The organism is Stenotrophomonas sp. STEN046, from assembly GCF_056759755.1.
The window spans coordinates 1-56,453 of sequence record NZ_JBRRDR010000016.1 but is presented as its reverse complement, the minus strand read 5'-3'; the positions used below and the strand labels follow the sequence as shown (position 1 = coordinate 56,453).

The 56,453-nt window shown below is 66.2% G+C and carries 53 protein-coding genes and 1 other RNA gene (1 of these 54 running past the window's edge); 24 read left to right on the top strand and 30 right to left on the bottom strand.

Annotated features, from left to right (window positions below; all coding sequences use genetic code 11):
* The 6 genes from ACVOLJ_RS09950 to ACVOLJ_RS09925 all read right to left on the bottom strand — a co-directional run.
* A protein-coding gene (locus ACVOLJ_RS09950; RefSeq protein WP_475280189.1) for an AAA family ATPase crosses the window boundary here: on the bottom strand, positions 1-352 show its beginning. It extends 674 nt beyond the left edge of the window; the window shows 352 of its 1,026 coding nt (coding positions 1-352); the start codon lies at positions 350-352; its stop codon lies beyond the left edge, outside the window.
* A 266-nt stretch (positions 353-618) separates the two neighbouring features.
* Entirely contained in the window at positions 619-2,595 is a 1,977-nt protein-coding gene (locus ACVOLJ_RS09945; protein WP_475280190.1) for a type IV pilus secretin PilQ, read from the bottom strand.
* 21 nt (positions 2,596-2,616) lie between these two features.
* A complete protein-coding gene (locus ACVOLJ_RS09940) occupies positions 2,617-3,150 on the bottom strand; it encodes a pilus assembly protein PilP (protein WP_475280191.1) in 534 nt (177 codons plus the stop codon).
* A complete protein-coding gene (locus ACVOLJ_RS09935; protein ID WP_475280192.1) occupies positions 3,150-3,806 on the bottom strand; it encodes a type IV pilus inner membrane component PilO in 657 nt (218 codons plus the stop codon). Before ACVOLJ_RS09935 ends, ACVOLJ_RS09940 begins: the two co-directional genes overlap by 1 nt.
* A complete protein-coding gene (locus ACVOLJ_RS09930) occupies positions 3,803-4,714 on the bottom strand; it encodes a PilN domain-containing protein (RefSeq protein ID WP_475280193.1) in 912 nt (303 codons plus the stop codon). Before ACVOLJ_RS09930 ends, ACVOLJ_RS09935 begins: the two co-directional genes overlap by 4 nt.
* Complete coding sequence (locus tag ACVOLJ_RS09925) at positions 4,714-5,772, bottom strand: pilus assembly protein PilM (protein ID WP_475280194.1); 1,059 nt, start codon at positions 5,770-5,772, stop codon at positions 4,714-4,716. Before ACVOLJ_RS09925 ends, ACVOLJ_RS09930 begins: the two co-directional genes overlap by 1 nt.
* Positions 5,773-5,992: 220 nt before the next feature.
* Here ACVOLJ_RS09925 and ACVOLJ_RS09920 point away from each other — a divergent pair, with 220 nt between their 5' ends.
* Positions 5,993-8,422 (top strand): penicillin-binding protein 1A, encoded by a 2,430-nt coding sequence (locus ACVOLJ_RS09920; protein WP_481564053.1) that lies wholly within the window; start codon positions 5,993-5,995, stop codon positions 8,420-8,422.
* 164 nt (positions 8,423-8,586) lie between these two features.
* Positions 8,587-9,231, top strand: coding sequence for a hypothetical protein (locus tag ACVOLJ_RS09915; RefSeq protein WP_475280196.1), 645 nt, complete (start codon positions 8,587-8,589; stop codon positions 9,229-9,231).
* A gap of 86 nt (positions 9,232-9,317) precedes the next feature.
* Here ACVOLJ_RS09915 and ACVOLJ_RS09910 read toward each other — a convergent pair whose 3' ends face one another.
* The 8 genes from ACVOLJ_RS09910 to ACVOLJ_RS09875 all read right to left on the bottom strand — a co-directional run bounded on the left by ACVOLJ_RS09910 (position 9,318) and on the right by ACVOLJ_RS09875 (position 21,425).
* Positions 9,318-10,058 (bottom strand): hypothetical protein, encoded by a 741-nt coding sequence (locus ACVOLJ_RS09910; RefSeq protein WP_481564052.1) that lies wholly within the window; start codon positions 10,056-10,058, stop codon positions 9,318-9,320.
* A 65-nt stretch (positions 10,059-10,123) separates the two neighbouring features.
* A complete protein-coding gene (locus ACVOLJ_RS09905) occupies positions 10,124-14,704 on the bottom strand; it encodes an ESPR-type extended signal peptide-containing protein (protein ID WP_481564051.1) in 4,581 nt (1,526 codons plus the stop codon).
* Positions 14,705-14,764: 60 nt separating this feature from the next.
* A complete protein-coding gene (locus tag ACVOLJ_RS09900; protein WP_481564050.1) occupies positions 14,765-15,472 on the bottom strand; it encodes a pilus assembly protein in 708 nt (235 codons plus the stop codon).
* Between the two features lie 17 nt (positions 15,473-15,489).
* Positions 15,490-16,620: a CfaE/CblD family pilus tip adhesin gene (locus ACVOLJ_RS09895; RefSeq protein WP_481564049.1), complete on the bottom strand. Its 1,131-nt coding sequence runs from the start codon at positions 16,618-16,620 to the stop codon at positions 15,490-15,492.
* Positions 16,617-19,349: a TcfC E-set like domain-containing protein gene (locus tag ACVOLJ_RS09890; protein WP_481564048.1), complete on the bottom strand. Its 2,733-nt coding sequence runs from the start codon at positions 19,347-19,349 to the stop codon at positions 16,617-16,619. The genes ACVOLJ_RS09895 and ACVOLJ_RS09890 overlap by 4 nt, the downstream gene beginning before the upstream one ends.
* A 62-nt stretch (positions 19,350-19,411) precedes the next feature.
* On the bottom strand, positions 19,412-19,912 hold the full coding sequence (locus ACVOLJ_RS09885) for a CS1 type fimbrial major subunit (RefSeq protein ID WP_475280202.1): 501 nt from the start codon (positions 19,910-19,912) through the stop codon (positions 19,412-19,414).
* A 273-nt stretch (positions 19,913-20,185) separates the two neighbouring features.
* Positions 20,186-20,548, bottom strand: coding sequence for a NirD/YgiW/YdeI family stress tolerance protein (locus ACVOLJ_RS09880; protein ID WP_475280203.1), 363 nt, complete (start codon positions 20,546-20,548; stop codon positions 20,186-20,188).
* 109 nt (positions 20,549-20,657) lie between these two features.
* The gene (locus tag ACVOLJ_RS09875; RefSeq protein WP_475280204.1) at positions 20,658-21,425 is read right to left on the bottom strand and encodes an alpha/beta fold hydrolase; all 768 of its coding nucleotides are present in this window, start codon (positions 21,423-21,425) and stop codon (positions 20,658-20,660) included.
* 93 nt (positions 21,426-21,518) lie between these two features.
* Here ACVOLJ_RS09875 and ACVOLJ_RS09870 point away from each other — a divergent pair, with 93 nt between their 5' ends.
* Positions 21,519-22,292 (top strand): AraC family transcriptional regulator, encoded by a 774-nt coding sequence (locus ACVOLJ_RS09870; RefSeq protein ID WP_481564047.1) that lies wholly within the window; start codon positions 21,519-21,521, stop codon positions 22,290-22,292.
* A 153-nt stretch (positions 22,293-22,445) separates the two neighbouring features.
* On the opposite strand, the gene ACVOLJ_RS09865 is transcribed toward ACVOLJ_RS09870, so the two are convergent.
* From ACVOLJ_RS09865 to ACVOLJ_RS09850, 4 genes are all read right to left on the bottom strand, one after another.
* Positions 22,446-23,537, bottom strand: a complete 1,092-nt coding sequence (locus ACVOLJ_RS09865; RefSeq protein ID WP_481564046.1) for a hypothetical protein — start codon at positions 23,535-23,537, stop codon at positions 22,446-22,448.
* Positions 23,538-23,827: 290 nt separating this feature from the next.
* Entirely contained in the window at positions 23,828-25,105 is a 1,278-nt protein-coding gene (locus ACVOLJ_RS09860; protein WP_475280207.1) for a citrate synthase, read from the bottom strand.
* Positions 25,106-25,401: 296 nt separating this feature from the next.
* The gene (locus tag ACVOLJ_RS09855; RefSeq protein ID WP_475280208.1) at positions 25,402-25,644 is read right to left on the bottom strand and encodes a type B 50S ribosomal protein L31; all 243 of its coding nucleotides are present in this window, start codon (positions 25,642-25,644) and stop codon (positions 25,402-25,404) included.
* An 87-nt stretch (positions 25,645-25,731) separates the two neighbouring features.
* Positions 25,732-26,670: a nucleoside hydrolase gene (locus ACVOLJ_RS09850; protein WP_475280209.1), complete on the bottom strand. Its 939-nt coding sequence runs from the start codon at positions 26,668-26,670 to the stop codon at positions 25,732-25,734.
* 709 nt (positions 26,671-27,379) lie between these two features.
* On the opposite strand from ACVOLJ_RS09850, the gene ACVOLJ_RS09845 reads away from it, so the two are divergent.
* Entirely contained in the window at positions 27,380-27,790 is a 411-nt protein-coding gene (locus tag ACVOLJ_RS09845) for a hypothetical protein (RefSeq protein ID WP_475280210.1), read from the top strand.
* Between the two features lie 65 nt (positions 27,791-27,855).
* Here ACVOLJ_RS09845 and recG read toward each other — a convergent pair whose 3' ends face one another.
* From recG to ACVOLJ_RS09815, 6 genes are all read right to left on the bottom strand, one after another.
* Positions 27,856-29,967 (bottom strand): ATP-dependent DNA helicase RecG, encoded by a 2,112-nt coding sequence (recG, locus tag ACVOLJ_RS09840; protein ID WP_481564045.1) that lies wholly within the window; start codon positions 29,965-29,967, stop codon positions 27,856-27,858.
* A gap of 6 nt (positions 29,968-29,973) precedes the next feature.
* Complete coding sequence (locus ACVOLJ_RS09835; RefSeq protein ID WP_046987316.1) at positions 29,974-30,360, bottom strand: RidA family protein; 387 nt, start codon at positions 30,358-30,360, stop codon at positions 29,974-29,976.
* Positions 30,361-30,511: 151 nt separating this feature from the next.
* Positions 30,512-32,674, bottom strand: coding sequence for a RelA/SpoT family protein (locus tag ACVOLJ_RS09830; protein ID WP_475280212.1), 2,163 nt, complete (start codon positions 32,672-32,674; stop codon positions 30,512-30,514).
* Between the two features lie 106 nt (positions 32,675-32,780).
* On the bottom strand, positions 32,781-33,080 hold the full coding sequence (gene rpoZ / locus ACVOLJ_RS09825) for a DNA-directed RNA polymerase subunit omega (RefSeq protein WP_005410877.1): 300 nt from the start codon (positions 33,078-33,080) through the stop codon (positions 32,781-32,783).
* A 110-nt stretch (positions 33,081-33,190) separates the two neighbouring features.
* A complete protein-coding gene (gene gmk, locus ACVOLJ_RS09820; RefSeq protein ID WP_475280213.1) occupies positions 33,191-33,856 on the bottom strand; it encodes a guanylate kinase in 666 nt (221 codons plus the stop codon).
* A complete protein-coding gene (locus tag ACVOLJ_RS09815; protein WP_481564044.1) occupies positions 33,853-34,713 on the bottom strand; it encodes a YicC/YloC family endoribonuclease in 861 nt (286 codons plus the stop codon). Before ACVOLJ_RS09815 ends, gmk begins: the two co-directional genes overlap by 4 nt.
* A 123-nt stretch (positions 34,714-34,836) precedes the next feature.
* Between ACVOLJ_RS09815 and rph the strand changes: the two genes are divergently transcribed.
* The 7 genes from rph (at position 34,837) to pepQ (ending at position 41,999) form a co-directional block, all read left to right on the top strand.
* The gene (gene rph, locus ACVOLJ_RS09810; RefSeq protein ID WP_475280215.1) at positions 34,837-35,562 is read left to right on the top strand and encodes a ribonuclease PH; all 726 of its coding nucleotides are present in this window, start codon (positions 34,837-34,839) and stop codon (positions 35,560-35,562) included.
* Positions 35,559-35,948 carry a VOC family protein gene (locus tag ACVOLJ_RS09805; RefSeq protein WP_475280216.1) on the top strand — a complete coding sequence of 130 codons (390 nt, stop codon included), beginning with the start codon at positions 35,559-35,561 and terminating at the stop codon, positions 35,946-35,948. The genes rph and ACVOLJ_RS09805 overlap by 4 nt, the downstream gene beginning before the upstream one ends.
* Positions 35,945-36,541 carry an RdgB/HAM1 family non-canonical purine NTP pyrophosphatase gene (rdgB, locus tag ACVOLJ_RS09800; protein ID WP_475280217.1) on the top strand — a complete coding sequence of 199 codons (597 nt, stop codon included), beginning with the start codon at positions 35,945-35,947 and terminating at the stop codon, positions 36,539-36,541. The genes ACVOLJ_RS09805 and rdgB overlap by 4 nt, the downstream gene beginning before the upstream one ends.
* 57 nt (positions 36,542-36,598) lie before the next feature.
* Positions 36,599-37,825 (top strand): radical SAM family heme chaperone HemW, encoded by a 1,227-nt coding sequence (gene hemW, locus ACVOLJ_RS09795; RefSeq protein ID WP_481564063.1) that lies wholly within the window; start codon positions 36,599-36,601, stop codon positions 37,823-37,825.
* A gap of 122 nt (positions 37,826-37,947) precedes the next feature.
* Positions 37,948-40,221 carry a DUF1631 family protein gene (locus ACVOLJ_RS09790; RefSeq protein ID WP_481564043.1) on the top strand — a complete coding sequence of 758 codons (2,274 nt, stop codon included), beginning with the start codon at positions 37,948-37,950 and terminating at the stop codon, positions 40,219-40,221.
* Positions 40,218-40,592, top strand: a complete 375-nt coding sequence (locus tag ACVOLJ_RS09785) for a PilZ domain-containing protein (RefSeq protein ID WP_481564042.1) — start codon at positions 40,218-40,220, stop codon at positions 40,590-40,592. The genes ACVOLJ_RS09790 and ACVOLJ_RS09785 overlap by 4 nt, the downstream gene beginning before the upstream one ends.
* A 75-nt stretch (positions 40,593-40,667) precedes the next feature.
* Positions 40,668-41,999, top strand: a complete 1,332-nt coding sequence (pepQ, locus tag ACVOLJ_RS09780) for a Xaa-Pro dipeptidase (protein ID WP_475280220.1) — start codon at positions 40,668-40,670, stop codon at positions 41,997-41,999.
* Positions 42,000-42,563: 564 nt separating this feature from the next.
* Here the strand turns inward: pepQ and ACVOLJ_RS09775 are convergent.
* Together ACVOLJ_RS09775 and ACVOLJ_RS09770 are read right to left on the bottom strand one after the other, a co-directional pair.
* Positions 42,564-43,886 carry an aminopeptidase P N-terminal domain-containing protein gene (locus ACVOLJ_RS09775; RefSeq protein WP_475280249.1) on the bottom strand — a complete coding sequence of 441 codons (1,323 nt, stop codon included), beginning with the start codon at positions 43,884-43,886 and terminating at the stop codon, positions 42,564-42,566.
* Positions 43,887-43,891: 5 nt separating this feature from the next.
* Positions 43,892-44,440, bottom strand: a complete 549-nt coding sequence (locus tag ACVOLJ_RS09770) for a UPF0149 family protein (protein ID WP_475280221.1) — start codon at positions 44,438-44,440, stop codon at positions 43,892-43,894.
* A 153-nt stretch (positions 44,441-44,593) separates the two neighbouring features.
* Between ACVOLJ_RS09770 and ACVOLJ_RS09765 the strand changes: the two genes are divergently transcribed.
* From ACVOLJ_RS09765 to ACVOLJ_RS09730, 8 genes are all read left to right on the top strand, one after another.
* A complete protein-coding gene (locus ACVOLJ_RS09765; RefSeq protein ID WP_079223080.1) occupies positions 44,594-44,815 on the top strand; it encodes a TIGR02449 family protein in 222 nt (73 codons plus the stop codon).
* Positions 44,812-45,108 (top strand): cell division protein ZapA, encoded by a 297-nt coding sequence (locus tag ACVOLJ_RS09760; RefSeq protein WP_475280222.1) that lies wholly within the window; start codon positions 44,812-44,814, stop codon positions 45,106-45,108. Before ACVOLJ_RS09765 ends, ACVOLJ_RS09760 begins: the two co-directional genes overlap by 4 nt.
* Positions 45,109-45,205: 97 nt before the next feature.
* A non-coding RNA gene (gene ssrS, locus ACVOLJ_RS09755) (6S RNA) lies at positions 45,206-45,391 on the top strand.
* A gap of 83 nt (positions 45,392-45,474) precedes the next feature.
* Positions 45,475-46,068 (top strand): 5-formyltetrahydrofolate cyclo-ligase, encoded by a 594-nt coding sequence (locus ACVOLJ_RS09750; RefSeq protein WP_481564041.1) that lies wholly within the window; start codon positions 45,475-45,477, stop codon positions 46,066-46,068.
* Complete coding sequence (locus ACVOLJ_RS09745; RefSeq protein ID WP_475280224.1) at positions 46,065-46,544, top strand: EVE domain-containing protein; 480 nt, start codon at positions 46,065-46,067, stop codon at positions 46,542-46,544. The genes ACVOLJ_RS09750 and ACVOLJ_RS09745 overlap by 4 nt, the downstream gene beginning before the upstream one ends.
* A gap of 22 nt (positions 46,545-46,566) precedes the next feature.
* Positions 46,567-47,214: a ribose-5-phosphate isomerase RpiA gene (gene rpiA, locus ACVOLJ_RS09740; RefSeq protein WP_089236679.1), complete on the top strand. Its 648-nt coding sequence runs from the start codon at positions 46,567-46,569 to the stop codon at positions 47,212-47,214.
* A 21-nt stretch (positions 47,215-47,235) separates the two neighbouring features.
* Positions 47,236-47,679 (top strand): DUF192 domain-containing protein, encoded by a 444-nt coding sequence (locus tag ACVOLJ_RS09735; protein ID WP_475280225.1) that lies wholly within the window; start codon positions 47,236-47,238, stop codon positions 47,677-47,679.
* A 176-nt stretch (positions 47,680-47,855) separates the two neighbouring features.
* On the top strand, positions 47,856-48,701 hold the full coding sequence (locus ACVOLJ_RS09730; RefSeq protein ID WP_475280226.1) for a SirB1 family protein: 846 nt from the start codon (positions 47,856-47,858) through the stop codon (positions 48,699-48,701).
* Between the two features lie 40 nt (positions 48,702-48,741).
* Here ACVOLJ_RS09730 and ACVOLJ_RS09725 read toward each other — a convergent pair whose 3' ends face one another.
* Positions 48,742-48,966 (bottom strand): rubredoxin, encoded by a 225-nt coding sequence (locus ACVOLJ_RS09725; protein WP_475280227.1) that lies wholly within the window; start codon positions 48,964-48,966, stop codon positions 48,742-48,744.
* A 34-nt stretch (positions 48,967-49,000) separates the two neighbouring features.
* Between ACVOLJ_RS09725 and thiE the strand changes: the two genes are divergently transcribed.
* Together thiE and hemL are read left to right on the top strand one after the other, a co-directional pair.
* Positions 49,001-49,627 (top strand): thiamine phosphate synthase, encoded by a 627-nt coding sequence (thiE, locus tag ACVOLJ_RS09720; RefSeq protein ID WP_475280228.1) that lies wholly within the window; start codon positions 49,001-49,003, stop codon positions 49,625-49,627.
* 25 nt (positions 49,628-49,652) lie between these two features.
* Positions 49,653-50,942, top strand: coding sequence for a glutamate-1-semialdehyde 2,1-aminomutase (gene hemL, locus ACVOLJ_RS09715; RefSeq protein WP_475280229.1), 1,290 nt, complete (start codon positions 49,653-49,655; stop codon positions 50,940-50,942).
* Positions 50,943-51,279: 337 nt separating this feature from the next.
* On the opposite strand, the gene azu is transcribed toward hemL, so the two are convergent.
* Positions 51,280-51,729 carry an azurin gene (azu, locus tag ACVOLJ_RS09710; RefSeq protein ID WP_475280230.1) on the bottom strand — a complete coding sequence of 150 codons (450 nt, stop codon included), beginning with the start codon at positions 51,727-51,729 and terminating at the stop codon, positions 51,280-51,282.
* Positions 51,730-51,852: 123 nt separating this feature from the next.
* Here azu and ACVOLJ_RS09705 point away from each other — a divergent pair, with 123 nt between their 5' ends.
* On the top strand, positions 51,853-52,455 hold the full coding sequence (locus ACVOLJ_RS09705) for an HAD-IA family hydrolase (protein ID WP_481564040.1): 603 nt from the start codon (positions 51,853-51,855) through the stop codon (positions 52,453-52,455).
* 65 nt (positions 52,456-52,520) lie between these two features.
* Here the strand turns inward: ACVOLJ_RS09705 and ACVOLJ_RS09700 are convergent, their stop codons facing one another.
* Positions 52,521-53,747, bottom strand: coding sequence for an acetylornithine transaminase (locus ACVOLJ_RS09700; protein ID WP_475280232.1), 1,227 nt, complete (start codon positions 53,745-53,747; stop codon positions 52,521-52,523).
* A 67-nt stretch (positions 53,748-53,814) separates the two neighbouring features.
* Between ACVOLJ_RS09700 and ACVOLJ_RS09695 the strand changes: the two genes are divergently transcribed.
* Entirely contained in the window at positions 53,815-54,687 is an 873-nt protein-coding gene (locus tag ACVOLJ_RS09695; RefSeq protein ID WP_475280233.1) for an ion transporter, read from the top strand.
* Between the two features lie 67 nt (positions 54,688-54,754).
* Here the strand turns inward: ACVOLJ_RS09695 and ACVOLJ_RS09690 are convergent, their stop codons facing one another.
* Positions 54,755-55,573: an SDR family oxidoreductase gene (locus ACVOLJ_RS09690; RefSeq protein WP_475280234.1), complete on the bottom strand. Its 819-nt coding sequence runs from the start codon at positions 55,571-55,573 to the stop codon at positions 54,755-54,757.
* A 108-nt stretch (positions 55,574-55,681) separates the two neighbouring features.
* On the opposite strand from ACVOLJ_RS09690, the gene ACVOLJ_RS09685 reads away from it, so the two are divergent.
* Positions 55,682-56,365, top strand: coding sequence for a hypothetical protein (locus ACVOLJ_RS09685; protein WP_475280235.1), 684 nt, complete (start codon positions 55,682-55,684; stop codon positions 56,363-56,365).
* Positions 56,366-56,453: the final 88 nt, after the last annotated feature.

The following is a 56,453-nucleotide window of genomic DNA, read 5'->3' as shown; positions in this document are numbered from 1 at the left end:
GGAAGATCGGTCCGGGCACGAATTCGAAACGGCCCTCCTGCGGTCGCCAGATCTCGGTGCCGGTCAGATCGGCCGGCAGCAGGTCGGGCGTGAACTGCACGCGCGCGAAATCGGCTTCCAGGCGTGCGGCCAGGGCGCGGATGGCCGTGGTCTTGGCCAGGCCCGGTGCACCTTCCACCAGCAGGTGGCCATCGGCCAGCAGGGCAATCAGCAGGCGTTCGACCAGCGCCGCCTGGCCGACGATCTCGGCCGACAGGGCATCGCGCAGGTTGCTGAAGGCCGCGTGCAGGCGCGAGTCGGTCGGTGCAGGCGGTGGGGAAATGGAATCGGGCATCGGCGGAGGCAGGTTCATGGGGGCCTTTGACCGGCGCAGGATGGCCCGGGTTCCCCACATCATCGCAGGGCCGGCGATGGGTGGCATCAAGAATGGCTGAACAGCATCCACGCATGACGTGGATCTACTGGAGCCATCCACGCATGGCGTGGATCTACTGGAGCCATCCACGCATGGCGTGGATCTACTGGAGCCATCCACGCATGGCGTGGGATTGTCGACGTGATGCAAACGACGCGGGGCCGCACGTGGCGGCCCCGGTCGTATGTCGCTGATGCGCAGGCTCAGTTCTGGCGGGCGACGCGCAGCACCTTCGGGGTCACGAACACCAGCAGTTCGGCCTTGTCCTTGTTGCGGCCGCGCTTCTTGAACAGATTGCCGAGGAACGGCACATCGCCCAGGAACGGCACCTTGCTGACACTGTTGCGGTCGGTGAACTCGTACACGCCACCGATCACCACGGTCTGGCCATCTTCCACCAGCACGGCGGTGTTGACCTCGCGACGGTTGATGTTGGGTACCTGGCCGTAGCCATCCAGCACGATGTAGCTTTCAACCTCGTCCTTCTTCACTGCCATGTTGAGGAAGACGCGGTTGTCGTTGGTGATGGTCGGGGTGACCTTCAGCTCCAGCACCACTTCCTTGAACTGCACGTTAGGCGTCGCAGCACCACCGGCACCACCACCACTGATGGTGACGTAACCGATTTCCTTACCCTGCTTGATCAGTGCTTCGCGCTGGTTGGTGGTAACCACGCGCGGGTTGGAGATCACTTCACCACGCGATTCTTCCTGCATGGCCGACAGTTCGACGTCCAGCAGATAGCCCGCGTTGAGGATCGACAGTGCCAACGAACCGGGGTTGCTGGTCGAGGCGACCGGCAGGTTCCAGTTCAGGCCGCGGGTGATGGCCGAACCGACCGACACCGGCGGCGGACCCACGCGACCACCGGCAACCCAGTCGCGCTCGGCCTTGGCGTTGTCCTGCTGGGCCTTGACCTGCGATTCGCGGGTCAAGCGGTTGGATTCCAGATTGCCGCTGAAGTACACGTTGTCGCGGCTGCCGCTGATGCCGAACTTGGCACCCAGCTCGCGGGCGAACGTATCGGTGGCGATGACGATGCGGCTCTCGATCAGCACCTGGTCGACCGGGCGATCGATCACGTTGATCAGTTCGCGCATGCGCGCGATCTTCTTCGGAATGTCGCTGATCATCAGGGTGTTGGTGCGCTCATCGGCCACGATGCGGCCACGCGCCGAGAGGAAACCACTCTCCTCCTGCGATGCCGAACCGCCGCTGCCCTGCCCGCCGCCGCCGCTGCCACCACCGATGCCCTTGGCCTCGGTCAGCGCTTTGAAGATCTGCGTTGCGCTGTGGTAGTTGATCTGCACGTAGTCGGTGACGAGATCCTCGCGGTTCTCGATGGCGATGCGCGCGTCTTCCTTTTCCTGCTCGAACTTGGCCAGTTCGGACTGCGGCGCAACCCACACCACGCTGCCATCGCGACGCTTGTCCAGGCCCTTGGCACGCAGCACGATGTCCAGCGCCTGGTCCCACGGCACGTTGACCAGGCGCAGGGTCACGTTGCCCTGCACCGAATCGGAGGCCACCACGTTCAGGTTCGACTCTTCAGCGATCAGCTGCAGCACCGTGCGTACCGGCACGTCCTGGAAGTTGAAGGTCACCGGCTTGCCGGCGTAGCCACGCTGCGGCAGGCCCTTGGCGGCCTGGGTCACGCTGCCGGCGGTGACGGCACCGACGGCGGCCTGGGCCTGCTTCGGGCTGATCTCCACCACGTACTCGTTGCCGCTCTGGTAGGCCAGCGACTCCACCGGTCCACCGGTGCTCAGCACCAGCTGGGTGCCCGCACCGGACGGCTTGGCATCGATGCGCTGCACCGGGGTGGCGAAGTCGGTGACGTTCATCGGCTTCTGCAGGTTGGCCGGCAGGCGCGCATTGCCGACATCGACAACCACGCTGTTGCCCTGGCTGCGCAGGTCGGGCAGTGCGCCCTGGCCGTCGAACTGCAGGATCAGGCGACCGGCGCCGTCATCGCCACGTTTGAAATCGATTCGCGCAACCGACAGGCCTGCCGGTGCGGCGGCCGGCGTGGCAGCCAGCGCCGTGCCAGTCGGTTTTTCCGACGGCACGGCGGCCAGTGCCGGAGCGCAGGCCAGCATCAACGCGACTCCCAGCGCGCTGATGTGGTTCAAGGTAGAGCGCCGGATGGGACGCAGCCCCTTGGCTTGGTGAAAGGTCATCGTGCTATCCCCAGTAAACGATCATTGATCTTCCAGCGCGAGCGTAGCTGGACGTTCCAGCCAGCCACCCGCGCCATCCGGCACCAGTTCGATCAGCTCCACGCGGTCTTCGAAGACCGCGGTGACCCGCCCGTCGCTCTGCCCCAGGTAACCGCCCGGGCGCACCCGGTAGGTCACCTTGTCCGGCCCCATCACCAGCGCCACGGTGCCGGCGCCTGTTCCGATGGTGCCGACCATGTCCAGCGCGTCCAGCGGGAAGCCTTCCATCGGCTCCTTGCGCCGGTTCGGATCCGGTCGTAGTCCACCAGCCCCCTGCTGTGGATTGGTCCAGGCATCGGTGAACGGATCGCGCATGCCCTGCGCGGAATACTCGAAGGTCTCGAACTGCTGCATCACCGGCAGCGGCTCCAGCGGCTGCGCTGGTCGCGCACGCTCGCTTTCAACCCACTTTTCCAGATTGGGTGCATCACCGGGCGTGCTGGTCACGCCACGGCCGCACGCGGCCAGCAGCAGCACCACCATCGCCATCCCACCCCGTGCGATCAAGGTACGCATCACTTCTTGTCCTCCTGGCCGGCATCAGCACTCTGCTGGGCCTGCACTTCGGACTCGTCAAGGTAACGGTAGGTCTTGACGGTACCGGACAGCTCCAGGGCACCGGCACGGATGCTGCCGCCGGTCTTGTCCTTGGGCTTGAGGTTGATGTCGTGCATGGTCAGGATCACCACCCGCGGCAACGAGGCCACGCCGCTGACGAAGGCGCCGAACTGGTGGTAACTGCCCACCATCCGCAGCTTGATCGGCTTCTCGGCGTAGAACTCCTTGATCTGCTCCTGCTCCGGTTCGAACAGCTCGTTGGCCAGGCCGCTGGACAGCGCGGTCTGCGAGATGTCGATGATCAGGTCGGGCATTTCGGTCTTGCTGGGCAGCTGGCGCAGCATCTGCTGCAGCACCTGCTCCATCTGTGCCAGCTGCTGTTTCAACGGTTCCAGGTTGACTGCGCGTTCCTGTTCCTTGGTGAACTCGGCACGCAGCTCGCTTTCGCGCGTCTCCAGCCCGGCCAGTTCCTCGCGCTTGCCGCTGATCAGCAGCATCCAGGCCACGAACATGATGACCACGGCCAGCAACGCGCAGAAGACCACCTTGGCCTTCTGCGGCCAGTTGCCGATATCGTTGAAATCCAGGTTCTTCAACTCGACTTTCTTGCTCATGCGCGATCCCCCTGCATCGGGGCATGGAAGGCCTGCGGCGGCTGCGCCAGGCGGCTGCCTTCGGTCTTGGCCGGGGCCGGCGTTGCGGCCGGGGTTGCAGGCGGTGCCGGCTTGGCCGGAGCGTTCGGTGCGGGTGCAGCGGGTGCCGCGGCCGCAGCACTACCCGCCGGCGCAGCGGCAGGCGCCGTGCCATTGGAGGCTGCAACCGGTGCTGCCGGCGCGGCTGCGTCCGGTGCGGCACTGAGCGGTGCCACGGCCGGTGCGGCGGCGGTGCCGGCCACGCTGCCATCGGGGTTCAGGCCCGGCGTGGTCGCCGCTTCCTCGCTCTGCGCGGGCAGCTTGACCTTCACCTTGAACACGTACGGCAGGGCCTTGATGTCGGCCACAGGTCCGGTCGCACGGCCCTCCTTGTCCTTGTCCGGCTCACGCGCCTCGATGATCGCCAGTTCCGGATTGGTCATCCAGCCGGAGACTTCAAGGTTGCGCATGTACGCCGAAACGCGCGCATTGGACTGGGTACGGCCTTCCAGGGTCAGCACGTCACCTTCCTGCTGCAGGGCCGTCAGGACCACGCCATCGGGAATGGTGCGCACCAGCGCATCGAACAGATGCACCATCTGCGAACGCTTGGCCTGCAGCTGCTCGATCACCGCCTTGCGTGCCAGCAGGCGATCCTTCTGTGCGTCAAGGCGGTCGATCTCCTTGTTCTGCTCCTTGACCTTGTCGATCTCGGTCTGCAGATACGCGTTGCGATCACTCTGGCCACTGACCTGCAGGTCGTAGTAGAACCAGATTGCCAGCGACAGCAGCAGGCCACCGACGGCGGCCATGCCCAGCATGGCGTAGAACTCGCGCTGGCGTTGCTTGCGCCGCTCGGCGCGCCAGGGCAATAGATTGATGCGTGCCATCAGTCAAAGCTCCTCAGCGCCAGACCGGTCGCGATCATCAGCGCGGGGGCATCCAGGGCCAGCGCGTGCGCCTGCACCTTCGGCCCCAGGGTCATCTGTGCCAGCGGGTTGGCCACCACGGTCGGTACGCCCAGCTGTTCTTCGACCATTTCCGGCAGGCCTGCCAGCGCGGCACAACCACCAGCCAGCACGATGTGATCGACCCGGTTGAATTCGCTGCCGGCGTAGAAGAACTGCAGCAGGCGGCTGATCTGCTGGACCGTCGCCTCCTTGAACGGCTCCAGCACTTCCATCTCGTAGCTTTCCGGCAACCCGCCCTGGCGCTTGGCCAGACCGGCTTCCTCGTAGCTCAGGCCGTAACGGCGCATGATCTCGTCGGTCAGCTGCTTGCCGCCGAACACCTGTTCGCGGCTGTACAGGCTGCGGCCGCCGCGCAGGACATTGAGGGTGGTCATGGTGGCGCCGATATCGACCAGCGCGACCACGCCTTCGGACGACACCGGCAGCTCGCTGGCGACCAGGGCGAAGGCGTTCTCGACCGCGAAGGCCTCCACGTCCATCACCTTGGCCTGCAGGCCACCGAGTTCCAGTGCCGACTGGCGCAGTTCAACGTTTTCCGAACGCGAGGCAGCCAGCAGCACCTGGACCATTTCCGGGTTGTTCGGGATCGCCCCGATCACCTCGAAATCCAGGTTCACTTCTTCGATCGGATACGGAATGTAATTCACCGCTTCCAGCTCGATCTGGGCTTCCATGTCGTTCTCGTCGAGCTCGGCCGGCATCGGGATCACCTTGGTGATCACCGCCGAACCGGCCACGGCTGCAGCGGCCAGCTTGGCCTTGCTGCCGGAACGGTTCATCGCCCGGCGGATGGCCTCTCCCACGGCCTCCACCTCAACGATGTTCTTCTCCACCACCGCGTTGGGCGGCAATGGTTCCACGGCATAATGTTCCACACGGAAACGGTTGCCGCTACGGGAAAGCTGCAAAAGCTTTACCGCAGTCGAACTGATGTCGACGCCAATGAGTGGCGACTGACTTTTTGGGATGAGCCCCACGGTTTCTCCCCTGCCGACGGGCACTTGGACGCAAGAGCTGCGTCCGCGCATTAATAACGTATTCTTAGCAAATGGCAACCGCCCTGCTGTGAACTCCCTCACAGGATGAACACGCAGCCCCTGGCGATTTCCCCTTGCACTCCCCGGTGCCGACCCCAGCCGCCACCTTGCGTAATCTATACTCTGCGACCACGAAATTCGCAATCGGAATCTGACACCGATGACCCGACTCCGCCGCTGGCTGCGCTGGATCTTCCTTGTTGTACTGGTCCTGGCGCTGGTCGGAGCGGCCGCCGTTGGCGGCCTGTACTACGCCGTTTCCTCCAAGCTCCCCGACGTGCAGACCCTGCGCGACGTGGAAATGCAGGAGCCGATGTACGTCTACGCTGCCGATGGCAAGCTGATGGCGGTCTTCGGCGAGACCCGGCGCACCCCCATCACCATGAAGGACGTGCCGGAGAAGCTGAAGCAGGCTTTCCTGGCTACCGAGGACGCCCGCTTCTATGAACACGGGGGCGTGGACTACAAGGGCATTGGCCGTGCGGTGTGGCTGCTGGCCACCACCAACGACAAGCGCGTGCCCGGTGGTTCCACCATCACCCAGCAGGTCGCCCGCCAGTTCTTCCTCAGCTCCGAGTACAGCTATACCCGCAAGCTGGCCGAGATCCTGCTGGCGCGCAAGATCGAGTCCGAGCTGAGCAAGGACGAGATCTTCGAGCTGTACCTGAACAAGAGTTTCTTCGGCAACCGCGCCTACGGCGTGGCCGCTGCGGCCGAGTTCTATTACGGCAAGAAGCTGAACGAGCTGGACCTGGATGAGATGGCCTCGCTGGCCGGCATCCCCAAGTTCCCCTCCTCGGGCAACCCGATTTCCAACCCGGAGCGGGCACGCCAACGCCGCGACAACTATGTGCTGCAGCGCATGGCCGAACTGAAGTTCGTCAGCCAGGCCGAAGCCGACGCGGCCAAGGCCGTGCCGATGCACGCCACCGCGCATGAGCCGCCGGTGCAGGTCGATGCCCCGTACGTGGCCGAGCTGGTGCGCCAGGAAATGATCGCCCGCTTCGGCGGTGATGTGGTCAACAAGGGTTACCACGTCACCACCACCATCGATGCGCCGCTGCAGACCGCCGCCAACCTGGCCGTGCGCGACGGCCTGCTGCTGTACGACCACCGCCACGGCTGGCACGGCGTGGAGAAGCAGGTGGCGCTGGGGGCCGGCGACGACGCCGCCGCCCTGGCCGCGCACCTGCGTGGCATCTACGGCCAGGCCGGCCTGCTGCCGGCGATTGTCGCCAGTACCGGTGCCGATGGCAGCGCTACGGTCGTGCTGGGCAACCGCAGCGAGATCGTGCTGCCGGCCGGTGCCGCCAAGTGGACCAACAAGAGCCCGGCCAAGCTGGTACAGCGTGGCGACATCGTGCGCGTGCGCGCCGGTGCCAAGGAGGGTGAGTGGCTGCTGGACCAGCTGCCACGTGGCCAGTCGGCCCTGGTCTCGCTGGATGCCAACAGCGGTGCGTTGCGCGCGCTGGTGGGGGGCTTCAGCTTCAGCGGCAACAAGTTCAACCGCGCCACCCAGGCCCGTCGCCAGCCGGGTTCGAGCTTCAAGCCGTTCGTGTACGCGGCCGCGTTCGACAAGGGCTACAACCCGGCATCGATCGTGCTCGACGCGCCGGTGGTGTTCCGCGACCGCCGCGGCAAGACCTGGGCGCCGCAGAACGATGGCGGCGGCTTCCGTGGCCCGATGCGCCTGCGTGAAGCACTGGTGCAGTCGCGCAACCTGGTTTCGGTGCGCCTGCTGGATGGCATGGGCGTGGACTACGCGCGCAAGTACATCAGCCAGTTTGGCTTTGCCGAATCCGAGTTGCCGCCGAACCTGTCGATGTCGCTGGGCACCGCCTCGCTGACCCCGCTGTCGGTGGCCCGTGGCTATGCGGTATTCGCCAACGGCGGTTCGCGCGTGGACAGCTGGCTGATCGACCAGGTGGTCGACCGCGATGGCAACCTGGTGTTCAAGGAGAACCCGGCCATGGCCTGCCGCGAATGCGCCGGGACCAGCGATGGCCAGCCGGTCAACCAGGTGGTAGATGGCTTCAACTTCGGTGCCCCGGCCCCGAAGGCCGACGCCAAGGCCACCGCCAAGGCGGAAGCCAAGACCGAAACCCCGGCGGCGCCGGTCAACCCGGATGCCCGCACCGCCCCGCGCGCGATCGACGCCCGTACCGCGTACCAGCTGGTGTCGATGATGCGTGACGTGGTCCAGCGCGGCACCGGTGCCCAGGCCAAGGTGCTCGGCCGCGAGGACGTGGGCGGCAAGACCGGCTCGACCAACGACCACCGCGATGCCTGGTTCTCTGGTTTCGGTGGCCCGTATGTGACCACCGTGTGGGTGGGCCGCGACGACTTCCGTTCGCTGGGCTACCGCGAGTACGGCGGCAAGGCGGCCCTGCCGATCTGGATCGACTACATGCGCACCGCGCTGAAGGACACCCCGATCGCCCAGAACGAACCGCCGAGCGGCATGGTCCAGGCCACGCTCAACGGTGCGGTGGAGTGGGTCAAGGTGGAAGACATGGACCGCCTGACCGACTACGACCTCAACCTGCAGAGCACCCCGCAGGCTGACGCCGCGGCGCTCGAAATCTTCTGAGGGAGGCGGGGATTGGCCGGGGGGGGCCACGCCACATGGGTGGGCCGCGTGCCCGGGTAGCGCCGGGCCTGGCCCGGCGAGCGCAGCGGCGCTGTTTCGTCTACCCACGCAGATGTCACAACCTTGCGCTAGTCTGTAGCCAGGTCGCAACAGGGAGTCACCGCATGCATCGCGCCCGTCAGCATGCTGCCAGCCAGACCCGCGAGCGTCGTCACCGCCTCGCCCACGAAGCCGCCCGCCTGATGGCCGAGGGCGGCATCCGCGACTTCCACCAGGCCAAGCTCAAGGCCGCCAGCCGCCTCGGCATCCACGACGATGCTTCCCTGCCCCGCAATGTCGAGATCGAAGACGCCCTGCGCGAGTATCAACGCCTGTTCTCCGGGCCACAGCACGGCAGTGAACTGCAGCGGCGCCGCGAGTCCGCCCTGCGTGCGCTGGAGTTCCTGCACGGGTTCACTCCGCGCCTGACCGGCCCGGTGCTCGATGGCACCGCCGATGCACACAGCCCCGTGCAGCTGCATGTGCACAGCGACGACCCGGAGGCCGTGCACCGCTTCCTGGACGAGCACGGCATTCCGGCCGAATCGCGCGTGCGGCGACTGCGCCTGGACCGTGAGCGGAACCGCGATGTGCCGGTGTGGGTGTTCACCGCCGAGGACCTCACCTTCGACGTGGCGGTACTGCCCTACGACGCGCTGCGCCAGGCACCGTTGTCACCGGTGGATGAAAAGCCGATGCGGCGTGCCTCCGCCACGCAGTTGCGGCAGTTGCTGGCCGAAGCAGAAATCACCGCCTACATCGCCGGCTGACACGGCCGGCAACGCAGGCCTGCACGACGGGACCGGGGCGGCATGCGCCCCGACCCGTGCAGGACATCGCGCGGCGGCATCGACCGCTACCAGATCACCGGTTCCTCGATGGGATCGGTCAACAGCCGTGGCAACCAGGGCGCCGGGGCACGCTTGGGGTACTCCACCATCATCCGCGCGTGCATCTGCTGCAGGTCGCCCAGCAACCAGGTCTGGTAGTAGATATCGTTGAAGGAGTCGGACCAGCCGCTCTTCACCCGCCCGCGCTCACCACCGTTGAGGTTCGGCGTCATGCTCGGCGGCACTTCCAGGATCGGCTCCAGCGCCGCGTTGATCGCCGCATTGTCCGCAGCGGCATTGCGTACAAGCGCGATGCGTTCCTTCACCCGCCAGCAGTCGTAGGGAAAGCAGCCGCCGGTAGCCGTGATGTAGTCGCCGATGTCAGCCAGCATGCTGGCCCTCAACTGCCACGCCACTTCGCTGTCCAGGGTTTGTCGTACCCGCAGGGTGCGCAGGGTGCTGGCACGGATGTCCTCGGGCGTGGTGAACTCCACACCGCGGGGTGTACCGCCATGACGCACCAGCACGATGCGGTGGATCGCCTCCTTGGTGATGCCCTCCACCCGCAGCGTGGCAGCTTCCGGGTGCACGCGCGGCGGCGGCACGCTCAACGCCCGCCAGTGGTACCACAGCAGCAGGAACAGGCCGACCATGGCCGCCACATAGACCAGCGTCCAGCCGTCGATGTGGCGCGTGTAGTAGCGATACCGGGCGCGCCACAGGTAGTAGCGCCGATAGCTCATGAACAGGCCCATGAAGTTGTACATCGCGGTCTCCCCAGCATGGGCTCCGGCACGGGGCGCAGTGCGCCCGCGCGCCGGAGCATGACGATTTACCAGCCGATACCCACACCCACACCCATGCTGCGTTCACCGCTGTTGGTGAACGCCCCATTGAGGCTGAAGGTGGCCGAGCCCTTTTCGTTGAGCACGCGCTGGTAGCCCACCGCCATCGCCGATTCGCCTTCGGCGTAGCCCACGCCCGCACCGAGCCGGTTGTAGGTGGCCAGGCCGGCGGTGTTCATCGCCATCGCGGTCTGCGCGCTGCTCATCGCGGCCATGCGATTGAAACGCTTGTCCATCTTGTCCAGGCGTCGTTCGACGTTGCTGATCGCCCCATCGGTGTACTCGTTGGCGCGGGCCAGCATCTTTTCCAGCTCGGCGGTGTCGACCTGCGGCTTGGGCGTGTCGTCCTGCTTGGCCTTCGGCTGCGGCGTGGGCTTGTCGCCCTCGCCTACCGAGGCGACCTGCTGGGGGTCCTTGCCTTCCGGTGGCACAGGGGTGTCTTCGGTCTGCGGCTTCGGCAGCGAGGATGACGCCAGTGCATGCGGTGCCGGCGCATCGTCGATGCGCTGCTCCAGACCATCCATGCGGCCATTGAGCTGCTGCTGCATCGAATGCAGCTGGCCACCGTTGACCGCATCGCGGCTGCCGGCCGCGATCAGGCCATTGGCCACGTTGGAGATGACCATGCCGTTGGCACCGGCGAGGGTGAGCTGGGTAGCGCCGTCTGCGCGAATCGAGGGAGCGTCCTGGAAGACGGAGCGGAGCTGGGTTTCGACCTTGTCCACGCGCGAGGTGGTGGTGACGACTGCGCCATCGAGCGCTTCCAATGCGCCATTGAGCGTGGATTGGGACTGGCCCTGCACGTTGAAGCTGGGGCCAACGATGTTGCCGTTGGCATCCACCTCGCCGCCGAGGGCGGAGAGCGCACCGCGCAGCTGGCCGACCGTGGCAGCGTTGTGGTTGGCGGTGCCGTTGGCGATGTTTACGAGGCGGCGCTTCATTCCAGCATTGCCAAATGATGCAACTCCTGACTCGGCCGCATAAGAGCTGGTTCCGAGCGCGATAGAACCGTGGGCTCCGGGTTCGACCCTTGAACCAACGCCGAACGCAATGGCTCCGAATGCGCCCGGCTCGCCGGCTCTACCAACCTCAGCTCCAGTCCCGATGGCAAAGCTGGAGTCTGAGCCTTCGTAGACAGTAGATGCTCGTCCGAGGGCAATTGAATTTCTACCCATCGCTTGGGCGAATGTTCCAATCGCCGTGCCACCCTCGATGCCCGTCTTTGCGAGGTTTCCAATGGCGAGACCAGCCGCACCAGCCTGAGCAGGGCCATACTCAGGAGCCTTGCCCACGCTGACATATTGACTGATGCCTTCCAAGGCCGACACACGGCTATTGGTCTCATAGAGCTGACTGCCGCGCACAACGTCCGAACTGTCAGCCGAAAGCTTCGCCTCAGCCACACCAGTCAAACGCGCACCACCATAGTCGATGACGCTCGCATCCAAACCTCGCATTACCTGCTGCCCCATCTCCCGCTTCTTGCGCATTGCCTCCAGATCATTCCGATTCTGCGAGATCTTCTGCTCTGCGGCGTACAGCTGGTTGCCCGTTACGGCATCGCGGCTACCTGGCGCCACTCGGCCATCGGCAAGATTGGTCAGCACCATGCCGTTCACGCCATTCAGCGCGATCTGGTTCACACCGTCGGCACGGGCCGAAGGTGAATCCTGGAAGATCGAGCTGAGCTGACCTTCCACCTTGTCCACGCGACGGCCTGCGGTGATGACGGCGCCATCGAGTGCCATCAGCGCATCCTCGACGGTGCTCTGCGTTCCGCCTTGCAGCGTGTAGGTCGGAGCGATGATATTCCCGTTGCCGTCCATGCCTGCATCTCCGCCGAGGGCGGCGAGGGAATCGTTGAGCTGGGAGACGGTGGTGGCGTTGTGGTCGGCGGTACCGCGCGCGACGTGCACCAGTCGCCGCCCTGAATCCTTGGTGCCAAAGGACGCCGTATTCGACTCTGTTGCTTCAGCACCCGAGCCGATTGCCATCGCGCCAGTCGCCCCGACCCGGACCTTGGCTCCAGCCCCAATTGCAATACTGTCGGCTGCCTCCACCTGGGCACCGGCTCCCATGGCGAACCCGTTCAGAGAGTCTTTCGAGACTGTCGAGCCGCGTCCGATTGCCACGGAGTTGATGCCATCTGCAAGAGATAGCGCACCCAGTGCAGTTGCACCTTCCGTGCCAGCTTTAGCTGAATCCCCAATTGCTACCCCGAGCGAGCCTGCCTCCGCCCGCTGGCTAAAGGAATCAGTACCAACACTCACGTACTCGCTGGCGCTCTCCAATGCCGAAATTCGACTGTTGCTCCCGTAGAGTTGTCGGCCCGACACGGCCTCTGTGCTACTGGCATCAATGGAGCCGTCCGCAACACCACTTATCTTCCGACTGGCATTGGCGCTATTGCGCACATCCAAGGTGGTACCGCTGTTTTTCTCACCCAGGCGCACGCTGCCAGACGCAGATGCCTGCGCCACGAGCCCGCCCAGCGCCGCTGTCTCGGTCAGCGCCTTGATTGCATCCGTCTTTGCCGCGGCAGCTTCCGTGCCCGCAGACCTGGCTATACCCTCCACCGCTGCAACCTTGTCATTGATGGTATTGAGCTGCCTACCGTTGACGGCCTCGTAGCTGCTGGCACTGACCGCACCATCGGCCACGCCGGTCAGCTTCCGATTCACGTTCGCGCTGTTGCGCACATCGAGCACGGTGCCGCTGTTCTTCTCGCCAACACGAACGTTGCCGTTGACAGCGACTTGACCGACAAGACCACTCAGCACTCCGGTTTCAGCCAACGCTTTATCCGCGCTGACCTTCGCCGCGGCGGCTGCCGTCTGTGCCGCAGTCACGTTCGCGTTGGTTTCATGGAGCTGCTTGCCGGTCACGGCCTCGTTGCTGGTCGCGCTGATGGCCCCATCGGCGACGCCCATAATCCTGCGGTTCGCATTGGCGCTGTTGCGCACATCCAGCTGCGTGCCACTGTTCTTCTGGCCCAGACGAACACTGCCATTGGCAGCGGTCTGGTTGACCAGGCCACCCAGCACCATCGTCTCGGCCAGTGCCTTGCCCGATTCCACCTTTGCGGTATTGGCGGTGGTCGTCGCTCCGTCTGCTGCTGTCTGGGCCTTGATCACGGCCTGGTTGGTGGTATGTAGCTGGTTGCCGGTGATGGCATCCGTGCTGCCGGCCCCCACTACACCATCGGCGATGTACTGGATCTTCCGCTTCCTGCTGGCGCTGCCAACCGAAACAGAATTGGCGGAGGCGGACACAGAGCCTGTCCCGATGACGAAGGAATCGGCATACGAGCCCGCTTTCAACATGCCATTCAGTGATCCGATCTTCTGCTCGGTGGCATAGAGCTGCTTGCCAGTCACGGCCTCGTTGCTGGTCGCACTGACAGCCCCGTCGGCAACCCCCAGAACCTTGCGGTTCGCATTGGCACTGTTGCGCACGTCCAGCTGCGTGCCACTGTTCTTCTGACCCAGTCGAACACTGCCATTGGCAGCGGTCTGGGTGACAAGACCACCCAACACCGCCGTCTCGGCCAGCGCCTTGCCCGATTCCACCTTTGCGGCGCTAGCGGTGGTCGCCGCAGCGTCCGCTGCTGTCTGGGCCTTGGTCACTGCTTGGTTGGTGGCATGAAGCTGGTTGCCGGTAATGGCATCGGTACTATTTGCACCCACCGTACCATCGGCGATGTACTGGATCTTTCGCTTCCTGCTTGCACTGCCCACAGACACAGCATTGGCGGAGGCGGACACAGAACCTGTCCCGATGACGAAGGAATCAGCGTGCGAGCCCGCTTTCAGCATGCCACTCAGTGATCCGATCTTCTGCTCGGTGGCGTAGAGCTGCTTGCCAGTGACCGCGTCTGTACTACCGGCACTCAGACGCGCGTCCTGGACATTGACGATGCGGCGCTTCTCGCTGGAGCTGCCCACAGAGACGACATTGTCTTCGTTGGTGATTGCGTTGGCTCCCAGCGCCACCGAGTTCTGGTTCTGCGCGAGCGCGCCACTACCCAGTGCCACCGCATTCGTGCGGGTTGCGCCGGAATTATTGCCCAGCGACGTTGACCCGAACCCCGATGCTCTGGAGTTCGCTCCCAGGCCCACACTGTGTCCGCCCAACGCCTTCGATTGATAGCCTATGGCAACGTTGTCGACGCCGTAGGTCTCCGCCGAGTTGCCAAAGGCGGAGCTGTTGTTTCCGTTGATGCGAATCCCATTTCCGAACCCGGTTCCACTCTGCCCTATCGCTATTGCCCCAGCACCTGTAATCAAGGGTGTCGTCGAACTCAGCAGCGAGAATGCGTGGACGCCCGGCGCCGTCGCCGCCTTGTAGAGGCACCCCTCACGCCACTCCTCTTCCGCGCTGCAATCAGGGCTCGTTACCGCAGCGGCGTGAGCGCCCCCCGCGAGCGACTGGAAGGCTACAAACAACGCCACGCGCTGTGCGCCCTTGCGACGCTGCGACGATGCTGCGCGCACCGTCTTGGCGAACTCACTGCCCACCACCCAGCACTGCTTGGCCACACTCCAGATACGTCGATAGATTCGATTCATGCTCGTTCTCCTTAACACCATGGGGAAATGAAGCCCCGCGCCATGCACGGGGCGGGTTGATCAGGCCGCCGGCGCCAATGTCTGCACATGCTCGCGGTGACCGTCACGGGACAGGCGATAGCGCAGCTGCAGCGTGCTGCCCGGTTTCGGATGGAAGGGCAGCTCCACTTCGGCATCGGGGTACAAGCTGTGCGACAGCTCGTGCGCACTGCAGGCGCCGTCCGCACTGCAATCGGCAACGCTGGTGATGCCCACCCGAAGCGTTCCCGTGTTAAGCAGCGTGCTGCCCTTCAGTTGCAGGTCCACGCTGCCGTTGTTGGGGATCACATTCACCAGCGCGCCCCACACCAGGCTGACGCCAACGTTGGCCTGTGCTCCTTCGCCGTCTACGTCCAGGCCGGCCTCATCGGGCCCTTTCACCCCCTCGAAGTAGAGGCGGTAAGCCGCTTCCTTTTCGACGGCGTGCAGCGGGATCACCCGGATCAGGCGATTGCCGCCACCGGCCAGCGCGAACTTGCCCGGCGTGATGGCGATGGCGGCGTCTGCCGCTTCCACCTCCAGCTCTTCCTCGCCCGCTGCCGCGGGATTGACGATGCGCAGCAACCGCGTCTGCACGTACTGCGGCTGGGTGGACTGGGAGTACACCCGGATCTGTGCCCCCTGCCGGGCGTCGACCGCCGCGCGCATGGGGTGGATAGTGAGATTGGCGTGGGCCGAAGGTACCTGCAGGGCACTCAACGGCAGCAGGCAGAACAGCAGCTTTTTCATGGCAGGCTCCGTGGGGATCAGGGTTTGGCGGTGGGCACGCGCAGCTCTACCGTCAGTTCGCCGTCGTAGAGACCGGGGCGTTTGCTGGCGATGGGTGTGGGCGGTGTTTCCAGCGTCAGCGGCGTGGGCACGCAGTACACGGGTTGACTGATGCCCGGCAGCAGCACCATGCGTAGCTGCGCGCTGTCGATGCCACGCAGCAGCTGTTCTTCGCCGTGCTTCATTGCCAGAAGATTGCCGCCGTAGTTCAGGCCAACCTGGTAGTCGAGGCGCTGGGTGTCGTCGCTGCCGCCGTCCTGATGCCAGACCGCGAAGTCGCGCCCCGGCGGTGGGCGCGGCCCGCTGTCGCGCACGGTGACGCCGAGGAATTCGCTCTGCGAGCCCACACCGTCGTAGAGGCACATGTCCACGTCCTTGCGCCCGGCGACGACCTTCCGGATGGGGTCGTAGCGCAGGTCCATGTTGACCAGCGGTGCAACGCCATCGAAGCCGGGGAAGTAGATCGAGATGGCGTCGTAGTCGGTGACGGTGAAATCGAAGTTGAAGGTGGCTGTGGCTACCGGTGCTGCGGCAGGGTCGGCTTTGATGTTCAGGCGCATCGTGGCCTTCCAGTGGCCGGCGACGAGCCTCCTCAGCTCCTGGGTCGGCATGATCAGTTGAACGCCGGTCCCTATTGGTTGATCCCTGCATTCAAACCAACTGGCTGCGTATAGGTATCGCTGCGTGTTCTCCCAGAAATCTGAACTGCAGACCCTTCCAGACATGATTCGTCTCAGGTATCCGATCGCGCGAATCTCCGCATGCAGACCAGTTCGCTGCTCGATCATCAGAAGCGAGATGTCCGATTCGCCACGCGTCAGATGAGGCACTCCTTCCGTCGGGCACCGCCCAAACTCAGTATCAGAAGCAGACCCACAAACCACATGGATCTGCCCATACTTCATCGTCAGGTCGTGACTGAATCCCAGCACCGTCCGCGGCGCCCACAACTCCACATCGCCCGGCACCGCCGAGCGATCCCACGTCATCACGATGTCCCGGCTCTGATCCGCCGGATGCGTCTCCGGCGGCCACTGCGCCCACGCCCTCGGCGCCAGCACCACCAGCGCACACACCAGCATCAACACCAACAACACACGCCGGTTCATGGCGTTCCTCCTGCAGCAGCGGTCTGGGGCGTGGCGGCAATCAACGCGCGTTCCTGCAGCAGCCGGGTCACGCGGGCCTGCTGGCGGATCTCCGGCGGCAGCAGGGCCACGGCCAGCGGCTCGCAATGCACGGCGCCCACCAGCAGCACCACCTGGCGGCGCTCGCGCACCTGCAGCGGGCAGCGCAGCAGGCGGTCGTCCTGCAGCAGGTACAGCGTTGTCTCGCGACGCGGGAAATCTGCGACGAAGCCGCCATTGGCGCTGGTGCCGGGCACCGGCGCGTTGAGGATGCGGGCGCCACCCAGCGGCGCTCCGGCAAGATCCTTGGCGTTGCCGATGAAGGTGTAGGTCACCTCGATCGGCACCGGCATGCGCATCAGCCGCCCGGGGCTGAGGAACATCGGCCGTGCGCCACCCACGCCGGTCACGCGGATGGCGGCGATGCTGTCCAGCGTGCTGGCGTCCTGTACTTCGGCGCGGTGCGATTGGTACGACGACAGCGGCAGCAACCGGCGCTCGCCAATCTGCAGGCGTTGACGGCGCAGGCCGCCCACCTGCAGTTCGGCCGCCACGCCACGCAGGTCGACATCGTCGGTGTCGGCCACCTGCACGGCCAGGCCGGCGTCGGCGCCGTTGCTGCCGCTCCAGTAGAAGCCGCGCTTGCCCAGTGCGAAACCGGAGCTGTGCATGCCGCTGTAGGCGGTCTCGCTGCGGCCGCGCTGCTGGTAGTGCGCCAGCGTGGCGCCGCTCTGGCCCAGGCTGTTCTGCAACTGGCCACTGAGCGTGGCGCTGTAGCGGTCGCTGTTGTTGGCGCGCAGCTCGGCCGACAGCTCGCGGTACTGTGCGTCCACGTCCTGGCGCAGGCTGTGGCCGACGCTGTAGTTGATGTCCGGACGCTGGTGCTGCGGCTGACGCACGTCCACGCTGTAGCGGCGCTGGCCACCGCCGGCGGTGCCGCGCACAAGACGGGTCAGACTCAGGTTGAAGTAGATGCCGCGGTCGCGCTGATCGCTGCCGCGCAGGCTGTCGCTGGCACGCTGCTGCCACACACCCACGCGGGTGGAGACACTGAAATCCTGCCAGCGATGGCTGCGGCTGAAGCTGGCCTGCCAGGTGCGGCTGAGTTGCGGTTCGCGGCGCGGTTGCCACGGCGGTGGCGGTGGCAGCAACGGGTCCAGCGCGGCCAGCGGATCGCCCTCTGCACCGGGAAGCTCGCGACCGGCGCGCCAGGTCTGGCGCCGCGTGTAGCCCACATAGGCGCTGCCACCGGCCAGCGGCAGCGCCATCGAGGCACTGAGCGAATTGGTGCAGCCCAGCTGGTCGCGGGCGTCGGCCTCGAACTGGCAGGCCTTGCCGCGCATGCGCTGCTGGTAGATGTTCCAGGACGCGGTGTGGCGATACGACAGCTGGTGCTGCTGGCCGGTACTGCCATCGTTGCCGCGCATGCCGCCGAAGCTGGCGCGCAGTTCCCGGGTGGCGTACAGGCGGCGCAGGTCCATGCGCAGCTCGCCGTAGCGGAAGCCGCCAAGGTCGGCGGCGCCGGCCACCACGGCCACGTCGCGGCCCAGCGGCACGCGCATGCCGGCAACGGCCACGCGTTCGCCATCGAAGCGATCACTGCGCCGCTCGTTGCGCTTGCCACCCTGCACGAACCACTGCCACTGGCTGTTGGTCCAGTCGCCGCCCTTGTCGAACGGCGCATCCTCGCTGCGCACCAGCACGCCGTCTTCAAAGATGCGCAGGGTGATGGTGTAGTTGCCGAACGGGAAGTTGCGTGTGTCGATCTGGTTGATGCCGGCCTGCAGGTAGTAGGTCTGCAGCAGACGCGTGCCATCGAAGGCGTCCACCCGAGCATCGCGCGCCAGCAGCACCGTCAACGGCGTGGCCTGCACGGCGGCATCGGCATCCACATAGGCCTGGGTGGTGCCCACGCGCAGGCCCTGCAGGCGGTCCAGCGGCAGCATGCTGAAACTGAAGGTGCCGCCCTGCGGACTGGACAGATTGCGGCGGTCCATGCGCCCGGCCTGCAGGTAGTGCGCCTGCCCCAGGTCGTGGCGGTAATAGACATTGTCGAACTGGAACGCACTGTCACTGCCGCGGCTGCGGTAGCGCTGCTGGTTGAAGTTCCATTCGGCGGAGACATGACCGTGATCAAACAGTCCCAATACGCCGGTGCCGCGCGCGGACAGCGTCTGGTAATCGCGGCTGCCACTTACATTGATCACCTGCTGGTGCAGGAAGGCGTTTTCGGCGTTGGCGCTGACCGTGTGGAAGCGTTCGGCGGCCGGCTTGCCGGGAATCCATTGGCGGGCGACGAACAGGCGCACCGCTCCCTCGCCCTCGTCGTACAGCGCGCGCACGGCGGCGGGGTCTTCGGGTGGATCGAGATAGCCGCAGCCGGCGCTGGCGCCACCAAAGCGACAGGCCAGGTGACTGTTGCGCGGCATGGGTTGCGAGAGCGCTGGCAGCAGCGCGGCCTGCGCCTCGGCCGACAGGTCCAATCCCTGCAGCACGCCTGCCGGGTCTTCCAGCTGCACGTGTTCCAGGGTCACGCGCACCGGCGACAGCCCGGCCGAGCGGCCGAACAGCTGGATGTCGAGTTGTTCGGTCTGGCCTTCAACCAGATCTTCGAAGCCGGCTGGCACGCCGTGCGCGGCCACCCAGGGAGGGGACAACGCCAGGGCGAGCGCGACCGCCAGCCGGGTGACGGCGGGAGCGTGTGGGGTCATGGGGGGTACCACTGGAGAAGCGGCCGGCCCGCGTGAGGGGCCGGCACAGGAACCGCGTTGAATCAGGGCTTCTGGTTCAGCACGATGTTGACGACGCCCGAATAGCGACCCTGGGTGGTCAGCGGCGCCGGAGCGGTCTGCGCGATCACCAGCGGCATCGAGACCGAGGCGCCCGGGGTCGAGCCGGCACCGGTGAACAGATCGGCCGCAGCGTACTCAATCGGGGTCAGGCCCAGCGCGCGACCGTTGAGGCTGACCCTCATCGGCACGGTGACCGTGCCGTCGCCGTTGGCCAGCACGAATGCACCACCGATCTTGGCTTCGATATCGACGGTGTCATCGTTGGAGTGGATGCGTACGTGCTGGGTATTCGGGATCAGCCCACGCAGCGGATCGTGGGTCAGGGTGACGGCGTCCGGCAGTGCGCTGCCGTCATCACGCAGCAGGGCCAGGGTCGGGTCAACGTCGGCGTAGACGGTGATCTTGGTTTCCACGGCGTGCGCGGACAGCGAAGCCGTAGCCAGCGCTGCAGCGAGCGCGGCCTTCTTGAAAATGGCGTGCATGGTTGTCTCTCTCGGACAAGGGGGATGTGAGAGCTCCCCTCTCTCAAGGAGAAAAGAGAGGGGAGCGTCGCCCGCAGAGGTGACTGCGGGCGACGGAGAGAATGTTAGAAATCCCTTGTCCTGCGGGCCATTCAAGAATTCCTAAACCCTGGATCGTTAAGGCGAATTCTTGATGACGCTCAATGTTCTGAGTTTATGCAAATTACCTCATTCGCACTTTGCAACAACCCTCATTGCGCTTTGCACCAAACCTGTCGGTGTCGGAGATTTCCTTCAACCCGCAGGTACCACGGTTACATGATCAACATCGATGTCGGTCGGCTTGAAGCGATGCGTATCCACCTTGCCGCGCAGCTCCACCACGGTATCGGCACCGATGGCCTGCGGCGGCAGGTCCTCGTCATCGATCTCCACCTCGATCTGGCCGCTGGCATCGCGGAACTGGTAGCGCTCGTCACCGATCTTGGCCACGAGCGTGCCTTGCAGCACCACCGGGTGATCATCGCGTTGTGCGCGCGCGTCGGCAACGGTGCTGGCGGCGGTGCCCGCACCGGGGCCGGTGTACTGCGCCTGTGCATCCAGGCTGAGCAGGGCGAGTGGCGTCGCGATGAGGGCGATAGCAAGCAGTCGGTTCATGGTGTTCTCCATGGCTGAGTAAGTGCCCTCAGGTTCTATCGCCCCGCATGTGATGCCTATGCAACAGATCCGAAAAGATGTGAAAACGTCATTCAGTGTCAGAAACCGTTCATGCGAGGTGCGCCTCGTCTTCCAGGAACGATTCCATGGCAGCCACCAAGGCCAGCGGCGTCTCATTCATCGGGTAGTGCCCGGCATCTGCCAGAACCTCCAGCGTGGCCTGGCGGTAGCGGCGCAGATAGGTGCGCTCCATCAGTGATCGGTTGAACGTAGGATCGCGCCCACCTATCAGTACTTTCAGACGATGCGTGCCAACAATTTCGTTGCTGAAATCCGTATCTGCCCATGCGCGGAGATAGGCGGCAAACGCGCTGGGCGTGGAGTGCTCCATTGAATACCGGGCCTTCCAGTCCAACCAGGCTGCAGGCAGGCGCCCGCCGGTGCTGCGATCGATGATGGCCCGCCGGTCGGCAAGGCTGTTGGCAGCGCTCTCCAGCCCTCGCCGGGTGGCGGTGTCATAGGCGATACCGCCGCAGGGAACGGGCGCGATGGCCAGCATGGATTGCACACGCCGCGGCGCCAGCACGGCAATGCGCTCGACCGCCATGCCGCCCATTGAATGCCCCACCACGCTGAAGGTATCGATCCCCAGCGCATCGGCCAGCGCCAACGCGTCATGCGCCACCTCGTCGATGCTGTACTGGCCTGCCGCGTCCCGCATGCCCCCGTAACCGCGGCAGTCCATGAAGATGTAACTGAAGCGATCACGTGACAGCCACGGTTCGATGGGTTCGAACGCATGCGCGTCGCCGAACCAGCCGTGCAGGACCAGAACGGAGTGAGGCCCCTGCCCCACGCGATGAAAGGTGTTGGCCATGAAAAACTGCTGCTGTCAGGAGGAGTGCTGATGCTAGGCAGCGCAGGCCCTGCCCACCGTCGATGCGGGGTCAACCGCTATAGAATCCGGGCCATGCGCAATTCGCTGCTCGATCCCTACGAAGACCTGCCGCGCGATGTGGTGGTCACCTCGAATGACTACGCCGCGGGGTCCACCTTTCCCTGTCATGCGCATCGACGCGGGCAGTTCGCATTCGCCGCGCGCGGCACCATCAGCGTGACGACACCGCAGGGACGCTGGCTGGTACCGCCTCAACGCGCCTGCTGGGTACCGGCCGGGCTGGCCCACGAGATGACGATGCGCGGGCCGGTGACGATGCTCAACGCATTTCTTTCTGCCGAGGTGGCCGCCGCCGTGGCACTGCCAATGCACTGCCGCGTCCATGCGGTTTCCCCCTTGCTGCGGCAGCTGCTGGAGGGCGCGGTGGACCTGCCTGCGCTGTACGACGAGGTGGGGCGTGCGGGCAAGCTGATGCAGCTGCTGGTGGCGGAAATCGCGGCGATGCCGGTACTTTCACTGCATGCGCCTTTGCCGACCGATGCACGCCTCGCGCGCGTCTGCCGGGAGCTGATGGATGCACCCTCGCTGGCCATCGGGCTTGATGAGGTGGCTGCGGATGCGGGCATGAGCCGGCGCACGTTCACGCGATTGTTCCGCACCGATACCGGCGTGAGTTTCGCTGAGTGGCGGCAGCAGGCCTGCCTGCTGGCTGCCATCGAGCGATTGGGCCAGGGACAGGCGGTAACCCGCGTGGCATTGGACCTGGGCTATGCCAGCCCAAGTGCGTTCTCTGCGGCATTCCGGCGCGAACTGGGGTGTGCTCCGAGCCAGTACCCGGAGACGTGATGGCATCAGGCCGCCTCACGGCGGCCTGATGGACCTCACTGTACGGCACGATCTCAGAAGAAGATCGCGTACAGGATCAGCAGCGGAATCGGCACGCCCAACAGCCAGAGCAGAATCATTTTCATGGCAGGTCTCCTTGCATGGATTGCGGGGTTACAGGTCGCGGCGACGGCCGCCCCAGGTAGCGCTGAGGCTGGCGAAGAACGCGCCGATCAGCAGGGTGATGAACAGCCAGAGGGCGGCATACGCCGTCGCCTTGCGGGCATCGTCGGCAGCCTGCTTGGCGGTGTTCTTGGCCTTTTCCAGCGCAGCACGCATGCGGGTCTGCACGTCGGTCACACGGGCCTGCGCTTCGGCCTGGCTCATGCCCGTCTCGCGCGCGATCAGCTGCGACAGGTACTGGGTGTCGGCCGGGTCCAGACCATCACCTTGCAGGCTGTTGATGATGATGCGGTTCACTTCGGCACGGACATCGCGACGATCACCCATTGGGCCGTTACCCGGCACCGGGCGCGGCGGCGGCGGGGCCATGCGGGCGTCACGCGGGCCTGCGCTGGCGGCCGGCGGCGGGGTGGCAGGATCCATCGGCGCGGCGCCCGGTGCTGCGTCAGCGGTGCCCGGCAGCGGCGGCGCACCCGTCGTTGCCGGGCCTGCAGGGTTGGCGTTGCGGAACAGGGAGTCCACCCAGTAGTTGAGGTCGCCTTCCTTAACGCCAGCAGCCGCAGTGCCGACACCGGCAGCAGCAACACCTGCGGTGGAGACAGCAGCGCCTGCGGTTGCACCAGCCACCTTTGCGCCGGCGCCCAGCACGCCACCGATGGCCGAGGTCAGCAGACCGGCAGTGAGCAGCGTGGCCACGGCCCACGACACGAAGCCGTGCGCGGTATCGCGAAAGTAGGTTTCATCACCGTGGATCTGCGTCCACCTGGTGCGCAGGCGGCCGGCCAGATAGCCACCGAGGCCGGAAGCGGCCAGTGCGGTGAAGGTGAGCCACGCAACGCTGGTCCAACCGAAGGTTTCCTTGGACACCCCTTCAAAGGACCAAGGCGAAACTGAAGAGAGGCCGAGGCCAACGCCCAGGATCAGCAGGATCAGCGACAGTGCGGCGCCCGCAACGGCGCCGGCGAAAATGGCGCCCCATGACACCGCGCTTTCGCTGGGCGGTGGCACGATGGGAGTGGCCACCACGGTGGAGATGTCGGGACCGAGTGGATCTCGCTCGGGCAGGTCAAAACGGGTACTCATGGGGTGGACGCTCCGTATCTGTGCTGCGGCTGCAGCTGGCGTCCTGAGGCTGCGCGAGCGCCTGTGAAGCTGGTGAGACCCTTGAATCACGCGGTCTTGGCGCGGTGAAGAGCGTGCCAACCAAGGTTGGCACCTACCAAAAAGCGGGAACGCGGTAGATCCATGCCACGCGTGGATGATTTTTTCCGAGTGTCGAAAGCGTGCCAGCCAAGGTTGGCAGCTACCGGAGCCAAAACAAAAAAAACGCCCCGCGGATGCGGGGCGTCTTCAGCACAACCTACGCGTGGCGATCAGCCCTGGTAGTCGCGCACGTCGCTGCCGGTGTAGACCTGGCGCGGACGGCCGATCTTCATTTCCGGGTCGACCTGCTGTTCCAGCCAATGCGACACCCAGCCGGAGGTACGGCCCAGGGCGAACATCACGGTGAACATCTCGGTCGGGATCTGCAGCGCCTTGTAGATGATGCCGCTGTAGAAATCGACGTTCGGGTACAGCTTGCGCGCAACGAAGTACTCGTCCTGCAGCGCGGCCTGCTCCAGCTTCACGGCCACGTCCAGCAGCGGATCCTGCACGCCCAGCTGCTTGAGCACCTTGCCGGTCATCTCACCGATGACCTTGGCGCGCGGGTCGAAGTTCTTGTACACGCGATGGCCGAAGCCCATCAGGCGGAAGCCGGAGGTCTTGTCCTTGGCCTTGAGCACGGCGGACTCGACGTTGTCGGCGCTGCCGATCTCTTCCAGCATCTTCAGCACGGCTTCGTTGGCACCGCCGTGGGCCGGACCCCACAGCGCGGTGACGCCAGCGGCGACCGACGCGTACGGGTTGGCACCGGTCGAACCGACCAGACGCACGGTCGAGGTCGAGGCGTTCTGCTCGTGGTCGGCATGCAGGATGAACAGCAGGTCCAGTGCCTTGACCACGTCCTGGTTCAGTTCGTACTGGCCATCGGCGGACTCGAAGGTCTGCTTCAGGAAGCGGCTGACGTAATCCAGCGAGGTATCCGGCTTGTTGGCCGGCAGGCCCTTGCCGTGGCGGTAGATCAGCGCCGACAGGGTCGGCACCTTGGCGATCAGGCGCACGGCGGCCTGGCGGCGCTGCTCGGCGTCGGACAGGTCCAGCGAGGCGTGGTAGATGCCCGACAGCTGCGCGATGGCGGCGGTCAGGATGGCCATCGGATGGGCATCCTTGGCGAAGCTGCCGATCAGCGTGTTGATCGAATCATCGACGTTGGCTTCAGCAGCCAGCTCGTCGGTGAAGGCCTTCAGCTGCTCGGCGCTCGGGCGCTCGCCGTTGATCAGCAGGTAGGCCACTTCGACGTAGCTCGACTTCTCCGACAACTGTTCGATCGGGTAGCCGCGGTACAGCAGCACGCCCTTGTCGCCGTCGATGTAGGTGATGGCGGACTTGCAGCTGGCCGTCGCGGTGAAACCGGAATCGTAGGTGAAATACCCCGTTTCCTTGGTCAGCTTCGCGATGTCGACGCAGTCGTTGCCAAGGGTGGGTTTGATGACGGGCAGAACGACCGACGTATCGCCGGCGTTGAGCGTGACCTGATCAAGATCGGACACTGTGTGCGCTCCTTCATGGGAAGGCGCCTGCCCAAGCGCATTGGTCAGGCACGTGAATGACGTCCTCGGCCTGTGCCGGGGATCAGGTCATTATCGCACAGCAGCATTTGCCCGGCGCTAGACAGAAGTCGTAGACGACAGGCAGCCGGAATCCTGCCAGCGAGCGGCCCTGATCGGCAAAACGGGGGATACAGAGACGCTGTGTTCCGTCCATCCAAACACCCGTTGGGTGCGCGACGGACAAAAACAAACGGCCGCGCAGAGCGCGGCCGTCGGTTCGAACCGGGTACGACGTATCAGCGCGCGTAGCGCTTCTGGAACTTGTCGATACGGCCCGAGGTGTCGATGACCTTGTGCTTGCCCGTGTAGAACGGATGCGAAGCAGAGGAAATTTCAACCTTGACCAGCGGGTATTCGTTGCCGTCTTCCCACTTGGTGGTTTCCTTCGCGCTCATGGTCGAGCGGGTCAGGATCTTGAAATCGGAGGTGACGTCATGGAAGACGACGTCGCGGTAGTTCGGATGGATATCGGCCTTCATGGGCTCACACCGTAAATGGGCTGGTGGTCAAGAGCGGCATTATAAACACCGGTTGCCGCCCGGGGCAACCGGTTGCTGCCACTAAAATCAGATCGCGCCCAGGGCCTGCCGTACCAGTGCCTCGAAACGGGCCTGATCGTAGGCCATCAGCAGGTCGCAGTTGTCCGGCTGGCCGGTCTGGCGGTTCCAATCGACGATGGTGGCTCCGCGGCTGAACGTTCCGTTCAGTTCCACATTCAGCGGTCGCGACTCGACCTGCAGCTGACCTTCCGGGTTCAGCGCCCAGGCCATGGCCAGCGCATCGGCGGTGTACCAGCGCCCGCCCTTGCTGTCTTCGGACAGGCCACGGGTCTTGCGCGAGATCAGCTCATAGAAGCGTGCGCGGTCGGAATCGGCGCCCAGCCACTGCTCGGCTTCGGCCAGCGGCAGGCCATGGGCCACGGTGGCTTCCCAGTCCGACACCAGCAGGTGCTTGAACGCGGTGAACACCACGTGCGCGGCTTCCGGATCGAAGGCGATGTTGAATTCGGCTGCCGGGGTGATGTTGCCGTGGCAGGTCACCGCCCCGCCCATCACCACGATGCGCTTGATGCGCTGCGGCAGGGTCGGGTCCAGCTTCAGCGCCAGCGCCAGGTTGGTCAGCGGGCCGAGCATGACCAGCATCAGTTCGCCGGCATGCTGGTGCGACAGGCGCAGGATCGCCAGCGCGGCATGTTCGGCCTCGGCCTGGCGGCTGGGCGGCGGCAGATCGACATCGCCATAGCCATCGCGGCCATGCACGTGGGCAGCATCGACAGACGGGTGCAGCAGCGGGTCGGGGCTGCCGGCAAACACCGGCACGTCGGCACGGCCGACGATGTCGCAGAGCTTCAGGGCGTTGCGGACGGTGTAGTCCAGACCGACATTGCCGGCGGCGATGGTCAGGGCGACCACGTCATGCCGTTCATCGGCGAAGGCCATCAGCAGGGCCAGTGCGTCGTCGACACCGGGGTCGGTATCGATCAACAGCGGGATCTTGTGGGTCATCGTTGCCGTCTTCAGATCGGCAACGAAGTGTGGACCGGGATGATGACCGTTGCAAGTACGCGGGTTCGGGGTCGGCAGGGCTGCGCCCTGCACCCGCAGAGGCCGGAGCAACGGCAACGGCAACGGCAGAAGCTGGCATTCCGTGGGATGGCGGGGTGGGTCCGGTTGCGGGGGACGCCGTGAATACGTCCATGTAGGCTCGGTCGCGCCATCCATGGCGCTCACGCCCCCGCAACCGGATCCACCCCGCCTTCGACAGTTGCCCACTGCTCTTGGTGGGTGTCGACCTTGATCGACACGGTAGATCCACGCCATGCGTGGATGGACGTCGGCGGGATCGCGAAAGATGACGCAATCGGCGTGCCGGGCGGGGCCGTGCTGCAATTGCAGCGTTTTCGAGCTTTCCAACTTTTCTCATTGAGGCGCACGGTCTTTCGTGGAAAACATGGGAGGCCATCGACAACGGATGGCGCGGGCTTCCAATCCCGTTTGACTGCCTTGTTGTTTACGCTTGCCTGCCGGCGTTGCGCGCGTGTTCCTGCGTGGCGTCCGGCAGGCAATCCGTCCGCGCGTTCTATGGCGGGCGGTGCGTGGGGGCTTCGCGCCCGCCGGCGTTCTTGAGGCAGTCACCGGTATTGGAACCACTCACCGTCCGCCACCCTCGCCTTCGCGTGGGTGGCCTCCTGCCTTGCGCACAAGGACCGCCGACATGACCGCATCCCGTTATCCCTTCCTGTTCGCCACTCTGGGCGATGCTGCGGCCAGCATCCCCGATGAGCTGGCGCAGGCGCTGGAAACCACGCTGTCCGCCCCCGGGGCCACCCAGACGGACAATGGCTTCACCCTGCTGGGCTGCCTCAAGCGCATCCGCCACGGCGAAGGCGCCGATGGTCAGCAGTGGCCGAGCCGGTGGCACACCCCGGGGCAACGCGTGGCGCTGGCCCGTATCGACCGCGCCAATGCAGGATTGAGCCTGCTGCTGGAAATGCTGCACGCCACTGAGCGCGTGCGCGTGGACGGCGAAGAAGCGCAACACGTTGGCGATGACATACGCGAAGGGTTGCTGCTGGCATGCCGGGGTTTGGCCGAATACATGGGTACGCAGTTGCCGGCAGCGTAGGGAATGCAGGGGTCGGATCCCTCGGCCGCAGGGCAAGGGCTCTGACCCCGGCCGGCTCCCGATCCTTACGCCGAGGCGTAACGCACGGCGGTACCGATCCAACGCTGCACCACGCGGTCGGCCAGTGCCGGTTGCTGCGCCAGCAGGCGCTCGGCCAGCGCATGCACGCCCGGCAACAGGCCGGCATCGCGGGCCAGATCGGCAATGCGGAAGCCGGCCAGGCCGGTCTGCCGGGTACCCAACAGTTCGCCGGGACCGCGCAGTTCCAGATCCTTCTCGGCAATGACGAAACCGTCGTTGGTTTCGCGCATGGTCTGCAGGCGCTCACGTGCCATCTGCGAAAGCGGCGCCTGATACAACAGCACGCAGCGCGATACCGCCGAGCCACGACCGACGCGGCCGCGCAGCTGGTGCAGCTGCGCCAGGCCGAGGCGCTCGGCGTTCTCGATCACCATCAGCGATGCATTGGGCACATCCACGCCCACTTCAATCACGGTGGTTGCTACCAGCAGATCGATCTCGCCGGCCTTGAATGCCACCATCGTCGCCAGCTTTTCCGCAGCCTTCAGCCGGCCATGCACCAGACCCACGCGCACGCCCGGCAGCAACGCCTGCAGTGATTCGTAAGTGGCCTGTGCCGGGGTGGCATCCAGCTCTTCGCTTTCTTCAATAAGCGTGCACACCCAGTAGACCTGTCGCCCTTCCTGGCAGGCCAGGGCGATGCGTTCGATCAGTTCCGGGCGGCGATCATTGTTCAACGCCACCGTCTGCACCGGCGTGCGGCCCGGTGGCAGTTCATCGATGGCCGATACATCCAGGTCTGCGTATTCGGACATCGCCAGCGTGCGCGGAATGGGCGTTGCGGTCATCACCAACTGGTGCGGCACGCTGTTGTTGCCTGCGCCCTTGTCGCGCAGCGCCAACCGCTGGTGCACGCCGAAGCGGTGCTGCTCGTCGACAATCGCCAGCGCCAGATCCTGGAACACCACCGCCTCCTGCATCAGCGCGTGGGTACCGACCACCACCTGCGCTTCGCCATTGGCGACCTGCTCGATCACCCTGGTGCGGGCCTTGCCGGTAACCTTGCCGGCCAGCCACGCGATGCGCACGCCCAGCGGTTCCAGCCAGCCGCGCAGGTTGTTGAGATGCTGCTCGGCCAGCAGTTCGGTGGGCGCAGCCAGGGCGACCTGCTTGCCTTGTTCCACCGCCAGCATTGCCGCCAATGCGGCCACCACGGTCTTGCCCGAGCCGACATCACCCTGCACCAGCCGCAGCATCGGGCTGGGCCGCGCAAGGTCATCGCGGATCTGCTTGAACACGCGCGCCTGTGCACCGGTCAATGCGAAGGGCAGTTGCTTCAACAGCGCCTTGGCCAGTTTGCCGGGGCCGGCCAGTGGCGGCGCATGGTGCGCCTGCAGTGCAATTCGCTGGCGGCGCAGGCTGAGGTGATGGGCCAGCAGCTCTTCCATCGCCAACCGGCGCTGCGCCGGGTGGGTGCCGGCGGCCAGGGCGGCCAGATCGGCATCCGGGGGCGGCTGGTGCACGGTCAGCAGCGCGCTGCGCAGCGACGGCAGGCCGAGGCCATCAAGCCATCCTGTGGGCAGTAGTTCCAGCGTGCTTTCCTCGGGCAGGCGATCAAGCGCCTGGCCGATCAGCTTGCGCATCGTCATCGGGCCGACGCCCTCGACGGTGGGATAGACCGGGTCGAGGCGATCACCGAGCTCGGGATCATCGTTGCGGCCCAGCACCTGGTAACTGGGATGAACGATCTCCAACCCGAGATGACCGGGCTTGGGCGTGCCGAAGCAGCGCAGCCGGTTGCCCACCGCGAACTGGCCGACCTGCTGCTGGCGGAAGTGGAAGAAGCGCAGCACCAGGGTGCCCTGCCCTTCGTCTTCCACCGCCACCTTCAGCATCGGCCGGTAACGCATGCCGCGTTCGACCGCCACGACCCGCACTTCCACCTGCGCCGGCACGCCGTTGCGCAGGTCTTCGATGCGGGTCAGCCGGGTGCGGTCTTCATAGCGCAGCGGCAGGTGAAGCCAGAGATCCTGCAGGGTGGCCAGGCCACGCGCCTGCAGTTTGGCGGCCACGGCAGGGCCCACGCCGGCGAGCATCGCAAGCGATGCTTCACCGGACGGTGACAGTGCCGGAGTGACCGCCGCCTTGCGTGCCACGCTGGGTCAGTCGATGACCATCACAGCGTCGACCTCGAAGTTGGCGCCCTTGGGCAGGCCGGAGACTTCGATGGTGGAACGGGCCGGGAACGGGGCCTGGAAGTAGTCCTGCATGACGGCGTTGACCTTGGCGAACTCAGCCAGGTCGGTCAGGTACAGGCCCAGGCGCACGACCTTGTCCAGCGAACCACCGGCAGCTTCGGCAACCGCCTTGAGGTTGTCGAACGCACGACGGGCCTGGGCTTCGACGTCACCGGCGCCGACGATGTCGCCGGTGGCCGGGTCCAGCGGAATCTGGCCGGAGAAATACACGGTGTTGCCGGCGCGCACGGCCTGCGAGTACGGGCCGATGGCGGCAGGAGCCTTTTCGGTATTGATGATCTGGCGGGACATGGGTCGCTCCGGTGCTTTGGGGGAAAACAGAGCACTGATTGTAGCAACCCGGTAGCGCCGGGCCATGCCCGGCGACGTTTGATTCATGCCGCGCTGTGCGCTCGCCGGGCATGGCCCGGCGCTACCGGGAGCATCCACGCGTGGCGTGGACCTACTGCCGGCGCACGGCCTGCACGACGGAGAGGCGACGCAGGCGGCGCATCACTTCGGCCAGGTGGTTGCGGTCGCGCACCTGGATGTTGAACGCCAGCACGGCGGCGTTGAAGTCGCGGTCCAGGTAGTCCACGCGCTCGATGTTGGAATGGCTCTGGGCGATCGCGGCGGCCAGCTGCGCCAGCACGCCGGTGCCGTTCTCCACTTCCACCACCAGCGAAGTGTCGTAATCGCCGGACACCGTGGTGTCCCAGCCGATCAACACCCAGCGCTCGGGCGACTTGCGCAGTTCGGCCAGGTTCGGGCAATCCATGCGGTGCACCACGATGCCCTTGCCAGCGGTGTGGTAACCCATGATGTCGTCGCCGGGAATCGGCTGGCAGCACCCGGCGAAGGTGACCACGCCACGCTCGCTGCCATTGATCAGGATTTTTTCCTGCGAGCTGTGGCGCGAGTGCGCACCGCCGCGCAGTTCGGCATAGGCCATCAGTGCCTGCGCGGCCTGGGTCGGCATCCAGTTGCCCAGCGCGACTTCGGCCAGCAGGGCCTCCAGGCGCGGGAACCGGTGCTCGGCCAGGAAGGCATCCAGGCGCCCCTTCGGCAGGCGCTCAAGCGAGGAATCCATCGCTTCCAGCGCGCGGTCCAGCATGCGGTGGCCCAGCTGCACGGCGTCTTCGTGTTCCAGTTGCTTGAGCTGGTGGCGGATGGCGGTACGTGCCTTGCTGGTGACCACAAATTCCAGCCACTGCGGCTTGGGCGTGGCCGAACGCGCGGTGATGATTTCCACCGACTGCCCCGATACCAGCTTGGTCCGCAGCGGCACCAGTTTCTTGTCCACGCGCGAGGCCACCGCCATGTTGCCGACATCGGTATGCACGGCATAGGCGAAATCGAGCGCGGTGGAATTGCGCGGCAGGGCCAGGATCTTGCCCTTCGGGGTGAACAGGTAGACCTCGTCCGGGAACAGGTCGACCTTGACGTTGTCGAGGAATTCCAGCGACGAACCGGCGGCACGCTGCGAATCGATCAGCTCGACGATCCACGCATGCGCGCGGCTCTGCGCGCTGTTGGGCGAATCGCCACCGAACTTGTAGGTCCAGTGCGCCGCCACGCCGCGCTCGGCGATCAGGTCCATTTCCTCAGTGCGGATCTGCACTTCGATGGGCGAACCATACGGCCCGAACAGCACCGTGTGCAGCGACTGGTAACCGTTGGCCTTGGGGATCGCGATGAAATCGCGGAAGCGCCCATCCAGGGGCTTGAACGCGGCATGCACCGCGCCCAGCGAGTGATAGCACTGCGGCACGCCGCGCACGACCAGGCGGAAGCCGAACACATCCATCACCTGGTCGAAGGTTTTGTTCTCGTCGCGCATCTTGTTGTAGATGCTCCACGGCGTCTTGATGCGGCTGACCAGGCGGTGCTCGATGCCCTCCTTGGCCAAGCGCTGCGACAGCTGCACTTCCACCTGTGCCAGCGCCTCGCGGCGCACCACCGGCTGGCTGCGGATGTGCTTTTCCAGGATCGCGTGGCGCCACGGGTAAAGCGCCTTGAACCCCAGGTTCTGCAGTTCGCTCTTGACCAGGCTCATGCCCAGGCGCTGGGCGATGGGCGCGTAGATCTCCAGCGTCTCGCGGGCGATGCGGCCGCGTGCTTCGCGGCTCTGCGCGCCCAGCGTGCGCATGTTGTGCAGGCGGTCGGCCAGCTTGATCATGATCACGCGCAGGTCGCGCGACATCGCCAGCAGCATCTTGCGGAAGCTCTCGGCGGCCGCTTCCTGGCGGTCGCGGAACTTCAGCTTGTCCAGCTTGGTGACCCCGTCCACCAGCTCGGCCACCGCTTCACCGAACTCGGCCGACAGGGCCTCACGGGTCAGCGGCGTGTCTTCGATCGTGTCGTGAAGGATCGCGGCGATCAGCGCCTCCACATCCAGACCCAGCTCGGCCAGCACCTGCGCCACCGCCACCGGATGGGTGATGTAGGGCTCGCCCGACTTGCGCGTCTGCCCGGCGTGCGCGGACGCACCGACTTCCCACGCACGGCGCAGCAGCGGCAGCTGCTCGGGCGGCAGGTAGTGGGCGGCGCGTTCGAGCTGGAGGACGTAATCGGGTACGGCGGCAGCGGGGACTGCGGCGACCTTGGCAGTGGGGCCTGGGTTCATGGCCAAAGCCTATGCCAGCGCGACGTTTACAGCAAACCCTGAATGCGAAACAGCCCGCACGGGGCGGGCTGTTCGGCGTATCCAGCAATGACGGTGATCGTTGCGATCAATCGTCGTTCTTGGACATGTCTTCGTCGGCAACCACTTCGGCGGCAGCCCACTCCAGCGCTTCGCGCTCGGCACGCTCACGCTCGGCCTTCTCGACTTCGTCGATCAGCGCGTTGTCGATCTTGCGGGCAGCGATCTCGCGCAGTGCCAGCACGGTCGGCTTGTCCTCGGTCTCGCTGTTGTCCAGCGTGGCCTGCACGCCGTTGGCGAGCTGGCGGGCACGCTTGGATGCCATCATCACCAGTTCGAAACGGTTGTTAACGACTTCCAGGCAATCTTCTACGGTAATGCGGGCCATACGGGCTCCCGGCGACCGTTCGGCCGCTCAGTCGAATGAGGGAAAGGGGACGGAGTGTACTGGCAGGGGCTGGACAAAATCAAGCCAACCCCTACCGGACTCTTTATGAATCAATCAGTTGAGCCTGCATCCGGGGTCAACAACGCCTGGATCAGGCCGGCATGACGGACCTTCTGCGACTCGCGGCGCAGGCGGCTGGCGGTGAAAATGGCACACAGCTCGTCCACCGCGGTCTCGAACACTTCGTTGACGATGACGTAATCGAAGTCGTTGAAGTGCAGCATTTCCTCGCGGGCCGCGCCCAGGCGCTGGGCGATCACCGCCTCGCTGTCCTGGCCACGCTTGCGCATGCGGTCCTGCAGGGCCTGCTTCGATGGCGGCAGGATGAACACCGTCACCGTCCCGGGCACCAGCTGGCGCACCTGCTGCGCGCCCTGCCAGTCGATCTCCAGCAGCACGTCCTGGCCGGCCGCCAGCTGCGGCTCGACCGACTGCCGGGCAGTGCCCTTCCAGTCGCCGTGCACCCAGGCATGCTCGAAGAAGTCGCCAGCGGCGATCATCCGCTCGAACTCATCGGCGCTGACGAAATGGTAGTGCTCGCCGTTGACCTCACCCGGACGGGTCGCACGCGAGGTGAACGAGATCGACAGCGCAATCTGCGGGTCGCGCGCCAGGGTGGCGTTGACGATGCTGCTTTTGCCGGCGCCGGACGGCGCGGCCACGATGTACAGGGTGCCGCGCGCGGGCTTGCCTGCCGGAGAGGAAGGAATGCTCATTCGATGTTCTGCACCTGTTCGCGGATCTGGTCGATCAGCACCTTCAGTTCGACCGCGGCATTGGACGTACGGCTGTCCACCGACTTCGAGCCCAGGGTATTGGCCTCGCGATTGAACTCCTGCAGCAGGAAGTCCAGCCGGCGACCGACCGGCTCACGCTGCTTCAGCACGCGGCGGATCTCGACGATGTGGCTGGACAGGCGATCCAGTTCCTCGTCGACATCCAGCTTCTGCAGCCACAGCACCAGTTCCTGCTCGGCACGGCCCGGGTCGACCGGGTGCGGCAGGTCGGCCAGGCGTGCCGCCAGCTTGGCGCGCTGACCGTCGCGAATGGCCGGGATCAGCGTGCGCACTTCACCGGCAATACGCTCGATGGCGTCCACGCGCTCGGCAATGGCGGTCGACAGCTTGTCGCCTTCACGCTCACGGGCCGCAACGAAGCCGTCCAGCACCTGCTCCAGCAAGGCCAGCGCCTCGGCCTGCAGGGCCGTGGCATCGGCAACCTCGCCCTGGGTCACGCCCGGCAGTTGCAGCAGGTCGGTGAAGCTGACCTGCAGGTTGGGGAAATCGGAGGTCATGCGATGTGCCAGCTGGCCCAGCTGGCCCAGCAGCACCTCGTTGACCTGCAGGCTGGCGGCGCTTTCCGGCGCGCGCAGGCGCACCACCAGATCCAGCTTGCCGCGGCTCAGGCGTGCGGAAATCCGCTCGCGCAGCTGCGGTTCCAGTGCGCGCAGTTCCTCGGGCAGGCGGGTGCCCACTTCCAGGAAGCGGTGGTTGACCGAGCGCAGCTCGCAGCCCAGCGTGCCCCAGGTCGTGGAGCGCTCGCCGCCGGCATAGGCCGTCATGCTTCGAATCATGGATGTATCCGGTGCTTGCAAAGGGGGAATGGTACCCTAGCGGTCTCATTTGAGCCCCGTTCCCCGCCCCGTCAAGGCCGCGGGGATGGCGGCGTACTCCCCTTGCCTTACGGAACCTGCCCCATGTCCGATTTCCGCCCCAGTGGCCGCCAGCCCGATCAGCTGCGCCCGGTTGTCATCCAGCGCGGTTTCACCCGCCACGCCGAAGGTTCGGTGCTGGTCTGCTTCGGTGAAACGCGCGTGCTGTGCACGGCCAGCATCGAGAACCGCGTGCCGGGCTTCCTGCGTGGCAAGGGCGAAGGCTGGGTCACCGCCGAGTACGGCATGCTGCCGCGCGCCACCCACACCCGCAGCGACCGTGAAGCGGCGCGTGGCAAGCAGGGTGGCCGCACGCTGGAGATCCAGCGCCTGATCGGCCGCAGCCTGCGTGCCTGTGTCGACCGCAATGCACTGGGCGAACGCACCATCACCCTGGACTGCGACGTGCTGCAGGCCGACGGCGGCACCCGTACCGCCGCGATCACCGGCGCCTATGTGGCCCTGGTGGACGCGGTGAACGTGCTGATGAAGCGCGGCGACCTCAAGCGCAACCCGATCCTGGGCGCGGTGGCGGCGGTGTCGGTCGGCGTGTACCGCGGCACCCCGGTGCTGGACCTGGACTACGCCGAGGACAGCGACTGCGACACCGACATGAACGTGGTGATGAACGACGGCGGCGGCTTCATCGAGCTGCAGGGTACCGCTGAAGGCCATGCCTTCCGCCGCGATGAGCTGGACGCGCTGCTGGGCCTGGCCGAGAAGGGCGTGGGCGAGCTGCTGGCCGCGCAGCAGGCGGCGCTGTCGGCATGAACCGGCGCATTGCCCTGACCACCCTGGTGGTGGCCGACTACGACGAAGCCATCGCCTGGTACACGGGCAAGCTCGGCTTCCAGCTGCTGGATGACATCGACCAGGGCAGCAAGCGCTGGGTGGTGGTCGGCCCGACCGACGGCAGTGCCGCCGCCCTGCTGCTGGCACGTGCCAGCAACGACGAGCAGCGCGGCCGCATCGGCAACCAGACCGGCGGCCGCGTCGGCTTCTTCCTCAACACCGACGATTTCCGCCGCGACCATGCCGCGATGCTGGCCGCCGGCGTGGAATTCCTGGAAGAACCGCGCGAAGAAGCCTATGCAACGGTTGCGGTGTTCCGCGACCTGTACGGCAACACCTGGGACCTGCTGGAGCCGCGCGCATGAAGAAGCTGGTACTGGCCAGCCACAACGCTGGCAAGCTGGTGGAAATGCAGGAGATCCTCGCCGATCTGCCGCTGCAGATCACCTCCGCTGCCGAACTGGGTCTGGGTGATGTGGAAGAGACCGGGCTGACCTTCGTCGAAAACGCGCTGCTGAAGGCGCGCGCGGCCTGCGAGGCGACCGGCCTGCCGGCACTGGCGGATGATTCGGGCCTGATTGTCGATGTCCTGGGCGGCGCACCGGGCCTGTACAGCGCGCGCTATGCCGGCCACCCGAGCAATGCCGCGGCCAACAACGCCAAGTTGCTGGAGGCGATGGCCGACGTACCCGATGGCCAGCGCAGTGCCCGCTTCTATGCGGTGATCGTGCTGCTGCGCCACGCCACCGACCCGCAGCCGCTGATCTGCGAAGGCCGTTGGGAAGGACAGATCATCCGCGAGCTGCGCGGCAGCAACGGTTTCGGCTACAACCCGGTGTTCCTGGATACCACCCACGGCCTGACCGCTGCGGAAATGGAGCCTGCACTGAAGAACGCCATCAGCCACCGCGCCCTCGCCCTGCAGCAGCTCAAGCAGCGGCTGGCCAGCTGGCTCTGACGCCCTCCTGATTTTCCCAGGGAAGCCGGCCAACGGCCGGCACTACCGATGAACGCCATGCCGCACGCCCACGACCACTGCAACCACCTGCCCGGCGAAGCCTGTTCGGGCGACCATGCCCATGCCAGCGAGGTGCGCCTGGTGCCACCGCCGCTGGCGCTGTACGTGCACCTGCCGTGGTGCGTGCGCAAATGCCCGTACTGCGATTTCAACTCGCACCAGGCCAAGGGCGAGCTGCCCTTCGATGCCTACATCGACGCGCTGGTGCGCGATCTGGACCAGGACCTACCGCTGGTCTGGGGCCGGGTGGTCAGCAGCGTGTTCTTCGGCGGCGGCACGCCCAGCCTGTTCCCGCCCGAAGCCATCGACCGCTTCCTGCAGCAGGCCAGCGCACGCCTGCGCTTGGCGCCCAACGCCGAGATTACCCTGGAAACCAACCCGGGTACCGCCGAACATGGCCGCTTCGACCGCTATCGCGCGGCCGGTGTGAACCGCCTCAGCTTCGGCATCCAGAGTTTCGACGACGCGATGCTCAAGCGCCTGGGTCGCATCCACGACAGTGGCGAAGCCGAGCGCGCGGTGAAGATGGCGCAGGACGCCGGCTATGACAACTTCAACATCGACCTGATGTATGCGCTGCCGGAGCAGACCCTGGCCGGCGCCGAAGCCGACCTGGAACGCGCCTTCGCGCTGCAGCCGACCCACATCTCGCACTACCAGCTGACGCTGGAGCCGAATACCGTGTTCTTCGCGCGGCCGCCGCAGGGCATTCCCGATGAAGACAATGCGTGGGACATGCAGGAGCACTGCCAGGCGCTGCTTGCGCAGGCCGGCTATGGCCAGTACGAGGTCAGCGCCTACGCCCGCCCCGGCCGCCAGAGCGCGCACAACCTGAACTACTGGCGCTTCGGCGATTACCTGGGTATCGGCGCCGGCGCACATGGCAAGATCAGCTCAGGTGCCGAGGAACACGTGCTGCGGCGCTGGAAGCACAAGCACCCGCAGACGTTCATGGATACCGCCGGCACGCCCGCCTCGTTCGGGGGCGATGAAGTGATCGCCGCCGACCGGCTGCCGTTCGAGTACATGCTGAACCTGCTGCGCCTGCATGAGGGCTTTGGCCTGCGCGACTTCGAATCGCGCACCGGGCTGCCGCGCAGTGTGCTGGACGCACCGCTGGCGGAAGCCGTGCAGCGCGGTTGGCTGGTGATTGCCGCTGACCACGTGCAACCCACCGAACTGGGCCGGCGCTTCACCAACGATGTGGTGAGCCTGTTCCTGTAGGGGCACGCCGGACATGGCCCGGCGAGCGCAGCGGCCAGCAGACATCGCGCTAAAGTAGCGCCTTCACCGGCCGACACGGTAGATTCCAAGATCGATCCGCGGGAATCCGGACCCCCTCGCCGATGTCTGCAGTCTTTTCCCTTTCCAGCGCCGACACTGCCCGCCTGGCCGCAGCCGATCTGCCGCCACGCGTTCGCGAGCTGCTGGCTGCACTGATCGGCCTGTGCCGTTACACGCTGACGGCACCGCTGGTCCTGACCGTGGAGGCGCTGGAGCAGACCCTGCTGCACGACGCCGACCACGCCCGGAACCCGCAGCAGCAGGCCGACCTGCTGGCGCAGCGTGGCCAGCTGCACGCGTTCTCCAACCATTTCTGCGATCGCGTGCTCGACGCCCTCGCCGACGCGCTGGCGCGGCTGTGCGAGCCGGTCACGGCGGCGGCGCTCGCTGCCTCGCCACCACCGCTGCCCGGCATGCTGGGCCTGACCCTGGTTGCCGAACACGAGGTGGACCGCGACCTGCTGCTCACCGAGATGGTGCGCCGGGAGACGCTGCGCTCGGCCAATGCCTTGAACCTGCTCGGCCAGCGCCTGGGCGTTGTGGCCGGCGCGCCCGCCTTCGAGACCGACACCCTGCCGCTGGCCCCGCAGGCCCTGTGCGCGATGGTGCGCAAGGTGGCCGAACAGGATGCCCTCGGCGCCGAAGTGCAGATGGCTTTGTTCCGGAGTTTCGAACGGCAGGTGCTGGAACGGCTGGGCGATGTGCTCGACCGTGCCAATGCGCTGCTGGCCCAGCACGGCATCCTGCCGGGCCTGGTCTACACCCCCTACCTGGCACGTTCGTCGAGCACGCGGCGGATCGTCACCCAATCGGTGGGCAGTGGCCGCAGCGGACGTCCCTCCCCGCGCCTGCCCACGCCGATGACCGGCTGGAGCAGCCCGGCAACCGGCGCGTGGGCCTCGCTGATGCAGGATGCGCTTGCCGACGCGGCGGCACCCGGCGAAGCGGCCGGGCGCACCGTCCCCGCCGCCAGCGTGCTGCACGAAATGCTGCAACAGGCGCGGCAGGCGTCAGCGCCTGCCGCCGAGCCGGTGGCCCTGCCCAGTGCGGCGGTGGATGCGGTACTGGCACGCCTGCAGGGCCAGGCCAGCGGCGCCAGTGCCATGACCGACCTGCAGGCTGCGTTGACTGCCCAACTGCGCAGCGAACATGGCGCGCAGGCCGGTCTTGGCAGCCATGACCGCGACAACCTTGATCTGCTGCGCCTGCTGCTGCAGCAGGTACAGCAGCGGCAACGCCCGGACCCTGTCCCGGCCGCCCTGCTCGCACGCCTGCAGGTGCCGCTGGCGCGCGCGGCGATGGCCGACCCCGGCTTCTTCGTGCGCGACGAACATCCGGCGCGTGAACTGCTCAACCATGTGGCGGAAGCGGGCGCCAGCTGGCTCGGCGACGAGGATGTGGACCCGCAGTTGATGCAGCGGCTGGCGCAGAGCGTGCAGGGCCTGCTGGGCCAGGATGCGCGTTCGCCCGAGGCCTTTACCGCTGCCAACGAAGAGATCCAGCAGCATCAGCGCGCCGCCGCACATCGCGCCGAACTGGCCGAGCGCCGCCACGTGGAGGCCGCACGCGGCAAGGAGCGGCTGGAACTGGCAAGGCGCCAGGCCAACGCACAGATCGACCACTGCTGCGACACAGCCGAGCCTCCGCGCTTCGTACAGACGCTGCTGCGGCAGGCATGGGCAGATGCCCTGACCCTGACCCGACTGCGCCATGGTGAGGATTCACCGCAATGGCAGGAGCGCCTGCAGCAGACCGAGCGCATCGCAGCCATCACCGCCGAGGCCGCCAGCGAGGACAGCATCACCGACGCCCCGCTTGCCGCCGATGTCGAATCGGCCTTGCTGCAGGTGGGCTACCACGCCGAAGAAGCCGCTGCCGTGGCGCGCCGCCTGTCCACCCCGGGTGGCGAAGACGAAAGCACCTCCCGCACCGAACTCAGTGCGCGGCTGAAGGCACATGCCCGCCTGGGCGGACATGCCGGTGCCCAGGCCCGTGCGGAGGATTCCACGCCGCGCAGCGATGCTGAGCAAGCCAGCTACCAGCAGCTGTGCGCACTGCCGTTCGGCAGCTGGTTCGACATCGATGAGGGTGAGGACAGGCTTCGCCGCCAACGCCTGTCCTGGTACAGCCCGCTGACCGGGCATGTGCTGTTCGTCAACGCGCGCGGGCAGAAGATCAATGAAACCACGCTGGATGCCCTGGCCCGGCAGATGAGCGCAGGCCGCGCGCAACTTGTCACCGAAGACAAGGGGCGCCTGGTCGATCGCGCCTGGCAGGCGAGCCTGGGCGCACTGCGCGCCCTCGCCGGACATCGGCCGCAGGAGCCCGACGCATGAGTACACCCCCACCGTTGGATACCCGCCGCGCACCGCGCCGCCAGGTGTCCGACCTGGTGCCGGTCACCGACCAGATGCGCGACTGCGTGGTCGGCCGCCTTGGCAACGTATCCGAGACCGGCATGCTGATGCTGGCCAGCACGGCCCTGCGCGACGACGCGCTGTATCAGTTGCGCTTCCCGCTGCCGCTGGGCGATGGCCGCAGCGAGCCGATCGACGTCGGCGTGCACCTGCTGTGGAGCGAGCCGGCACATGCGCCCGGCCAGAGCTGGGCCGGTTTCCGTTTTCTGACACTGTCACGCGAGCATCGGCAACTGCTGCGCCAATGGATCGGCGAGGACAACGACGAGGCACCGGTTTCGACGGACTGAGTGCCGGTTCCGGCACAGCGGTTTTGTCCCGTATGCGGCAGAATCTAGGGCCGTTTTCCGTGTCGAGCCACCGCAATGATCCAGCAAGACCCCGGCGCCCTGTATCCCGACCACCTGGCCGTGCTGTGCCGACGCGCCGAACAGGCGCTGGCGCGCGGCGGCTTCGACCATCTGGTGGTGCCCAGTGGCACCCTGCACTACCAGGTGTTCGACGACCGCGACTATCCCTATGCGGTGAACCCGCAGTTCAAGGCCTGGCTGCCGCTGACCCGCGTGCCCAACAGCTGGATCGTGTTCACCCCGGGCAAGCGCCCGACCGTGATTTTCCACCAGCCGTTCGACTACTGGCACGTGGTGCCCGATGCGCCCAGCGGCTGGTGGGTGGAGCACTTCGACATCCACATCATCCGCACCCCGGACGAAGCGCTGGCACTGCTGCCGGCCGCCCCGGCGCGCTGCGCGATCCTCGGCGAACCGCAGAGTGCGCTGGGCGCCTACGTGCCGAACAACCCGGCGCCGGTGGTGAACTACCTGGAATGGCACCGCGCCTACAAGACGCCGTACGAGGTCGCACTGATGCGGCAGGCGCAGGTACTGGGCGTGCGCGGTCATCGCGCGGCCGAAGCTGCATTCCGCAACGGCGCCGATGAGTTCAGCATCCACATGGCGTACTGCCAGGCGGTGGGCCAGGACGCAACCGAGCTGCCGTACGGCAACATCGTGGCGTTGAACGAACATGCGGCCGTGCTGCATTACACCGAACTGGGCCGCCAGGCACCGCAGCCCCTGCGCAGCTTCCTGATCGACGCCGGTGCCAGCGCGCATGGCTACGCCAGCGACATCACGCGCACCTACGCAGCCAAGGGCCACGACGAGTTCGCAGCGATGATCGAGGCGGTCGACGCCGCGCAGCAGCAGATGTGCGCTGCGGTGCGCCCGGGCTTTGACTACAAGCAGCTGCACGTGGATGCGCACCTGTCGCTGATGGGCGTGCTGAAGGACTTCGGCGTGATCAACGTGTCGGCACAGACCGCGCTGGAAACCGGCGTCAGCGCCGCATTCTTCCCGCACGGCATCGGCCATCTGATCGGCCTGCAGGTACACGACGTGGCCGGTTTCGCCGCCAGCGATGAAGGCGGCCGCGTCGAACGTCCGGCCGGCCATCCGTACCTGCGCCTGACCCGCGTGCTGGAGCCGGGCATGGTGGTGACGATCGAGCCGGGCCTGTACTTCATCGACATGCTGTTGAATGAAGTGAAGGCTGCCGGCCATGGCGCTGCCATCAACTGGGACCGCGTGGACTTCTTCCGCCCGTACGGTGGCATCCGCATCGAAGACGAAGTGCTGTGCACCGACGGGGAAGCGGACAACCTGACGCGCCCGGTGTTTGCGGCGGCCAACGGCTGAGCCCCTCGTGGTTGGATGCATCTGAAGCAGAAGCCGTGTCTGGCCGGGCGGGGTGGGTTTGCAGGACACGCCGTAAACCCGTCCATGGGGGCTCGATGGCGCCATCCATGGCGCCAACGGTCCTGCAAACCCCCCCCGCCCGGCCTCTGACAGTTTTCTGCGCGCGTCCAACCACGGAAAGAAAAAAGAAAAACAAAAGCGGGTCGCTCGCTGCGCTTGCTCTGTGTCGACCAAGGTCGACACCTACCGACAGCCGCGCGTCCCAACAACCGCAGTTGCCAGTAGATCCACGCCATGCGTGGATGATTCATTCGATATCTGACAGATGTGCCGACCAACGGTCGGCACCCACCAACAGCCGCGTGAACCTGTCGAAGGCGGGGCACTGTGGGTTTGCGGGGTGTAAGCCGCATGGATGCGGCGACCAAGCCTACAAGGACGTACTTGCGGCGTCCCCGCAAACCCACAGTGCCCCGCCATCCCACGGATAGCCCGCTGTTGCTGTTGCTGTTGCTCCAGCAGTTGTCTCTGCGGGTGCAGGGCTGCAAGCCCTGCCGATACCCCTCACTCCGCCATCAACGCTTCGATCTCGTCGGCGCTGCGCGCCAACCCCTCGGTCAGCACGCGATGACCCGCTTCGGTGATCAGCACGTCATCCTCGGTGCGGATGCCGATGCCGCGCCAGCGCGGCTCCACCGTCGTATCGTCCACGCCGATGTACAGGCCCGGCTCGATGGTGAAGGCCATGCCCGGCTCCAGCAGGCGTGAATCGCCAGCCAGACGGTAGTCACCCACATCGTGCACATCCAGGCCGATCCAGTGACCGGTCTTGTGCCGGTAGAAGCGCTGGTACAGCCCTTCCGACAGATTCTTTTCCAGCGTGCCCTTCAGCAGGCCCAGCCGCAGCAGGCCCTCGGTCAACGTCTGTACCGCAGCCAGATGCCCGGCCTCGTACGGCACCCCGGGCTTGGCCTGGGCCAGCGCTGCGGCCTGCGCCGCCCCCACCAGGTCATGCAGCGCGCGTTGTTCGGCACTGAAGCGTCCGTTCACCGGGAACGTGCGGGTGATGTCGCTGGCGTAGTTGCGGTATTCCGCGCCCGCGTCGATCAGTACCAGTTCGCCATCACGCGAGCGCGCGTTGTTGTCGCGGTAGTGCAGGATGCAGCCGTTGCGGCCGGCGCCGACGATACTGCAGTACGCCGGCACCGCATCGTTGGCGCGGAACACGCGTTCCAGCTCGGCCTGCAGCTCGTACTCGTGGATACCGGCCCTGGCCGCATGCATGGCCGCGCGATGCGCCTGCACGCTGATTTCGGCCGCGCGCTGCATCAGTGCCACTTCAGCGCCGGATTTGAACAACCGCTGCTCATGCAGCAGGTGGCCCAGTTCCAGGAACTCGTGCGGCGGTTGCGCACCGTGCCGCACCTGCGACCGCACGCGGTTGACCCAGCCGATCAGCTTCAGGTCGAAATCGGCATCGCGGCCGAAGTGGTAGTACACCCGCGAACGCCCTTCCAGCAGGCCCGGCAGGATGTCGTCCAGATCATCGATCGGGTACGCATCGTCCATCCCGTACTGCGCCACCGCGCCTTCCTGGCCGGCACGTCCGCCATCCCATGCTTCGCGATCGGCGTCGCGCTCGCGGCAGAACAGGATCGCCTCGCCGTGACGGCGGCCGGGGATCAGCACCAGCACCGCCTCCGGTTCCGGGAAGCCGCTCAGGTACTGGAAGTCCGAATCCTGCCGGAAGGGATAATGGGTATCGAGGCTGCGCACCTTTTCCGACGCGGCCGGCAGGACCAGGATCGCGTCCTCGCCAGCCATGTCCATCAACTGCCGGCGACGACGCTTGTACTCGCCGGCGGCAATGCCGGTGCGCTGCTTGATATCCATCAGTTCAAGCGCTGCCGATGGCGTGCGGCCAGTACCACGTCGCCATGCAGCAGCAGCACCGCCACGCGGATGAACTCTTCGATCTCCGACAGGGCTTCGTCGTCGTCATCGCCGCCGGCCTCGAAATCCTCACTGGAGGCACGGGCCAGGCTGGCCAGGTCGTTCAGTGCTTCCTCGCCCTCTTCGGACAGGGCCGGACGGTTACCGCCACTGCCCAGGCCGAAGCCGCCGAGGAAGGCGCGGGTCCAGCTGAACATGGCATCGGCCTGTGCGGCCACGTCGGCGCTGTCGGTCAGCAGCAGTTCGAAGGCGAAGTCGCGGTCTTCCAGCTGCTTGATGGTCGCCTGCAGCAACTCTGCCAATGCACTGTCGGGCGCGACCATCGCCAGATTGTCATCGGCCAGCACGCGCGCCGGCCAGTCGTTGCCAGGGGCACCGCCAGCGGCCAGCCAACCGCACAGGCCGCCATGCAGCTCGGCGGCAGTGGCGCCCAGGCCCAGTTCCTGGCTGGCGCGGGAAACGTCGTCGACGGAGGGAAGTTCGGTCATCGTGCGGCTCGTTCGGAAGGGAAACTGCTGGACGCGCATGCGCGCGCCCGTGAGCCCGGTAGTGTAGCAATCTGCCAGCCTCCCCTCAGCCGCCGCCGGGCCTTGCTGCGAGGGCGCTTGACCGCCCTGACCCCGCTTGCCTATCGTGCGGCTATGGAACCTGCCGATCCCCTTGCCCAGCTACAGGCCTTCGCTGCCCGTGTGGAGGCGTTGCTCGAACGCAACCAGCGCCTGGCCGAGGAGAACCGCAGCCTGCGCCACCAGCAGGAACAGCTGGTGGCCGAGCGCTCCACGCTGCTGGCCAAGAACGAGCAGGCGCGCTCGCGGGTGGAAGCGATGATCAGCCGGCTCAAATCCCTGGAGCAGCACACATGAGCGCCGAACCGGTCAGTGTCCGCATCCTCGACCGTGAATACACGGTCGGCGTCGGCGGCGATGAACGCGACAGCCTGATGGCCGCCGCAAGGCTGCTGGATGCGCGCATGCGCGAGATCCGCGGCAGCAACCGCATGGCTGCAGTCGACCGGATCGCGGTACTGGCGGCCCTGAACCTGGCGCACGAACTGCAGCAGCTGCGCGACGAGAACGCCCGCCAGGCCATCGCCCTGCAGCAGAGTCTGGCCGACCTGAACCGGCGCCTGGACCGCGCGATCGACAGCAGCACCTGAGCATCGTGCATATTGCTTCTTCCCATAGCTGAATTGGCACGCACTGTTGCCGACGAACGGCCTATCCAGATCCTGCAGCCTGGCTATAATGGCGACGCGTTCTCTGCGGTACTCGACGGCATGTGCAAACATTCGCCTTGTCCCTTAAGAACGACACCGGGAGCGCGACAGCGCCGGGAGTGCAGGTCCGCCTTGTAGCGGGAAGCCCGATGGTTCTCCAACGTTCCCACTTGAGCCCCCGGGTTCAAGGTCGTTTCGCATGCATCGACATTGCGGAGAATGCAATATTCCAGCAAGGGCGGCGTCTTCGGGCGTCGCCCTTGTTCTTTCCGGCACAATGACGGCTGACTTTTGCCGCACGCTGCCATGACCGACCCGCGCCAGGCCCTGCGCCACGACCTGCGGCAACGCCGCCGCGACCTCCCTGCTGCTACCCGCATCGCCGCTGCCGAGGCGTTGGCCGACGCCCTGCTGGCGCTGCCGTTCGCCCCGCGCGAAGGTGCCGTGGCCGGCTACTGGGCGCTGGATGGCGAGATCGCCCTGCACCGGTGGCAGCTGCAGCTGCCCGACGCATTGACCTACTGCCTGCCGGTACTGGCCGGCGATACGCTGCGCTTCGCGCCCTGGCGCCCCGGGCAAGCGTTGACCGGCAATCGTTTCGGCATTCCCGAACCGGACGTGGCCCTGCAGGACACACTGGAACCGGCGCAGATGGCACTGGTGGTGACCCCGCTGGTGGGCTTCGACGCGCACTGCCGGAGGCTTGGCATGGGGGGCGGCTGGTATGATCGCAGCTTCGCCTTCCGCCATGATCGGCCGGCGCCACCCTGGCTGGTCGGCGCTGCGTTCTCGGTGCAGCAGGTCGAGTCCTTGCCGGTGGCGTCCTGGGACGTGCCGGTGGACGCGATCTGCACTGAAGCCGGCACCCTGCTCCCTTCCGCTGCCCCCGTGAACGCATGACCGCCCGCAAGCGCTACTGGCTGATGAAATCCGAACCGGATGCCTTTTCCATCGATGACCTGGCCAAGGTCAAGGTCGAACCCTGGAATGGGGTGCGCAATTACCAGGCGCGCAACTTCATGCGCGACGGCATGCAGCTCGGCGACGGCATCCTGTTCTATCACTCCAACACCAAGGTGCCTGGCATCGTAGGCGTGGCCACCGTGGCCAGCGCCGCGTACCCGGATGACACCCAGTTCGACCCGAAGTCCGATTACCACGACCCCAAGAGCACGCGCGAAAATCCGCGCTGGATGCTGGTGGACGTGGCCTTCGAGCGCAAGCTGAAGCAGGTGATCGCGCTGGACGAGATCAAGCTGCACGCCGACGAGCTCGGCGAAGGCTTCCCGCTGGTTGCCAAGGGCAACCGCCTGTCGGTGTTCCCGGTGACGGCCGCGCAGTGGAAGCTGCTGCTGTCGCTGGAAAAGAAATCCTGAATCCCTGCCTGAGAATTTTCCCATGTCCGAAGCCAAGCGCCTGGCCGCCGAGAAAGCCATCGAGTACGTCGAAGACGGCATGATCGTCGGTGTCGGCACCGGTTCCACCGTTGCCTATTTCATCGATGCGCTGGCCCGCATCCAGCACCGCATCAAGGGTGCGGTCTCCAGCTCCGAGCAGAGCACCGCGCGCCTGAAGCAGCACGGCATCGAAGTGATCGAGCTGAACCATACCGGCACCCTGTCGCTGTATGTGGACGGCGCCGATGAATGCGACGGCAACAAGTGCCTGATCAAGGGCGGCGGCGCTGCGCTTACCCGCGAGAAGATCATCGCCGAGGCCAGCGAGCGCTTCGTCTGCATCGTCGACCCGAGCAAGCAGGTACCGGTGCTGGGCAGGTTCCCGCTGCCGGTGGAAGTGATCCCGATGGCACGCAGCCTGGTTGCCCGCCAGATCCGCGACATGACCGGCGGCCAGCCGACCTGGCGCGAGGGCGTGGTGACCGACAACGGCAACCAGATCCTGGACATCCACAACCTGCAGATCACCGATCCGGAAAAGCTCGAGCGCGAGCTCAACCAGCTGCCGGGCGTGGTCTGCGTCGGCCTGTTCGCGCGGCGCCGCGCCGACGTGGTGATCGTCGGTGGCGAACCGCCGATCGTGCTCTGACCCCTGCCAAGGAAGCCGACCATGTCTCTGCTGCGCTCGCTGTTGATGCTCCCGTTGCTGGCCCTGGCCGGCTGCGCCACCGATACCGCCCGTCACTGGGTGGAACTGGATGGCGCCCGCTACCAGGTCGAGCTGGCCACCAATGATGAAACCCGTGCGCGCGGGCTGATGTTCCGCGACCAGATGGCCGAGGACCGCGGCATGTTGTTCGTCCACGACCGCGAGGAAATGCAGGCGTACTGGATGAAGAACACCAAGATCGCGCTGGATATCCTGTACTTCGACAGCCAGCGCAGGCTGGTCAGCCAGCAGCGCGACGTGCCGCCGTGCTCGGCCGGCGACATGTGCCCGCCCTACCCCAGCGGCGGCCCGGCGCGTTACGTGCTGGAGCTCAACGCGGGCCAGGCCGAGAAGTTGAAGCTGAAGGACGGCACGCCGCTGACCTTCGGCCCCGGCATCGAGTAGCTCCACCCCATGCGTGGATGAGCACGCCCCCGCGGTAGTGCCGGCCGCTGGCCGGCAAGCCTGTCGGGGTCGGATCCCTTTCGCGCACGAAAGGGCCTGACCCCGTTTTTTCAGGGCGATGTCCTTTTCACGCGGCACCGCTTGAAACCGCCCACGATTGCCGCCAGTCTGTGGACATGCAGGACCGGATCTCACTCCCCGACTGGGATGCACTGGCCGACGTCGATGACGAGGCGCTGCCACTGCTGTCGACCGCGCTGCTGATCGCACGCGATGAATACCCTGACCTCCAGCCCGGTGTGTACGACGCCCTGGTGCAGAGCCATGTCGATCACCTGCGTTCGGAAGTGGACAGCATCGAGAACAGCCCCTTGAAGATGGCGGCGATCAATCGCCACCTGTTCGACGAACTGGGCTACAGCGGCGACCATCAGGAGTACTACGACCCGCGCAACAGCTACCTCAACCAGGTGTTCGAACGCCGCCTCGGCAATCCGATCTCGCTGGCGCTGGTGCAGATGGAGGTGGCGCGGCGGCTGGGCATCCCGCTGGACGGGGTGTCCTTCCCCGGCCATTTCCTGGTGCGGCTGCCGGTGGACGACGGCGTACTGGTCATGGACCCGTTCAATGGCGGCCGCCCGCTGGATGTGGACGAGCTGCGCGAACGCGCCAAGTCACATCTCGGTGGGCAGGCGCCTGATGACCAGGTGCTGGCACAGATCCTGGACCCGGCACCGACCCGGGCAATCCTGATCCGCATGCTGCGCAACCTGCATGGGGTCTATGCCGAGGCCAACGAGTGGGACCGCGCCGCACGCAGCGCCGACCGCCTGCTCAAGCTCGCCCCGGAGCAGGACGACGCACTGCGCGACCGTGGCCTGGCCTACCTGCAGCTGGACTACCTGGCCGGCGCCCGCCACGATCTGGGGCTCTATCTGAAGCGCAATGCCGATGCCAGCGACGCACAGTGGCTGCGCGAGAAGCTGATCGACCTGGGCGGACCGGCGCCGCGGCTGCATTGAGGTTCTCGGTATGCGGACCAACGGTCCGCACCCACCCTCCTCAGTCGATCTCGACCATCTCGAAATCGTCCTTGGTCACCCCGCAATCCGGGCAGGTCCAGGTCTCGGGAATGTCTTCCCAGCGCGTTCCCGGGGCAATGCCCTCTTCCGGCAGGCCGTCCGCTTCGCGGTACAGGAACCCGCAGACCACGCACATCCAGGTACGCAAGGTGGTGGGGGAGGCATCGCTCATCGGATAATCACGGCTGGATTCACGGGCCGCCATTGTCCCATTGCGGTCCACTCACCGGTAGCCATCGATGACCTCTGCTTTCCCCACGCCCCGCGGCGTCTACCTGATCACCCCGGACGAGCCCGATACCGCGCGCCTGCTGGCCCGGACCGCGCCGCTGCTGGCCGCCGGTGCCACCTGGCTGCAGTACCGCAACAAGACCGCCAACGGCGCGTTGCAGCGGGAACAGGCTGCAGCCCTACAGGCGCTGTGCGCCGAACATGGCGTGCCGCTGATCGTCAACGACGACCCGGCGCTGGCCAAGGCAGTCGGCGCCGCCGGCGTACATCTGGGTGGCACCGACGGCGATATTCCCAGCGCGCGTGCGCTGCTGGGTGCCGACGCCATCATCGGCGCCTCCTGCTACGACCAGCTGGCCAACGCCGGGCAGGCCGTGGCTGCCGGCGCCAGCTACGTGGCCTTCGGCGCCTTTTTCCCTACCACCACCAAGATCACCAACAGCCGCGCCCATGCCGACCTGCTGCGGCAAAGCGCCGCACTGGGCGTGCCGCGGGTGGCGATCGGCGGGCTGACCCCGGACAATGTCGGTCCCCTCATCGAGGCCGGCGCCGACCTGGTGGCCGTGGTCAGCGGCATCTATGCCGCGCCGGACCCGGTCGCCACGCAGCGCGCCTACCTCGCCCATTTCCGGTAAGCCCCGGTAGTTCTCCAGGAATCCCATGAACCACGACCAGTCCCACGCCCTGTTCTCCCGCGCCCAGGAACTGCTGCCCGGCGGTGTCAATTCGCCGGTGCGCGCGTTCAAGTCGGTGGGTGGCGAGCCTTTCTTCGTCGAGCGCGCCGACGGCGCCTACCTGTATGACGTCGATGGCAACCGCTACATCGACTACGTCGGTTCCTGGGGCCCGATGATCGTCGGCCACAACCACACCGCGGTGCGCCAGGCGGTGAAGAAGGCGATCGACAATGGCCTGTCCTTCGGCGCGCCGTGCGCGGCCGAAGTGACCATGGCCGAGACCATCACCCGCCTGGTGCCGTCGTGCGAGATGGTGCGCATGGTCAACTCCGGCACTGAAGCGACGCTGTCGGCGATCCGATTGGCGCGCGGTGCCACCGGCCGCAACCGCATCGTCAAGTTCGAAGGCTGCTACCACGGCCACGGTGACTCGTTCCTGGTGAAAGCCGGCAGCGGCATGCTGACCCTGGGCGTGCCGACCTCGCCGGGCGTGCCGGCCGGCCTGAGCGAGCTGACCCTGACCCTGCCCTACAACGATTTCGAAGCGGCCACCGCATTGTTCGAAGAACAGGGCAGTGAGATTGCCGGCCTGATCATCGAGCCGGTGGTGGGCAACGCCAACTGCATCCCGCCGCGCGCGGGTTACCTGCAGCACCTGCGTGAGCTGTGCACCCGGTACGGCACGCTGCTGATCTTCGACGAAGTGATGACCGGCTTCCGCGTCGCCCTCGGCGGTGCGCAGGCGCACTACGGCATCACCCCGGACCTGACCACCTTCGGCAAGATCATCGGCGGCGGCATGCCGGTGGGCGCCTATGGCGGCCGCCGCGAACTGATGCAGCAGATCGCACCGGCCGGCCCGATCTACCAGGCCGGCACCCTGAGCGGCAATCCGGTGGCGATGGCCGCTGGCCTGGCGATGCTGGAACTGATCCAGCAGCCGGGTTTCCACGACGAGCTGAGCGCGCGTGCGGCGCGCCTGTGCGCGGGGCTGGAAGCCGCCGCCGCCGAGGCCGGCGTTGCGGTGACCACCACCCAGGTTGGTGCGATGTTCGGCCTGTTCTTCACCAGCGAGAAGGTGGAGACCTACGCACAGGCGACGGCCTGCGATATTCCGGCATTCAACCGCTTCTTCCACGCAATGCTGGAACAGGGCGTGTTCCTGGCACCGTCGGCGTACGAAGCCGGCTTCCTGTCCAGCGCGCACGACGACGCGGTGATCGAGGCCACGCTGGCCGCCGCGCGCGTGGCGTTCAAGGCCGCCAAGGGCTGAGGCCGGCGCTGGTAGGTGCCAACCCTGGTTGGCACCGCCATGTACCGCATCCACGCATGGCGTGGATCTACTGCATCCCGGATGGCGTTCAAGGCCGCCAAGGGCTGAGACCGGCGCTGCTAGGTGCCAACCCTGGTTGGCACCGCCATGTACCGCATCCACGCATGGCGTGGATCTACTGCATCCCGGATGGCGTTCAAGGCCGCCAAGGGCTGAGGCCGGCGCTGCTAGGTGCCAACCCTGGTTGGCACCGCCATGTACCGCATCCACGCATGGCGTGGATCTACTGCATCCCGGATTCGGAACTGGCGCCACGCCATGCGTGGCTGCCGGGCACTCAACCGAAGACGAACTTGCCCTTCATCATCGCAAAATGTCCCGGGAACGAGCAGAAGAAGGTGTAGTCGCCACCTTTCTGCATGCCCTTGGTCGAGAAACGCACGCGGGTGCTTTCGCCACCGCCAATCACCTTGGTGTGGGCCAGCACGCGCTTGTCTGCCTTGGGCAGGTAGCTGTCGGCCGGGGTCATGCGCATGCCGGCCAGCGCCACCGGCTGATAGTCGGCGGTGCGGGTCAGCACCCAGTTGTGGCCCATCGCGGTGGCCGCCAGCTTGCCGGTGTGGCGCAGGGTCAGGTCGACGTCCGTGCAGTCGGCGGCCACCTTGATCTCGCGGCTGCTGAAGCTCATCTGGTCGGTGCTGTCGATGCTCACCGCACAGACGCGCGCCATCGCTGACGGCGCCAGCATCAGCGCACCGAGTCCCACTGCCACCATCCAAGCCTTCATCATCGCGTCTCCTGCAGGTTCGATGCTCATTCTAGGCAGCCCCCTGCCTGCCCGTCTGCGACCGTGTGTCGCAGTGCAGGTCCAGGGTTTCCGGCACAGGCTGGGCAATGGCATGCTCGCCCGATGCCGATCGACCTGCTCCTGCTGGATGTGGATGGCGTGCTGGTGCAGTACCAGCGCGCGCAGCGTGTGCTGCATCTGGCGCAGGCACTGTCTGTGCCTGCCGAACGCGTGCAGGCCGCGCTGTACGACAGCGGCCTGGAAAGCGCGCACGACAGTGGCGCCGTAGATGGCCCCACCTATCTGGCACGTCTGGGTGCACAGCTTGGAACGACGGTAGCGCTGGAGACCTGGATCGCCGCACGGCATGCCGCCAGTCACCCGCAGCCGGCGGTGCTGCAGCGGCTGCAGGCGCTGCAGGTGCCGATGGCGGTGCTGACCAACAACGGCCCCTTGATGGTGCAGGCGCTGCCCTCGCTGTTGCCGCCGCTGTTCCCGCGGTTGCAAGGCCGGGTGTTCTGCAGCGCCGATTTCGGAGCACGCAAGCCAGCACCGGAGGTCTTCCTGCGCACGCTGGACGCGCTGGATGTGGCTCCGGCCCGCACGCTGTTCGTCGATGATCTGTTCACCAACGTGCGGGGTGCACGCGGCGCGGGCCTGCACGCCGAAACGGTGCGCGATGGGCGTGGGCTGGGCAAGGTGCTGAAACGCTACGCGGTGCGGTAACGCCGGGCCATGCCCGGCGCTCCCTGTCCTGCCTCGCTCGCCGGGTGTGGCCCGGCGCCACCGGATCAGCGTGCGGCGACGAACGCGGCGATCGCCGCGCGCAGGCGCTTCAGGCCTTCGGCCACTTCCTCGTCGGTGATGTTCAACGACGGCACGAAGCGCAGCACGTCCGGCCCGGCCTGCAGGGTCAACAGCCCCTGTTCGGCGGCATGATCGAGGATCACACCGGCCTGGCCGGCGAAGTCCTTGCTCAGTACCGCGCCCAGCATCAGGCCGCGGCCACGCACATCACTGAACACGCCGAACTCTTCATTGATGCGGGCAAAACCATCGCGCAGCGCCTTCGACTGGCGGCTGACGTTGCTGGCGATCTCCGCCGAGGCCAGCTTGCGCAGGGCCACGCGGGCCACGGCGGCAGCCAGCGGGTTGCCACCGAAGGTGGTGCCGTGGGCGCCGAACTGCATGGTCTCGGCCACCTTCGGGCCGGCCAGCATCGCGCCGATCGGGAAGCCGCCCCCCAGTGCCTTGGCCAGGGTCACCATGTCCGGCACCACATCGTCCTGCCAGTGCGCGAACAGGGTGCCGGTGCGGCCCATGCCGGCCTGGATTTCGTCCAGCACCAGCAGTGCATTGTGCTGGTCGCACAGTTCCCGCACGCGCTTGAGGAAGCCGGACTTGGCCGGCATCACCCCGCCTTCGCCCTGGATCGGCTCCAGCATCACCGCCGCCACGTCGCCCGCGGCCATTGCGGTTTCCAGCTGCACCTCATCGTTGAAATCGATGTAGCGGAAGCCGCCGGGAAGCGGCTCGTAACCTTCCTGGTACTTCGGCTGCGCCGTCGCGGTGACCGCGCCCATGGTGCGGCCGTGGAAGCTGCCACGGAAGGTGATGATGACGCGTTTGTCAGCCGGGCGGCCCTGGCTGGACGCCCACTTGCGCACCATCTTGATCGCCACTTCATTGGCTTCGGCGCCGGAGTTGCACAGGAACACGCGCTCGGCGAAGCGGCTGGACTTCACCAGTTCTTCGGCCAGGTGCAGCGGCGGTGCGCTGTAGAACACGTTGCTGGTATGCCACAGTTTGCCGGCCTGCTCGACCAGCGCCGCCACCAGGTCCGGATCGTTGTGGCCCAGGCCGCAGACTGCGATGCCGGCGGCCAGATCGATGAACTCGCGGCCCTGGCTGTCCCATACGCGGGCACCCTGGCCTCGCTCCAGCACCACCTGACGGGGCTTGTACACCGGCAGGTAGTAGTGCGACAGGGAAATCAGCGGATCGGTGGCGGCGGTCATGGCGTTGGTCGGCGAAATTCAGGAAAGGTCCATTCTCGCGCCGGAACCCCTGCGGCACAATGTGCCCATGATCCCGTTCTCCGCCCCCCAGCTGAACCCCGCCACCGAGACCGGTTGGCGCCGCACCTGGTTCGACATCATCTACCGGCATGACACCCGGCCCTCGCGCAATTTCGACCTGATCCTGGTGGTGGCGATCATCGCCAGCATCTTCGTGGTGATGATCGACAGCGTGCAGCACCTGCATGCCGAATGGGCCGATGCGCTGTACGTGGTCGAATGGGGCTTCACCCTGCTGTTCACCGCCGAGTACCTGTTGCGGCTGGCGGTGGTGAAACGGCCCCTGCGCTACGCGGTCAGCATCTGGGGAATCATCGACCTGCTGTCGATCCTGCCGGCCTACCTGTCGATGTTCATTCCCGGTGCGCAGAGCCTGCTGGTGGTGCGCGCGCTGCGCATCCTGCGCGTTTTCCGCATCCTCAAGCTGACCCGCTACATCGAGGAAAGCGGCATCCTGATGCAGTCGCTGTGGCGGAGCCGGCGCAAGGTGCTGCTGTTCCTGTTCACGGTCATCACCATCACCATCATCGCCGGCACCCTGATGTACGTCATCGAAGGCCCGGCACATGGTTTCAGCAACATCCCGGCCAGCATGTACTGGGCGGTGGTGACCATGGCCACGGTCGGCTTCGGTGACATCGTGCCGCAGACCGTGCTCGGCCGCTTCGTCACCTCGGTGCTGATCCTGATCGGCTACAGCATCATCGCCGTGCCCACCGGCATCTATACCGCTGAACTGGCCAACAGCATGCGCGAAGCCGAGCAGGCCGCGCGCCGCGACGCCCGCGGCTGCCCGCACTGCGGACTGGAAGGCCACGAGCCCGACGCCCGCCACTGCCGGAAGTGCGGCGGCGAGCTGCCGGATTCGTTCAATTCCTGACAGCGTCCGCCGGGCATGGCCCGGCGCTACCCAGGGTAGATCCACGCCAGGCGTGGATGCGCATGCCTCAATCCAGGAACAGGTCGGGCAGCAACGGCCGCGACGGATCCACCGCATAGCCCGAAAGATCGGTGATGCCGGCCTGCGCCAGCACTTCATCGTCGATCAGGAACTGGCCGTGGAATCCGGCCGCTTCGCGTACCAGCACCGCATGCGCAGCGTCGGCCATGATCTGCGGCGTACGGCAACCTGCCGCGTCCACGCCGGGAATCATGTTGATCGCATCGGTGGCGATCACCGTGCGCGGCCACAACGCGTTGACGGCCACGCCCTGCGGGCCGAACTCGGCGGCCAGGCCCAGGGTGACAAAGCTCATTCCCATCTTGGCCAGCGTGTAGCCGGTGTGCGCGCCCCACCACTTCGGCTCCAGGCTGGGCGGCGGGGCCAGCGTGAGGATGTGCGGGTTCGGTGCCTGCAGCAGGTACGGCAGGCAGGCCTGCGCGCACAGGAAGCTGCCGCGGGAATTGACCTGTTGCATCAGGTCAAAGCGCTTCATCGGCGTATCCAGCGTTCCGCGCAGCCAGATCGCGCTGGCGTTGTTGACCAGGATGTCGATGCCGCCGAAGGTGTCCACGGTAGCGGCAACGGCCGCCTGCACCTGGTCTTCCTCGCGGATGTCGCACTTCAGCGCCAGACCCTGGCCGCCCGCTGCGGTCACCGCGTCAGCCGCACTGTGGATGGTGCCCGGCAGCTTGGGATTGGGCACCGACGACTTGGCGGCGATGGCGACGTTGGCGCCATCACGCGCGGCACGCAGCGCGATGGCCAGGCCGATGCCGCGCGAGGCACCGCTGATGAAAAGGGTTTTGCCCTGCAGACTGCCCACGTTCCACACTCCAGCGTATGCAATGAGCCGCTAGTATGCCGCGCCGACACGGAGTTCACCGCACGTTGACGATACTCGGGCCTTCAGCCACTGCACGAGGTCCACGCCATGCGCCGTTCCCGTCTGCTGTTGCCTGTCCTGGGCCTTGCCCTGTTGACTGCCTGCCAGGGCCGTTCGCCCGAGCCCGGCAGCGCACCCGGCAAGGACGACGCTGCCAACGTGGACAAGGCGGCCAGTGATGGAAAACTGCGCTGGAGCGAGAACGTGGTCTGGGATGGCGATCTCAATGCATGCCGCCAGGGCGACAGCGCGGCCACCCGCGAGTGCCTGCGTGATGCGATGCGGGCCGGTGGTGCCAATGCCGATGCGATCACCGCGGCCGAGCAGCTTTCCACCGGTGGCGAACTGGCGTATGTGACCGCCTGGCATGAACACGATGGTCTTGGCGTGGCCACGGTCGAATATCCGTTCCGTGCCAACACCAACGAAGGCACTCGACTGGTCGACGCCGGCGGCAAGCGCATCGACGTTGATGCGGTGCAGCTGGACGACACGCTGCGTGCGGACCCCGCGGTGCAGGAGGTACTGAAGGCACATCCGCAGGCAACGCCATTCGCACCGGCCCAGGCTGAAGGTACTGCGCCGCTGGAGGGCGGTGGCATCCGCCTGCTGTACCGCACGCCGCTGCGCGACTGCCACGCCTGCCCGGATGTGGGCCAGTTGCAGATCGGCTACGACTTCGATGGCAAGCGCAATTTCATCGGCCAGCAGGTCGTGCCGGCGACGCCGTAAGCGGGTAGCGGCCGCGGAGGGGCCGCGCGGGCGGGAGGGCCCGGGGATGGACGTAAACCAGGTCGGCCCGCGCCGACACCAGTACCCC

Coding starts and splice junctions, on each gene's coding strand:
- ACVOLJ_RS09805 (WP_475280216.1), top strand. CDS start 35,559: ATGAACCGGCGCATTGCCCTGACCACCCTGGTGGTGGCCGACTACGAC.
- gmk (WP_475280213.1), bottom strand. CDS start 33,856: ATGAGCATTCCTTCCTCTCCGGCAGGCAAGCCCGCGCGCGGCACCCTG.
- rph (WP_475280215.1), top strand. CDS start 34,837: ATGTCCGATTTCCGCCCCAGTGGCCGCCAGCCCGATCAGCTGCGCCCG.
- ACVOLJ_RS09770 (WP_475280221.1), bottom strand. CDS start 44,440: ATGACCGAACTTCCCTCCGTCGACGACGTTTCCCGCGCCAGCCAGGAA.
- ACVOLJ_RS09815 (WP_481564044.1), bottom strand. CDS start 34,713: ATGATTCGAAGCATGACGGCCTATGCCGGCGGCGAGCGCTCCACGACC.
- ACVOLJ_RS09920 (WP_481564053.1), top strand. CDS start 5,993: ATGACCCGACTCCGCCGCTGGCTGCGCTGGATCTTCCTTGTTGTACTG.
- azu (WP_475280230.1), bottom strand. CDS start 51,729: ATGAAGGCTTGGATGGTGGCAGTGGGACTCGGTGCGCTGATGCTGGCG.
- ACVOLJ_RS09915 (WP_475280196.1), top strand. CDS start 8,587: ATGCATCGCGCCCGTCAGCATGCTGCCAGCCAGACCCGCGAGCGTCGT.
- ACVOLJ_RS09750 (WP_481564041.1), top strand. CDS start 45,475: ATGACCGACCCGCGCCAGGCCCTGCGCCACGACCTGCGGCAACGCCGC.
- ACVOLJ_RS09830 (WP_475280212.1), bottom strand. CDS start 32,674: ATGAACCCAGGCCCCACTGCCAAGGTCGCCGCAGTCCCCGCTGCCGCC.
- hemL (WP_475280229.1), top strand. CDS start 49,653: ATGAACCACGACCAGTCCCACGCCCTGTTCTCCCGCGCCCAGGAACTG.
- ACVOLJ_RS09870 (WP_481564047.1), top strand. CDS start 21,519: ATGCGCAATTCGCTGCTCGATCCCTACGAAGACCTGCCGCGCGATGTG.
- hemW (WP_481564063.1), top strand. CDS start 36,599: ATGCCGCACGCCCACGACCACTGCAACCACCTGCCCGGCGAAGCCTGT.
- ACVOLJ_RS09935 (WP_475280192.1), bottom strand. CDS start 3,806: ATGAGCAAGAAAGTCGAGTTGAAGAACCTGGATTTCAACGATATCGGC.
- ACVOLJ_RS09685 (WP_475280235.1), top strand. CDS start 55,682: ATGCGCCGTTCCCGTCTGCTGTTGCCTGTCCTGGGCCTTGCCCTGTTG.
- thiE (WP_475280228.1), top strand. CDS start 49,001: ATGACCTCTGCTTTCCCCACGCCCCGCGGCGTCTACCTGATCACCCCG.
- ACVOLJ_RS09905 (WP_481564051.1), bottom strand. CDS start 14,704: ATGAATCGAATCTATCGACGTATCTGGAGTGTGGCCAAGCAGTGCTGG.
- ACVOLJ_RS09865 (WP_481564046.1), bottom strand. CDS start 23,537: ATGAGTACCCGTTTTGACCTGCCCGAGCGAGATCCACTCGGTCCCGAC.
- ACVOLJ_RS09875 (WP_475280204.1), bottom strand. CDS start 21,425: ATGGCCAACACCTTTCATCGCGTGGGGCAGGGGCCTCACTCCGTTCTG.
- ACVOLJ_RS09945 (WP_475280190.1), bottom strand. CDS start 2,595: ATGACCTTTCACCAAGCCAAGGGGCTGCGTCCCATCCGGCGCTCTACC.
- ACVOLJ_RS09890 (WP_481564048.1), bottom strand. CDS start 19,349: ATGACCCCACACGCTCCCGCCGTCACCCGGCTGGCGGTCGCGCTCGCC.
- ACVOLJ_RS09900 (WP_481564050.1), bottom strand. CDS start 15,472: ATGAAAAAGCTGCTGTTCTGCCTGCTGCCGTTGAGTGCCCTGCAGGTA.
- ACVOLJ_RS09940 (WP_475280191.1), bottom strand. CDS start 3,150: ATGCGTACCTTGATCGCACGGGGTGGGATGGCGATGGTGGTGCTGCTG.
- ACVOLJ_RS09735 (WP_475280225.1), top strand. CDS start 47,236: ATGTCTCTGCTGCGCTCGCTGTTGATGCTCCCGTTGCTGGCCCTGGCC.
- ACVOLJ_RS09700 (WP_475280232.1), bottom strand. CDS start 53,747: ATGACCGCCGCCACCGATCCGCTGATTTCCCTGTCGCACTACTACCTG.
- ACVOLJ_RS09855 (WP_475280208.1), bottom strand. CDS start 25,644: ATGAAGGCCGATATCCATCCGAACTACCGCGACGTCGTCTTCCATGAC.
- ACVOLJ_RS09730 (WP_475280226.1), top strand. CDS start 47,856: ATGCAGGACCGGATCTCACTCCCCGACTGGGATGCACTGGCCGACGTC.
- rpoZ (WP_005410877.1), bottom strand. CDS start 33,080: ATGGCCCGCATTACCGTAGAAGATTGCCTGGAAGTCGTTAACAACCGT.
- rdgB (WP_475280217.1), top strand. CDS start 35,945: ATGAAGAAGCTGGTACTGGCCAGCCACAACGCTGGCAAGCTGGTGGAA.
- ACVOLJ_RS09790 (WP_481564043.1), top strand. CDS start 37,948: ATGTCTGCAGTCTTTTCCCTTTCCAGCGCCGACACTGCCCGCCTGGCC.
- ACVOLJ_RS09765 (WP_079223080.1), top strand. CDS start 44,594: ATGGAACCTGCCGATCCCCTTGCCCAGCTACAGGCCTTCGCTGCCCGT.
- ACVOLJ_RS09745 (WP_475280224.1), top strand. CDS start 46,065: ATGACCGCCCGCAAGCGCTACTGGCTGATGAAATCCGAACCGGATGCC.
- ACVOLJ_RS09845 (WP_475280210.1), top strand. CDS start 27,380: ATGACCGCATCCCGTTATCCCTTCCTGTTCGCCACTCTGGGCGATGCT.
- ACVOLJ_RS09930 (WP_475280193.1), bottom strand. CDS start 4,714: ATGGCACGCATCAATCTATTGCCCTGGCGCGCCGAGCGGCGCAAGCAA.
- ACVOLJ_RS09725 (WP_475280227.1), bottom strand. CDS start 48,966: ATGGCGGCCCGTGAATCCAGCCGTGATTATCCGATGAGCGATGCCTCC.
- ACVOLJ_RS09760 (WP_475280222.1), top strand. CDS start 44,812: ATGAGCGCCGAACCGGTCAGTGTCCGCATCCTCGACCGTGAATACACG.
- ACVOLJ_RS09880 (WP_475280203.1), bottom strand. CDS start 20,548: ATGAACCGACTGCTTGCTATCGCCCTCATCGCGACGCCACTCGCCCTG.
- ACVOLJ_RS09895 (WP_481564049.1), bottom strand. CDS start 16,620: ATGAACCGGCGTGTGTTGTTGGTGTTGATGCTGGTGTGTGCGCTGGTG.
- rpiA (WP_089236679.1), top strand. CDS start 46,567: ATGTCCGAAGCCAAGCGCCTGGCCGCCGAGAAAGCCATCGAGTACGTC.
- ACVOLJ_RS09785 (WP_481564042.1), top strand. CDS start 40,218: ATGAGTACACCCCCACCGTTGGATACCCGCCGCGCACCGCGCCGCCAG.
- ACVOLJ_RS09885 (WP_475280202.1), bottom strand. CDS start 19,912: ATGCACGCCATTTTCAAGAAGGCCGCGCTCGCTGCAGCGCTGGCTACG.
- ACVOLJ_RS09910 (WP_481564052.1), bottom strand. CDS start 10,058: ATGTACAACTTCATGGGCCTGTTCATGAGCTATCGGCGCTACTACCTG.
- pepQ (WP_475280220.1), top strand. CDS start 40,668: ATGATCCAGCAAGACCCCGGCGCCCTGTATCCCGACCACCTGGCCGTG.
- ACVOLJ_RS09850 (WP_475280209.1), bottom strand. CDS start 26,670: ATGACCCACAAGATCCCGCTGTTGATCGATACCGACCCCGGTGTCGAC.
- ACVOLJ_RS09835 (WP_046987316.1), bottom strand. CDS start 30,360: ATGTCCCGCCAGATCATCAATACCGAAAAGGCTCCTGCCGCCATCGGC.
- ACVOLJ_RS09705 (WP_481564040.1), top strand. CDS start 51,853: ATGCCGATCGACCTGCTCCTGCTGGATGTGGATGGCGTGCTGGTGCAG.
- ACVOLJ_RS09695 (WP_475280233.1), top strand. CDS start 53,815: ATGATCCCGTTCTCCGCCCCCCAGCTGAACCCCGCCACCGAGACCGGT.